The following is a 52,339-nucleotide window of genomic DNA, read 5'->3' as shown; positions in this document are numbered from 1 at the left end:
CGCCCCACACCACCCACACCCCCCGCCCCCCGGCCCCCGGGGCCCCCCCACGCCTGCTTCGTTTCCCGACGGGAACCGGGGTTGCCTAGTGGTTGCGCAGCACGGCGACGGCGTTGTGCCCGCCGAAGCCGAACGAGTTGCTCAGGGCGACAATGTCGCCGTCGCGCAGCTTGCGGCTGGACGTAACCACGTCCAGGGGAATCTCCGGATCCTGGTTGTCCAGGTTGATGGTCACCGGGGCCTGGCGTTCATATACAGCCAGTGCAGTCAGGACCGCTTCAACCGCACCCGAGGCACCAAGCAGGTGTCCCATCTGGGACTTGGTGGCAGAGACGGCCACGCCGTCGAGGGCGTTGCCCAAGGCGGCCTTCAGCGCGGTGTACTCAGGCTTGTCACCCACCGGGGTGGACGTGGCGTGGGCGTTTACGTGCACTACGTCTTCCGCCTGGGCGCGCGCATCAAACAGGGCCGCCTTCAGGGCCCGGGTGGCGCCAAGGCCCTCGGGGTCAGGTGCCGTGATGTGGTAGGCGTCAGCAGTAACGGCAGTGCCGGCCAGTTCGGCGTAGATCCGGGCGCCGCGTGCCCGGGCGTGCTCTTCGCTTTCCAGGACGAGGGCGCCGGCGCCCTCACCCATCACGAAACCGTCGCGGTCGCGGTCGTATGGCCGGGAGGCGCGTTCGGGATCGTCGTTGCGCTTGGACAGGGCCTGCATCGAGGCGAAGGAAGCCAGGGGCATCGGGTGAATGCAGGCCTCCGCACCGCCGGCCACCACAATGTCGGCCTTGCCGGAGCGGATCAGTTCCAGCCCCTGGTGCAGGGCCTCGGTACCGGATGCGCAGGCGGAAACCGGGGTATGGGCGCCTGCCCGGGCGCCAAGGTCAAGGCTGACCGCAGCGGCGGGACCGTTGGGCATCAGCATCGGCACGGTCATGGGCAGGACCCGGCGAGGGCCCTTCTCGCGGAGAGTATCCCAGGCGTCCAGCAGGGTCCAGACTCCGCCGATGCCGGTGGCAAACGTGACCGCCAGGCGGTCCTGGTCCACATCTTCCAGGCCGGAGTCGGCCCAGGCTTCGCGGGCAGCGACGACGGCGAATTGGGTGGACGGGTCCATCCGCTTGGCTTCTACGCGGGAAAGGACTTCAGAGGCGGGATTCGTGACCCGCGCCGCGAAGGTGACGGGCAGGGAGTACTTCTGGACCCACTCGTCTTCCAACGTGCGGGCGCCGGAGACACCCTGCAGTGCGTTCTTCCACATGGTCGGGACGTCCCCGCCGATAGGCGTGGTCGCACCAAGGCCTGTGATGACTACTTTGCGGGCCATGATTCACTCTCTTGAAGCAGTTGCTGTTGGGGTGCCGGCATCCCGGCGGTACCGGGCGGCCGCCGCGGGGGGGCGGCCCCCGGCTGGTTACGCCTGGGCGTTGGAGATGAAGTCCACGGCGTCGCCGACGGTCTTCAGGTTCTTGACCTCTTCGTCCGGGATGCGCACGCCGAACTTCTCTTCGGCGTTGACCACGATGGTCATCATGGAAATGGAGTCGATGTCCAGGTCATCGGTGAAGGACTTGTCCAGCTCAACGGCTTCGGGGGCCAGACCGGTCTCTTCGTTGACGATCTCGGCGAGGCCGGCCAGGATTTCTTCGTTGCTAGCCATGGTGGCTCCTTTTCTAGTTGTGCCGGTACGGGACCGGTCCGGTTTTCCAACCGCCGCAGCGGTGTGGTTTCAGGGCCGTGCGGGTCCGGAAGGATCCGCACGGCGGGTGGTGCAGCCTAAGGGAGGACAACTACCTGCGCGCCGAAGACCAGCCCGGCACCGAATCCGATCTGCAGCGAAAGCTTGCCGCTCAGTTCCGGGTGTTCCTTCAGCAGCCGGTAGGTGGCCAGCGGAATGGACGCCGCCGAGGTGTTGCCGGCGTCGGCAATGTCCCGGGCAATGATGACCGAGTCAGGCAGTTTCAGCTGCTTGGCCATTTCGTCGATGATCCGCATGTTGGCCTGGTGGGGCACGAAGGCGGACAGGTCGTCGGCGGTGATGCCGGCGGCGTCGAGGGCCTGCTGGGCTGCTTTCGCCATTTCCCACACCGCCCAGCGGAACACGGTCTGGCCGTCCTGGCGCAGCGTCGGCCAGAGCTTGGTGTCCCGGGCGGCGAGGTCCGCGGGGCTCATCCCGCCGTCGGCCTCGGCGGCCAGGGACAGCTCGCGCACGTCAAGCATGGAATGGGTCATGCCGATTGCTCCGGACTTGCTGCCGTCCGAACCCCAGATCGAAGGTGCAATGCCCGGAGTTTCGGACGGACCAACGACGACGGCGCCCGCGCCGTCGCCGAGGAGGAAGGAGATGGTGCGTTCGGTGTTGTCGATGAAGTCCGAAAGCTTCTCCACACCGATGACCAGCACGTAGTTGGCCGCACCGGAACGGACCAGCGCATCCGCCTGGGCCACGCCGTAGCAGTAGCCGGCGCAGGCGGCGGAAACGTCGTAGGCGGGTGCCGGGGTGGCCCCCAGCCGTTCAGTGATCTGGGTGGCGGCGGACGGGGTGGCGAACGGGTGGGTCACGGTGGAAACGATGACCGCCCCCAGCTGTGAGCCGTCGATGCCGGCGTTCTGGAGCGCTTCCCGTCCGGCAGCTTCGGCCATGTCCACCACCGAGGTGCCCTTGTCCGCACGGTGCCGGGTGACGATGCCCGTACGCTGGCGGATCCATTCGTCCGAGGAGTCGATCCACTGGCACACGTCGTCATTGCTGACAATGACGTCGGGGCGGAAAGCGCCGATGCCAAGGATCCGGCTGAACTCGTTGACGGGGGATTGCTTCAGGGTGGGCGTGCTCACGCGTTACCTTCTCCGGTTGGTGCGCCGGCACCGGAATGTTCACGGATGAACTCCCGGGCGGCAGATATATCTTCTGGGGATTTCAGGGCCATGGTGGGAACCCCCTTCATGCCCCGGCGGGCCAGCCCGGTCAGGGTTCCGGCCGGCGGCAGTTCCAGGAGCCCGGTGACGCCCATGGCCAGCATGTTCTCCATGCACAGGTCCCAGCGTACGGGCCGGGAAACCTGGGCGATCAGGCTGTCGAGGTTCGCTTCGCCCGAAACCACGGCAGCGCCGTCGTGGTTGGAGAGGAGGGTCGGCAGGGGAGCTTGCGGAGAGAGGGAGGAACGCAGCGCCTCGAGGACGGTGACGGCCGGTGCCATGTGGGCGGTGTGGAAGGCGCCGGCAACCTTCAGCGGGATCACGCGCGCCTTGGCCGGTGGTGCGGCGGTGAGGACTTCCAGCTGGTTGTGCGTTCCGGCAGCCACGACCTGCCCGCCGCCGTTGGCATTGGCGGCGGTGAGCCCGGCGGCTTCCAGGACGGCGGCGACGTCGTCGGGATCCCCGCCCAGGATGGCGCTCATGCCTGTGGGCTCAACGGCGGCGGCGCGTGCCATGGCGTTGGCGCGCTCCCGCACGAAAACCATGGCGTCTTTCTCCTGCAGGGCCCCGGCGAGGGCGGAGGCAGTGATCTCTCCGACCGAATGTCCGGCCAGCACGGTGGAGGATGTCAGCTGCGACGGGTCCAGCAGCAGGCGGGCTGCCATCAGCCCTGCCGCGACAATCAGCGGCTGGGCCACCGCGGTGTCCTTGATGGTGTCCTCGTCGGAGACCGTGCCGTGGGCAATGAGGTCCAGCCCGGCAAGGTCACTCAGCGCGGAAAGATGTTCCCGCACTCCGGGCAGTTCCAGCCACGGCGCGAGGAATCCTGGTGTTTGGGACCCCTGGCCGGGGCAGACAATTGCAAGCACGTATACAGCTTTCCAAACTTAGGGGACGGGACCGGGTGTTTGCGTAGACCAAGCTCCCGGGACGGGGTTGTAGGAAGTCTACAAGGCAGGATCGGCGCTTGGACAAGTTTCAGGCGCGTGCCGGAGGCTTTTCCGGCGTGGCTTTGCCGGCCGGGGCCAGCCGGCCGACCACCAGTGCGGTCTGCAGGACAAAGGCCTCGCGGGGCAGCATGGGGTCCCAGCCGGTGACGTCGCAGACGCGGCGCAGCCGGTACCGGACGGTGTTGGCATGGACGAAGAGTTCCCGGGCGGTGGCTTCCAGGGAATGGCCCAGCGAGAGGTAGGCGCTCAGGGTGTCCGCCAGCCCGTTGGAGGCCCCGAGCAGCGGGGTGTAGATGCTTTCCACCAGGGCATTGCGTGCGGTGTCATCGCCGGACATCACCCGTTCGGGCCACAGGTCGTCCGCAGCCACCGGACGGGGCGCGGCAGGCCAGGCCCGGGCTGCGGTCAGGCCGGCAAAGGCCGCCTGTGCGGACGGGCCCGCCTCTACCAGTGACGAGGCCGGGGGACCGTAGACCACCGGCCCCGGCCCGAAGAGGTCCGAGAGCCGGGTGTAGGAAAACGCTTTGTCTTCCAGTCCGCCCAGGACCAGGATCAGCCGCTCGCCCTGGATGCCCACGAGGGTGTCCTCGGCCAGCCGGCCGGTAGCCCGGCGCAGTTCGTTGACGAAGGTGGCGTTGGCTTCGGCCGGCGAGCCGCCCACCATCACGGTGACCGGCGCCGTCGAAGTCCACCCGACGGCGGCGATGCGGGAACGCAGCGCGTCGGAGCTTTCGCCGCGGAGGATCGCGTCAACCACCAGTGCCTCCAGCCGGGTGTCCCATGCACCGCGGGTCTCCGCCGCGCGGGCGTAAACGTCAGCAGCGGCGAACGCCACCTCGCGGGAGTAGCGGAGCACCGCTTCACGCAGCTTCGACTGGACCTCGTTGGCAGCCAGTTCAGGCACGCGGTCCTCCACGACCTGGACCACTACGCGGATCAGCTGCAGTGCCTTCTGCAGGCTGATCGAGCGGGTGAGCTCGGTGGGGGCGGTGCCGAACACATCGCTGAGCACCCAGGCCGGGGATGCCGGGCGCTGGTACCAGTTCACAAAGGAGGCAATGCCTTTCTGGGCCACCATTCCCAGGGCCGAGCGTTCGTCCGGGCGCAGTCCTCGGTACCAGGGCAGCGAAATATCCAGCTGCTGGAGGGTCGCCGTGGAGAGCTTGCCGATGTTGGCCTTCAGGCGCTCCACGGTGGACTGGTCTGCGGCCGGCGGCTTCTGCGTCGAGGAAGCGGACGTGCGGGGACTGACTGGCATACCAGCGAGCTTACGGCCTGCGTACCCGAACCACCATTTTGTGTGAAGGCTACAACTTCGCTAGGCCGGCAGCTTGGGCTTCACGCCATTGGTGTAGACACCCTCCAAAGCGGCGGCCAGCTCGGTGAGCGTAGCCGGCAGGGAGACCCGGGCGTAGTTCTGCCGAAGCCGGTTGCTGACCCGGTGTGGGGGAGCATGACCGCACGGAGCTTTAAAGGCGAAGGAACCGCCGCGGGTGCGGCGGTTCCTTCGTTTTATGACGCCCTTCTGAGGCGTCATCCGGTGCTGCGCTTAGGCGTCGCCGCCCGCGTTTCCGCTGGTGCCGGCATTGACGTCCAGCAGGTGGTACTTCTCAATGGCCTCCTTGGGGGCATTGGCGTCGACTTCGCCGCGGCGCGCGAGCATCTCGAGTGCACGCACCACCATGGAGTGGCTGTCGATCTTGAAGTAGCGCCGTGCTGCTGCGCGGGTGTCCGCGAAACCGAAGTCGTCGGCGCCAAGGGTGGCAAACTCGTTCGGCAGGAACTGGCGGATCTGGTCCGGGACGGCCTTCATGTAGTCCGTGGACGCCACGATGGGACCGGTGGCCCCGGCGAGCTGCTGGGTCACGAACGGCACGCGGGGCTCCGAACCGGGATTCAGGAACGCTTCCTCTTCGGCGGCAAGGCCGTCGCGGCGGAGCTCGTTCCAAGAAGTTACGGACCAGACATCGGCCGAAACGCCCCAGTCTTCAGCCAGCAGCTTCTGGGCTTCCAGTGCCCACGGCACGGCAACACCGGAGGCCAGCAGCTGTGTGCGGGGCCCGTCGATCTTCGCCGGCGCGAGCAGGTAGATGCCCTTGATGATGCCCTCAACGTCAAGGTCCTCGGGGGCCTTGGGCTGCTGGATGGGCTCGTTGTAGACCATGATGTTGTAGATGAGGTTCGGATCCTTGGAATCCGGTCCGTACATCTCCTCGAGGCCGTGGCGCACGATGTGCCCGATCTCGTAGCCGTAGGCCGGGTCGTAGGTCTTCACCGCGGGGTTGGTGGAGGCCAGGATCGGCGAGTGGCCGTCAGCGTGCTGCAGGCCTTCACCGGTCAGGGTGGTGCGGCCGGCGGTAGCCGAGATCAGGAAGCCGCGGGCCATCTGGTCGGTGGCTGCCCAAATGTAGTCGGCCGTGCGCTGGAACCCGAACATCGAGTAGAACACGTAGACCGGGATCAGCGGTTCACCGTGCGTGGCGTAGGACGTGCCCGCAGCGGTGAACGCGGCAATGGAACCGGCCTCGTTGATGCCCACGTGCACAATTTGCCCCTGCGGGGATTCCTTGTACGCCAGGACCAGGTCCCGGTCCACGGACAGGTAGTTCTGGCCCTTGGGGTTGTAGATCTTCGCCGTGGGGAAGAACGAGTCCATGCCGAAGGTGCGGGCCTCATCGGGGATGATCGGCACAATGCGCTTGCCGAATTCCTTGTCCCGCATCAGGTCCTTGAGCAGGCGGACGAAGGCCATGGTGGTGGCTGCCAGCTGCTTGCCGGAGCCGCGGTTGGCTACTTCGTAGGCCTTTTCGTCCGGCAGATGCACCGGCTCGTGCTTGACCCGGCGCTCGGGGACGTTGCCGCCCAGTTCGCGGCGGCGCTCCAGCATGTACTTGATCTCCGGAGCGTCGGGACCCGGGTTGTAGTACGGCGGGGTGTACGGATCGGCTTCAAGCTGTTCGTCGCTGATGGGGATCCGCAGGTGGTCGCGGAAGGCCTTCAGGTCATCCAGGGTCAGCTTCTTCATCTGGTGGGTCGCGTTGCGGCCCTCGAAGTGCGTACCCAGGCCGTAGCCCTTGACCGTGTGGGCCAGGATGACCGTGGGGGCACCCTTGAACTCCATAGCGGCCTTATAGGCGGCGTAGACCTTGCGGTAGTCGTGCCCGCCGCGCTTGAGGTTCCAGATTTCCTCGTCGGTCAGGTTGGCGACGAGTTCCTTGGTTTCCGGGCTCTTGCCGAAGAAGTGGTCGCGGACGAAACCGCCGGACTCGGCCTTGTAGGTCTGGTAGTCGCCGTCGGGGGTGGAGTTCATGATTTCCACCAGCGAGCCGTCCTTGTCACGCTGCAGCAGGTCATCCCACTCGCGGCCCCAGACAACCTTAATGACGTTCCAGCCGGCGCCGCGGAAGAAGGCTTCCAGTTCCTGCATGATCTTGCCGTTGCCGCGGACCGGGCCGTCGAGGCGCTGCAGGTTGCAGTTGACGACGAAGGTCAGGTTGTCCAGCTTGTCATTTGCGGCGAGCTGGAGCAGGCCGCGCGATTCCGGCTCGTCCATTTCGCCGTCGCCCAGGAAGGCCCAGACGTGCTGCTCGGACGTGTCCTTGATGCCGCGGTTGTGCAGGTAACGGTTGGACTGCGCCTGGTAGATGGCGTTCATCGGGCCGATACCCATGGACACCGTGGGGAACTCCCAGAAGTCCGGCATGCTGCGCGGGTGCGGGTAGGAGGAAAGGGCGTGGCCCTCGCGGGACTTCTCCTGGCGGAAACCGTCCATGTCCTCTTCGGACAGCCGGCCCTCGAGGAAGGCGCGCGCGTACATACCGGGGGAAGCGTGACCCTGGAAATAAATCTGGTCTCCGCCGCCCGGATGGTCCTTGCCCCGGAAGAAGTGGTTCATGCCGACTTCGTACAGGGTTGCCGCGCCGGCATAGGTTGAAATGTGGCCGCCGACGCCGATGCCCGGGCGCTGCGCCCGGTGCACCATGATGGCCGCATTCCAACGCAGCCAGGCGCGGTAACGCCGTTCAATCTCTTCGTCGCCGGGGAACTCAGGTTCCTGGTCCACGGGGATGGTGTTGACGTAGTCGGTGGTGGTTACCATCGGCACGCCCACGCTCTGGGAACCGGCACGCTGGAGCAGCGATCGCATGATGTACTGCGCGCGTTCGGTGCCCTGCGAACGGATCAGCTCGTCGAGCGACTCGATCCATTCTGCGGTTTCCTCAGGATCACGGTCCGGTAGCTGGTTTGTTAACCCGCTCAGGATGTCCGTTGTGTCTTCTGCGGCCACGGCCAACCTCTCTTTGTACAGATTGTGTCTGCCAGATTCTTCGTGTGGACCCGGCTGTTGTCCGCCGGATCGTCGCTTGCGCGTATGCGCGCCTGGGCGCCCAAATCTGCTTTTCTTCCACTCTAGTCCCGCGCCGCCGATGTTGCGTAGCCTGCCTTGGGCCGCATCGCTGAAGGCGTACCCGCCTCCGGGCCTTGTCCGCTGCCGTATTTCGGTGTTTCGTTGACTCTTAGACCGCGCGAATCCGGCAAATGTGTGATTCCCTTGTATTTATGCAGTCAACCAGGAGGAGTGAAGTGAGCGAGGCCGAAGCCGTCACTGAGGAAAACGTGGCGAGCAGATTGGGTTTCAAGGACGGGGACCTGGTTCAGGAGTTCGGCTACGACGAGGACGTGGATTTCGATTTCCGCGAAAACCTCGAGGACCTCATCGGGGGCGAGCTGCTCACCGAAGATGACCACGACGTAGTGGACGGTGTTGTCCTGTGGTGGCGGTCAGACGACGGCGACCTTGTGGACGCGCTGGTTGACTCACTGACAACCCTCGACGACGGCGGCGTGGTCTGGGTCCTGACCCCCAAGTCCGGCCGGGAGGGCTACGTACCGCCGGCAGACATCGAGGAAGCCGCACCCACTGCGGGCCTGCACGTGACCACGTCCCCCGCGGTATGCGAGGACTGGGCCGCCACCCGCCTGGTGAGCCGACGCAAGAAGTGACGAAGCTCGCAGGCCTGCCCCGGGTAGGTGCTGCGGCTCCGGATTTCATTCTCCCGAACCAGTTCGGCGAGCAGGTGAGCCTCACCGGCCTTCGGGGTTCCGGCGTCGTGGTGGTGTTCTTCCCGTTTGCTTTCTCCCGGGTGTGCCGCGGTGAGCTGGCAGCGCTGCAGGGCGAGCGGGCACTGTTTGAAGATGCGGACGTTCGGCTGCTGGCGGTCTCGTGTGATTCGCGATACACCCTGCGTGCCTGGGCTGAACAGGAGGGTTTCGAGTTCGACCTGCTTTCGGATTTCTGGCCCCACGGCGCCACCGCGCGGTCTTACGGAGCCTTTAATGATGCGCAGGGCCTGGCAGAACGTGCCAGCTTTGTGATTGACGGATCGGGCAGCGTTAAGGCGCTCATCCGTTCCGCGCCGGGTGAAGAGCGCCCGCTTCAGCAGTACCGGAACGCCCTGGAGGCACTGTGAGCGTACAGCGTGAGGAAGAACCCCGCCCCGGGCTGGGGCTGACCGGTTTCGCCAGCGGCAGCGCGCTCGAAGCGGTGCCTGAGCCCAGCGCGGAAGAAGAGCGGCAGCTGGAACGCGCTGCCGGCTATCTCGGCGGACGGCGCATTGCCCTGCTGACCGGCGCCGGCCTCAGTACCGATTCCGGCATCCCGGACTACCGCGGCCCGGACGCCCCGCCGCGGAATCCCATGACCTACCAGCAGTTTGTCGGCGACCCGGACCTCCGCCGGAGATACTGGGCGCGAAACCATATCGGTTGGCACCACCTGCGCCATGCGGTGCCGAATCCCGGGCATGCCGCCGTGGTTCGGCTCGAGCGCCGGGGCCTGCTCTCGGGCTTGATTACCCAGAATGTGGACCGGCTGCATACCGATGCCGGCAGCGAGAATGTCATTGACCTGCACGGCCGCTATGACCGGGTGGTGTGTTTGAACTGCCGCACCGAGTTCTCCCGCGCCGACGTGGCGGTACTGCTGCAGGAACTGAATCCGGGGTACCTCGAGCGGGTACGGTCCGACGGCGGAATTGCTCCTGACGCCGACGCCGAGATTGCCGATACGGATGACTTTGTCGTGGCAGACTGCCCGGTCTGCGGCGGGATGCTCAAGCCGGACTTTGTGTACTTCGGGGAGAACGTACCCAAGGACCGGGTGGCCGAGGCGTTTGCAGTGGTGGACGCGGCCGGTGCGCTGCTCGTTGCCGGCTCGTCCCTGACAGTGATGAGCGGACTGCGCTTTGTCCGTTACGCCGCGAAGGCCGGCAAACCCGTGGTGATCGTTAACCGGGGCACGACACGGGGGGACCCGCTGGCCGACCTGAAGATCGACATGGGTGTGAGCACTGCCCTGACCTGGCTCGCCCAAAACCTTCCGGACCTGCCGCCGGCCGGGACCGCACCGGAACAGCCCTCCTCCGGAACCGCCGATTAGGCAGCGTCCGGATCTTGCGGTAATGTAATTCCTCGTGATGCAGGGCCCGCGGGGGAATCCTCCCGGACCGGCAGCACCTCTTGAGGGTCTTTAGCTCAGCTGGTAGAGCGCCACGTTTACACCGTGGATGTCATCGGTTCGATCCCGGTAGGACCCACCAAGCGGCCGCCGTTGCCTTTCGCAGAAATTGCGGAGGACAACGGCGGTTTTTTGCGTTAAGTTGACCCTCCCCACCGGCGGCGCGCCCCGTGCAGCATCACGGGGCACAACTCAGGAAACTTTAAAACTCCGGTGCTACATCTGGTTAGGTAGGATCCCCGGCCCCGGTGAGGGTCCTCGGAATGGTTCACGCAGGCGGAAGAGGTGGTGGAATGGCGGCAAAGGCGAACTCCTTCGCGGGCGCAGCGGCGGTTGTACTGATTCTGCTGTCCGCCGCAGGCTGCGCCGGACACCCGGCTACCGGGGCAAACGCTCCGGCTGTAGTGCCCCCGCCGGCCGCGGCGGCGGCTCCGGCGGGGCAGCCCGAATCCGCCGACGCTGCGGCCCTGTCTGCGGCCCTCGACCAGCTGGCAGAGGAGCGGGACGCGGATATCTCCGTGGCGGTGCTGGACAACGGTACCGGTGAGTCCTGGAGCTACAACCCCGAAGCCCGTTACCTCGAAGCCAGCCTCGTAAAGGTACCCATCCTCCTGACCCTGGTCCGCGAAGCCAGCGAAGAACAGCGCAGCTTCACCGAGGAGGAGGAGGCGCTGGCGGTGCAGATGATCGAGTACAGCGACAACGATGCCACCACGGCGCTGTACGGCATGCTGGGCGGACGGCCCGAACTGAACCGCACCTATGAACTGATCGGCGTCCGGGACACCGAAGCGGGAGAGACATGGGGTGCCACCGAAACCAGCGTTGAGGACCAGTTGAGGATCATCCGGACCGCCGCCTGCGGCGCCGACTGGCTGGACCCGGACCTGCTGGCCTTTGCGGTGTCCCTGATGGAAAACGTGTGCCCGGAGCAGAGCTGGGGAGTCAGTGCCGGAACCGATGAGGCCCAGGTGGCGCTGAAGAACGGCTGGCTGCAGGACGACGACGCCGTGTGGAACGTCGGCAGCGCCGGTATCGTGCGCGGCTGGGATAAGGACTACAGCATTGTTGTGCTCAGTTCCCGCAATTCGACGCTTGACGCCGGGATAGACGTTGTCGAGGGGGCTGCCTCGGTGATCAACGGCTACCGGCGTTAGCGGCGCGTCGGGCACCATGTGGCGGCAAGGCGGCCAAGAAGCATAGGCTGGAGCCTGAACACGGCGCAGGTCAGCCCGCGCCGGCCCCGTGCCCGCTGGGCACCCGAAAGATCCTTGGAGAGAACTTGAGTGCACAAATTGGTGTAACCGGCCTTGCCGTCATGGGCGCTAACCTTGCCCGCAATCTCGCCCGCAACGGTTACACGGTGGCCCTGCACAACCGTTCCATCGAAAAAACCGATGCCCTGCTGGCAGCGCACGGCGATGAAGGCGACTTTATCCGCACCGAGTCACTGCAGGAACTGGTGGACAACCTGGAGAAGCCGCGCCGGGTACTGATCATGGTCAAGGCCGGCGGGCCCGTGGACTCCGTTATTGACCAGCTGGTTCCCCTGCTGGAGCCGGGCGACATTGTGATCGACGCCGGCAACTCGCACTATGAGGACACCCGCCGCCGCGAGGCAGCCCTGGCCGAAAAGGACCTGCACTTCGTGGGCGTCGGCGTTTCCGGCGGCGAGGAAGGTGCCCTCCTGGGCCCGTCCATCATGCCCGGCGGCTCCCGCGAGTCCTACGACTCCCTGGGCCCCATGCTGGAAAAGATCGCCGCGAAGTACGACGGCGAACCATGCTGCACCTGGATCGGCACCGACGGCGCCGGCCACTTCGTGAAGATGGTCCACAACGGCATTGAGTATGCCGACATGCAGGTAATCGGCGAGGCTTACGACCTTCTGCGTTCGGCCGCCGGGATTGAACCCGCCGAGCAGGCCAAGATCTTCACCGAATGGAACACCGGGCAGCTGAGCTCCTTCCTGATCGAGATCACCGCCGAGGTCCTCGGCCACGTCGATGCGAAAACGGGCAAGCCGTTCGTGGACGTAGTGGTGGATTCCGCGGGACAGAAGGGCACCGGCCGCTGGACCGTGGTCTCCGGCCTGGACCTGGGTTCACCGGTCTCCGCCATCGCCGAGTCAGTCTTTGCGCGGGCCCTGTCTTCCCAGCGCGACCAGCGCGCCATCGCGCAGGGAACGCTTGAAGGCCGGGAATCCGCCGTCGAGCTCCCCGACACGTTTGTGGAAGATGTCCGGCAGGCGCTCTACGCCTCCAAGCTGGTCAGCTACGCCCAGGGCATCGACATGCTGGGCGCCGCTGCCAAGGAATACGGCTGGGACTTGAAGCTGGACGAAATCGCCTCGCTGTGGCGTGCCGGCTGCATCATCCGTGCCGAACTGCTCGATGACATCATGAAGGCCTACGCCGACGGTGAGGCTCCGGCCAACCTGCTGTTCGCTCCGGCCTTCGCGGAGTCCATTGCCGCCGCCGTTCCGGCCTGGCGCCGCGTGGTTTCCGTAGCCGTGCAGCTGGGCATTCCGGTGCCGGTGTTCTCCTCCTCCCTGGCCTACTACGACGGCCTGCGCCGCAAGCGCCTGCCGGCGGCGCTGACACAGGGGCTGCGGGACCTGTTCGGTGCGCACACCTACCACCGGGTAGACACCGAGGGCACCTTCCACACCATGTGGGGCGAGGACCGCGCCGAGGTCGAAGCAGTAGACACGGGGGGCGTGGACCGCGCCGTGGTCGACGCTGTAGACACGCACTAGCAGCAGGAACCTGATTAAACGCAGAAGGCCCGCAGCAATGCTGCGGGCCTTCTCTTTGTCCCGGACCTGACCTGTTCCGGAACTTACGGCTTAGATGTAGATGGCCGGATCCACGTATTCCGCCGGGTCCACGGCCGGCTGCGTCATTTTGGTGTCCCGGTGGCGCCACTTGGCCGGGATGCCGGTGATGATTGAATCCGCCGGCGCATCCTTGACCACAACGGCGTTGGCACCCACGGCACTGTTGGCTCCGATGGTCACCGGACCCAGGATCTTCGCACCTGCCCCAACGGTGACACCGTCGCCGATGGTCGGGTGCCGCTTGACCTTGGCCAGTGACCGGCCGCCCAGGGTGACCCCGTGGTAGAGCATCACATCATCTCCGATTTCGGCGGTCTCGCCGATCACCACTCCCATGCCGTGGTCAATGAAGAACCTGCGGCCCACGGTGGCACCGGGGTGGATCTCGATGCCGGTGGCAAACCGTGCCAGCTGCGACAGCACCCGTGCCGGGAAGCGAAGCCCGGGCCGGGCCCACATGCGGTGGGTCAGCCGGTGCATCCAGATGGCGTGCAGGCCGGAATATACAACGAGGTTTTCGAGCGAACCCCTGGCCGCCGGATCATGCGATGCGGCGGCGTCGAGGTCTTCGCGTAGTCGGGCTAACAGACTCACAGAGGGCTTTCTGCTCGGGGGTACCGCCCCGCCGGGGGCGGTACGCGGTACTAGCCGCGGATGTCGTCGTAGAGGACTGTGGAGATGTAACGCTCTCCGAAGTCGCAGACGGTGGCAACAATCAGCTTACCGGCGTTCTCTTCGCGCTTGGCGAGTTCCAGGGCGGCCCACACAATCGCACCGGAAGAAATACCGCCCAGAATGCCTTCCTGGGTGCCCAGAGCACGGGCAGTAGCAACGGAGTCCTCGATGGAGGCGTCGAACACCTCGTCGTAGACGGTGGTGTCGAGGATCTCAGGTACGAAGTTCGCGCCAATGCCCTGGATCTTGTGCGGTCCGGGGGAGCCGCCGTTGAGGATGGCGGAGTCCTTGGGCTCCACGGCCACGATCTGCACGCCCGGCTTGCGCTTCTTCAGGACCTGTCCGACGCCGGTGATGGTGCCGCCGGTGCCGATGCCGGCTACAAAGATGTCCACCTTGCCGTCGGTATCTTCCCAGATTTCCTCGGCCGTGGTGGCGCGGTGCATGGCGGGGTTGGCTTCATTGGCGAACTGCTGCGCCCAGATGGCGTTCTCGGTGGTGGCAACAATTTCCTTGGCCTTGTCCACCGCTCCGCGCATGCCTTCGGCACCGGGGGTCAGGACAATCTCGGCTCCGTAGGCGCGCAGCATGACGCGGCGCTCGGTCGACATGGTCTCGGGCATGGTCAGGATGACCCGGTAACCGCGGGCAGCGCCGACCATGGCCAGGGCAATGCCGGTGTTGCCGGAGGTGCCCTCCACAATGGTGCCGCCCGGCTTCAGGGCGCCGGCCTTCTCAGCGGCATCCACAATGGCCACGCCGATGCGGTCCTTGACACTGTTGGCGGGGTTGTAGAACTCAAGCTTCACGGCCACCTGGGCCGGGAGGCCGGCCGCGAGCCGGTTCAGCCGGACCAGCGGAGTCCCGCCCACAAGCTGGGTCACATCGTCATATATACGAGCCATGTTTTCCTCAATTCCTCAAAATTCATCGAACAATGCCGGACGGACATTTGCCCGTTCCAGCCTATCGGCGCCGTTGGCCGCGCTTAATCCTGCAGCCACCCGGAGTAATACTTGCGTGCCTTGCCCAGCTTCGGGTTGATAATCACCTGGCAGTACCCGGTACCCGGGTGCTTGGCGTAGAAATCCTGGTGGAAGTCCTCCGCCGGGTAGAACCGCGGCAGCGGCACGATTTCCGTGACGATGGGGTCCTTCCAGTTCTCCTGTGCACGTTCCAGCGAAGCTTCGAATTCCTTGCGCTGGTCCTCGTCGCGGTAGAACATCGACGAGCGGTACTGGGTGCCGACGTCGTAGCCCTGGCGGTTCAAGGTGGTCGGATCGTGCTGGGAGAAGAACATGTCCAGAATGACCTCGCCGGGAATGACATCCTCGTCGAAGGTCACGGCCACCACTTCTGCATGGCCGGTGGTGCCGGAGCATACGCTGTCGTAGTCGGGGTCGGGCAGTGCGCCGCCGGTGTAGCCGGACACCACATCGGTGACACCGCGGACCTTGCGGTATAGGGCGTCGAGGCACCAGAAGCAGCCTCCGCCAAGTACGTACGTCTTCATGTCCTTAACAATGCGTCCGGGCCCGCTTTGATTCCCGCGGACCGCCGACGGGCGCTTTGCCGGCCCGGACGCACAGTGTTCCCTGCGTCACGGCAGGTGCGGCGGAATTGAGCGGGGCAGGGCATCGGGGTAGAACTAAACGTATGGAAGCGGAGCACCCCCACGAGCGCGCCGGCGCAGATACTGCCGGCCACCAGGCACCCGAAGCCGATGTTCCCACACTGGGGGACGTCCTGCTGGCGGCCGAAGAACTATGGCCCGAATCGCTGGCAGAGAACTGGGATGCCCCGGGATTGGTGGCAGGCCGGGCCGATAGGGAGGTCCGCAAGGTCCTGTTTGCGGTGGATCCCACCCGGGAGGTCATTGACGAGGCCCTGGAATGGGGGGCCGACCTGCTGCTCACCCATCACCCACTGCTGCTGAAGCCGGTGAATTCCGTGGCCGCCTCCAGCTTCAAGGGTGAGGCTGTGCACCGGCTGATCGAGGGCGGCTGCGCCCTGCTGACCGTGCATACCAACGGTGACAGCGCGGTGGGCGGTGTGTCCGATGTGCTTGCAGACGCCTTTGGGCTCCGAAACGTTTCTCCGCTGGTCCCGGCTGCCGAGGGGCTGCCCGAAGAGGGGATAGGCCGCGTCGGTGAACTGCCCGAGGTGCTCAGCCTCGCTGACTTCGCCAAGCTGGTGTTCGGCCTCCTGCCTGCCGTTGCAGGCGGGGTCCGTGTGGCAGGGGACGCCGACGGCCTGGTCCGCCGGGTAGCCGTGTGCGGCGGCGCCGGGGACAGCCTGTTCGACGCCGTGCGCTCCGAGCGTGCCGACGTGTACGTCACAGCCGACCTCCGACACCACCCGGCGTCGGAACTGCGCGAGCGTGCCCTTGGCGGCAACGGCCGGCCTTACCTTATAGACGTCTCGCATTTCGGCAGTGAGTGGCTGTGGCTTACCCCCGCCGCCGCGGCGCTGGAGAACGTCCTGAATGACCAGGGCTTCACTGCTGAGGTGCGGGTCAGCGGCGTGAACACCGATCCGTGGGACTTTGTACTGACACCCGGGCTCAAGTGATGCCGCGCGGTGGCATAGGCTTAGGAGAGCCGGGCCAGGCAGGTCCGGATATACACGGAGGTTTTCGGTGGCAAAAGCATCGCCCGCGGAGCAGCTGAGGCTGCTGGATCTGCAGGCCCTGGACAGCAGGCTCAAGGCCCTGCGCAACCAGGTCCGCAACGTTAGCAACAATCCCGAGATCGCTTCCCTGGCCGATTCCGTTGCTGCCGCCGAAAAGGCACGCGTGTCCGCCGGCACCGAGGTGGCCGACATTGAACGCGAGCTCACGCGCGCCGAAGCCGACGTCGCATCCGTAGTGGCCCGGATGACCCGGGACCAGCAGCACCTGGACAGCGGTAAGGGCGGTTCCAAGGAACTGACGGCCCTGCAGGCCGAAATCGTCTCGCTTGAGCGGCGCCGCTCCGATCTTGAAGACGTGGAACTGGACGTGATGGAACGGCTCGAAGCCGCCCGCACACGGCAGGGAGAAGCTGGAACCGCGCTGGAGGAACTGCACGCCAAGCGCCGTGAGCTCGAGGAAAAGCGCGACGCCGAACTCGCCGTGATCGAGGCGGACAGCGCCGACGCACAAGCACGCCGCGAAGAACTGGCCGACACCTTCGAGCCGGCCCTGCTTGCCGTTTATGAAAAGACCCTGTCCAAGCACGGCATCGGCGCGGCCCGGCTGTTCCACGGCACCTCCGAGGGGTCGGGCATGCAGCTCAGCCCGGGCGACCTCGCGGACATCCGCAAGGCAGCCGCGGATGACATCGTGTTCTGCCCCGACTCCGGGTGCATCCTGGTCCGCTCGGACGAGTGGAGCAGCTGAGCAGTGACACTGTTTGACCCGGAGCCCGACTCCGGCGCGCAGTCCCCGGCTGCCCGCACCCCGGCCGGCGGCCAGCGCCGCACCCTGATTGTGGAAGCCGACGGCGGCTCCCGGGGCAACCCCGGGATTGCCGGTTACGGCGCGCTCGTACGGGACCCGGACACCGGCCGCATCCTCGCCGAGAAAGCCGAATACGTGGGCCGGGTGTCCAACAACGTGGCCGAGTATTCCGGCCTCATAGCGGCGTTGGAGCTGGCCCACGGGATTGATCCCGACTGCTGGATCCTGGCCAAGATGGACTCCAAGCTCGTTGTGGAGCAGATGAGCGGCCGCTGGAAGATCAAGCACGCCGACATGCAGAAGCTGGCGGCGAAAGCCCGCTCCATAGTGAACCCGCAACGGGTGAAGTACCAGTGGATTCCGCGTGAGTTGAACAAGGACGCGGACCGGCTCTCCAATGAGGCCATGGATGCCGGCACTGCCGGCGTGCCGTGGAAACCGCGGGCAGACTCGGTTATGGCGGCCGGGCAGGCACCGGCAGCCGCCCAGGACACGGCAGCCGCCCAGGACACGGCAGCCGCCCAGGAACCTGTAGCCGCCCAGGAACCTGCCCCGGCGCCGACCCCCACGGGACGGCTGCATCACGCAGAGGTTTGGGTCAACGACTTCCCGGCCGCCGAAAAGTCGCTGGGCTGGCTGCTGGAGCGGCTCGGCTACGTCCGCAAGGACACCTGGGACACCGGAGCCAGCTGGCAGGGAGCGGACGGCTACATAGTGCTGGAGTCTGGTCCCGACGTCGAGCGCGGCCCGTACTCCCGGCGCCGTCCGGGCCTGAACCACCTCGCGTTCGCCGCAGGCACCGAGGCCGACGTCGAGCTGCTGGCCCGCCGCGCTGCGAGCCACGGGTGGAGCATGCTTTTCGCTGACCGGCATCCGCACGCCGGCGGGCCGGACCACTATGCCGCGTACCTCGAAAACGATGAGGGCTTCGAAGTCGAACTGGTCGCTGCGCGGCAGTAGTTACTGCTCGGGCAGGATGATGTTGAGCTGATAGGGCTTCCGGCCTGCCGGAGCCATCAGCTCGGCCTCCCACTTCTCAGCGGCGGCCGCTAGCAGCTCCTGCGGCGTGGCTGGCTCGGCCCCCTGACGCACCAGCAGGTGCCGGGCCAGCTCGCCGCGGGTGTGCTTGGCGAAATGCGAGACCACTTTGCGTTTGCCGTCCCGGATCTGGAACACGTTCACCGCAGCGGTGCGCTGCGGGTCCGGCGCCCAGGCCGCGGCGTAGGTACTGGACCGGCAGTCCACCACCAGTGAAGTCCCGGCGTATTCGTCCAGGGGCCCGGTCAGATGCTGTTTCCAGAACGCGGCCAGGCGGCCCGTTTCCGGCAGCCGGACGGACATGGACAGCCGGTAGGCCGGAATGGGATCGGCGAAGCCCAGGGCGCCCCAGAGAGCCGACATCACCAGCACTGCGTCATCTGCCCGGCGCTGCGATGCTGCCGGCAGCGAGGCATAGCCCAGGGCGTCGTACAGAACACCGGTGTACACCCGGTGCGCGGGCGCGCACGGCTGCTCCGCCAGCACGGTATTGCGCTGCACTTCCGCGGCCAAGGTGGCACCGACTCCCAGCACTTCCAGCGCCGCATCGGACCGGCTGGTTTCGGCCAGTGCTTTCAGGACCAGTCCGCGCGGTTCGGACAGCAGCGGAAAGTGGAGGCGGGACAGGTCCAGGGCCGGACCGGCCGGCGCCGGGGTTTTGCCTTCGGAGGGCGGGAGCAGAATCAGCACCGGTTAATCCTACGCGAGCCGGGCGGCGGGTCCGGGGCGGGTCCGCGGGGACGGTAGAGTTGACCGTGGACGGGTTGGCCAGGCAATCGCGTCGGTGCGGCTGCCTTCGGGACGCCGCTGCCGCCGAGGAAAGTCCGGGCTCCGCAGGGCAGGGTGGTGGGTAACGCCCACTCGGGGAAACCCGCAGGCCAGTGCCACAGAAAACAAACCGCCCGCAGACCGGTTTTGCCGGTCCGCAGGTAAGGGTGAAAAGGCGGTGTAAGAGACCACCAGCGTCCCGGGTGACCGGGACGGCTAGGTAAACCCCACCCGGAGCAAGGCCATACAGGACACGTTTGAGGGCTGCCCGCCCGATGTGTCCGGGTAGGCCGCTTGAGGCCGCCGGCAACGGCGGCCCTAGATGGATGATTGCTCCGTCCGGCCCGGTAACGGACCGGACGCACAAAACCCGGCTTATCGGCCAACCCGTCCACCCCCGCCCGCATTTCCCCGGGCCGCCCGGGAAACCGCTTAAGCGCTCAACAATGGCGCACCTTTTGCCGGGGTTTCCTGCAATTGGATACGGTTTGGGCCGCAACGGGTTGGATTAATCGGACGCTGGGCTATTCTGTGGCAATGTCCCAAACCGAGGCAGCCCGGAAACCTTTGGTTATCCGCAACGCCAATTTCCGGAGGTTGTGGATTTCTTCGACTGCCGGAATTTTCGGCGGTGCCGTTACCAGCGTTGCCCTGCCCGTTATTGCGGTGACTGAACTGGATGCGTCGAATTTCACCGTAGCGGTCCTTGCGGGCATGACTTTCCTGCCCTGGCTGCTCTTCGGTTTGCCCATAGGAGTGCTGGTGGACCGGTACCGGCGCCGGCCCGTGATTGTGGCCTCCCTCGCTGTCAGGACACTGCTCCTGGCCAGCCTGCCCGTGGCCTGGTGGCTGGACCTGCTGACCGTGGTCCAGCTTTTCGCCGTTTCTTTCGGCGCCGGGCTTGCCGCAGTGTTTTTCACCCTCGCTGAGCAGGCACTGGTTCCCAGCGCCGTGGCCCGGGAAGAACTGGTCGAGGGCAACGGACTGATGACCGGCTCGGGTGCCTTCGGCGACGCCGGCGGGCGGGCCCTGGGTGGCTGGGTCACCGGCGCGTGGGGAGCTTCCAATGCCCTCCTGCTGCAGGTTGCGGCCTCCCTGGGCTCACTGGCTGCCATCCTGCGCCTGGACATCCGTGAACCCCGGCCCGACCGGACGAAGGACCGGCGGGTGCTCCGGGACATGGGGGAGGGCGTGCGTTATGTCTTCAGTACGCTGCCGCTGCGAATGCTCCTTGTGACGGGGGCGCTGTGGAACCTGGGTGGAAACATCGTGGTCTCGCTGCTGGTCCTCCTGGTGATCCGGTCCCTGGGGGAGACGCCGGGCATGCTGGGCCTGCTGACTGCGGCCACGGCGGTGGGCGGCACCCTGGGCGGACTCTCCGTCAAACGGATAGCCTCACGCGTCGGCTCGGGCCGGGTGTGGCGGTATTCCATGTTCCCGGCCGTGGCCGGTTACGCCAGCCTGCTGCTGATTTCACCCGGATGGGGAATGGCGGCCGGCTTCATCGGCCTGTTTGTGGCGGGGTTCGCCATTTCCCTGAACATCGTTGTGTCCACCACGTTCCGGCAGCGGGTATGCCCGCCGCAGATGCTCGGACGGCTCGGGTCCGCCCAGCGGATGATCACTTGGGGAATGCTGGCTTTGGCGGCGTTCGCCGCCGGCATCCTCGTGGAGCTGGTAGGCATCCGGGGTGCCATATTGACCGGCATCCTGGTGGCCGCCCTCGCGCCGCTCGCCGCGGCCCTGGGTCCGCTGCGCCGGGTCCGGGACCTCGAGGACCTGGAACCGGAAGGCGCGGCGGGGAAACCGGCCGGCCAGGAAGCGTCCCGGCTCCGCCCCTCCTGAGTGTGACGAACGTCTCCGGGAGCCGTCCGGCCGGTGCGATGTGTCCTAATACACTTAGAGGCATTACTGCCAACCGGCACAACGCAGTGCCGGCTGAGAAAAGGATGTGAAGATCTGTGAGTTCCAACTCCGATACGTGCCTTGACACTTGGATGGACCGGGAAGCCCTCGCCGAGGCCATGATCCCGCTGATCGGACGGCTCTACCGGGAAAACAGCGTAGTGACCTCGGTGTACGGACGTCCGCTGGTGAACAAATCGGTGATCGAGATCCTGAAGGCGCACCGGTTTGCGCGCCAGATCGACGAAGCGGAGCTGCCCGTCTCGGAAACCTATCCGCTGCTCAAAGCCCTGACCGAGCTGGAACTCGGAGCCGCCTCCGTGGACCTCGCGCGGATGGGCAACAAGTACAAGGAGAAGGGCGGGGACCTGCATGGGTTCCTGCGGGCCGAACTGGCCGACGTCGCCGGCAAGCGGGGTGCCGATGAACGCACCAGCACCGACGTCGTCCTCTACGGCTTTGGCCGCATCGGGCGCCTGCTCGCCCGCATCCTGGTGGAAAAGGCCGGCGGCGGGCAGGGCCTTCGCCTGCGTGCCATCGTGGTGCGGAAAGGCTCCGACAACGACCTCATCAAGCGTGCCAGCCTGCTGCGCCGCGATTCCGTGCACGGGGCCTTCAACGGCACCATCACCGTGGATGAGGACAACAACACCATCCTGGCCAACGGCACCCTGATCCAAGTGATCTACTCCAACGATCCCGCGGCCGTGGATTACACCTCATACGGCATCAATGACGCCGTGGTGGTGGACAACACCGGACGCTGGCGGGACGAAGAAGGGCTCTCGCAGCACCTGGCTGCCAAGGGCGTGTCCCGCGTCCTGCTGACCGCGCCGGGCAAGGGAAACCTGAAGAACATTGTGCACGGCATCAACCACGGCTCCATTACGGACGAAGACCGGATTATCACTGCCGCCTCCTGCACCACCAATGCGATTACCCCGGTGCTGAAGGTCCTCAATGACAAGTACGGAATTGTAAACGGGCACGTGGAAACGGTGCACTCGTTCACCAATGACCAGAACCTGATCGACAACTTCCACAACGGGGACCGGCGCGGCCGCTCCGCTGCGCTGAACATGGTCATCACCGAAACCGGGGCCGCCAAGGCCGTGGCCAAGGCGCTGCCCGAACTGGCCGGCAAGCTCAGCGGCAACGCCATCCGGGTGCCCACCCCCGATGTGTCCATGGCCATCCTGAACCTGAACCTCGAAACGGCCACGGACAAGGAAGAGGTCAACGCCTACCTGCGGGAGACGTCGCTGAACTCGCCGCTGCACAAGCAGATCGACTACATCGATTCCCCCGAGGTGGTCTCCAGCGACTTCGTCGGTTCCAAGCGGGCCGGGATCGTGGACGGCCTGGCCACCATTTCCAACGGCACAAACCTGGTGCTGTACGTCTGGTATGACAACGAGTTCGGCTACAGCTGCCAGGTGGTCCGGGTGCTGGAGGAGATGGCGCACGTGAATCCGCCGGCATTCCCCTTGGCACAGTCCCTGGCCTCGATCGCCGGCTAGGACCGACCGCTGACGCAGGAGGGCCCGCAGGATATCATGCGGGCCCTCCTGCGTTGCTGTCCGCCCTAGTGGCCGAACGGGTCCGGATCCACGCCCGGCATCCAGCTGTGGCCGGGGACGGTCCAGCCCTGGGCCTTGATGACCTTCCGGGCCTTGCGGCTCCAGCGGTCGTTGAGCCGGTCCACGTAGAGCTTGCCGTCCAGATGGTCATACTCGTGCTGGATCACACGGGCAAACCAGTCCGTCGCCTCGAACTCGACCGGGGTACCGTTTTCGTCGAAACCGGATACCTTGACCCATTCCGCCCGGTTCACCGGGAAGTTCTCGCCGGGAACGGAGAGGCAGCCCTCGGAGGTTTCGTCCGGGTCCGGCGCGGCGCCGGGAACCTTGGAAGTGATCAGCACCGGATTGATGAGCACGCCGCGGTCGGGAGCGTCGTCGTCGTTCTCATAGGCGAACGTGAACAGGCGCAGGCCCACGCCCACCTGCGGGGCGGCCAGGCCGACACCGTTGGCGACATCCATGGTCTCGTACATGTCCGCGACGAGGGTGCGCAGTTCGTCGTTGAACTCCTCCACCGGCAACGCCCGGCGGTGCAGTACGGGTTCGCCGTGGATAACGATGGGACGTACGGTCATTGCTGTCTTTCTTTCGTCTGGATGGGGGAGGGCGGCCGGGGCCGCGGCGGTGCTAGCGGACGATGCCGCGTCCGATGACTTCCCGCATGATTTCGCTGGTGCCGCCGAAGATGGTCAGCAGGCGGGCAGCCAGGAACGCCTGGGCCACCGGGTATTCGAGGATGTAGCCGTAGCCGCCGTGCAGCTGCAGGCACCGGTCCGTAATGGACTTGGCCCGCTCACTGGCCCAGAGCTTGGCCTTGGCGGCAGAAACGGCATCCAGCTTGCCTTCGTTGAAGGCGGTGACGGCGGAATCCACGTACGCTTCAGTGGCTTCGACTTCGGTTTCGATATCGGCGAGGGCAAACCGGCTGTTCTGGAAGTCGGCGATCCGCTCCCCGAAGGCGTTGCGCTCCTTGGTGTACTCCACCGTGGCTTCGAAAATCCGGCGCGCAACTGCGGAGGAGGCAACGGCAATGGCCAGCCTGCCCTGCGGCAGCTGCCCTTCGGCGTATTCCAGGCCGCGGCCGACCTCGCCCACGAGGTTCACCGCCGGGACGAACACATCATCGAAGAACAGCTCGGCGGTGTCCGAGGCCTTCAGGCCCATTTTGTCCAGCTGCCGGCCGGTGCTGTACCCCTCGGTTTTCTCCACCATGAACATGCTGAAGGAGTCCCGCTGCCCGCGGCCCGTCCCGCCGTCAGTGCGGGCCAGGACCAGGGAAGCGTCTCCGCTGATGCCGTTGCCGATGAACGTCTTCTGGCCGCTGATGCGCCAGCCGCCGTCGTCGGTGCGTACAGCCTTGGTGCGGATGCCGCGCAGGTCGCTGCCAGCGCCGGGCTCGGTCCAGGCGACGGAGGTGACCTTGTCCCCGGAGACCATGCCCGGCAGCCAGCGTTCCTTCAGTTCATCTGAGCCGTAGGCGAGCAGGTGGGGGAGGACCATGTCGTCATGCAGGTGGAAGGCCAGGCCGACGGCGAGATGGTTGGCACGGGCGAATTCCTCGTCCATTACCGCCCGGAAGCGGTAATCCGGCATGCCCGCCCCGCCGAACTCCTCGGGGACAGCCAGGCCAAGCAGGCCCTGCTCACCGGCAGCCTTCCACAGCCGGCGCGGCATCATGTGCGCGGCGTCCCAGTCCGCATACCCGGGGGCGACTTCGCGGGCGTCGAATTCCCGGACGACTTCCCGGAACAGCTCATGGTCCTCTTCGAACAGTCTGCGCTCCAAGGCGGCGCCTCCTCATTGATAAGCCACGCGTAGGCGTAGGGGTTGTTGCCGGGCTGTGCCCGCAGCGGCAGTGATCGCCCCTGAGGCTAACAGTCAAACACACACAGGAAAGGCCGCCCCGGAATCATCCGAGGCGGCCTTTCGAAGCTGTAACCGCCAGCCTCATTGGGGTGAGTAACGGGGGTTGAACCCGCGACCTCCTGGACCACAACCAGGCGCTCTGCCAACTGAGCTATACCCACCATGTGCCTCAAACGTTCATCCGCGAAGTCCAGGCGAGTGGTCTTGCGGACTCATTTATCTGAGGCAGCGGAATCAAGCTTACACGGTTTTTTGAGTGCTTCTGACACAACCGCCACCGGAGGCAGGTTTTGTGACGGAGCTAACTTCCGATTCCCGCGGCGATCTTCTTGGCCGTGGCGGAATCCGGCCCCGGAGCGGGCACGAAAACTGCCTCCCGGTAGTAGCGCAGCTCATTGATGGAATCGCGGATATCGCCCAGTGCCCGGTGTCCGCCGTTCTTGGCGGGGGCCTGGAAATACGCGCGCGGGTACCAGCGCCGCGCCAGTTCCTTGATGGTGGAGACGTCGATGATCCGGTAATGGAGGTAATTGATGACCTCGGGCATGTCGCGGGCGAGGAACATCTTGTCCGTGCCTACGGAATTGCCGGCCAGCTGGGCCTTTTTGGGTTCCGGAACCCACTTGGTGATGTATTCGATAACCGCGGCCTCGGCCTCAGCCATCGAAATGCCGTTCGGGAGCTCGTCCAGAAGCTTGGAAGTGGTGTGCATCTGGCGCACGAAGTCGCCCATCTGGGACAAAGCGGCGTCGTCCGGCTTGATCACCACGTCTACGCCGTCGCCGAGGATGTTCAGCTCGGAGTCCGTGACCAGGACGGCCACCTCAATGAGGGCATCGGATTCAATGTCCAGACCGGTCATTTCGCAGTCGATCCAGACCATACGTTCATTAGTTATTGGCACGAATCCAATGTACCGCGTCCGCCGCCCGGCAGGCGGGAAACCGGAGGCGCGGGCGGGCGGCTACAGGCTGGAGTGGCTCCGCTGGCGGCGGTCCGGCAGTTCTGCGTCCGCCGTCACGAGGGGGGCGGGCGTTCGCGCAAGGTAAGGCTGCAGCGGGATCTGGCCCGTTTCCGGGGGGCCGAAGGTGCGCGTCCACCGGCTGGGTTCAGCCGGCATCTCATGAACAACCGGCATGGCGGCTGCACGCCGCCCGTGCGGGGCCGGACGGTCCATCCGCGCCGGCTGCGGGGCGGGGCGCAGTGCGGGGGAGGGCTGTAGTGCAGAGGGCTGCTGTGCAGGGGAGGGCCGCAGTGCCGGGCGGGTTGGCGCGGCTGCGGTGGGGCGGGAAGCGGGTGTGGCAGCGCGCGTGGCGGGGATGGGAACGGGTGCCTGGACTGAAACTGCGGGCGGCGCAGGGACGGAATCCGCTGCGGGAGCCGGTGCGGGAGCCAGGGCAGGGACCGAAGAACCGGCAACAGCGGCCGGGGAAGCCGGCGCGGGGGAGAAGCACCATGCGACGCCGAAGGCGAAGAGGAGCAGCGACGACGTCACCGCAACCGCGGACGGGGGTACCTCCACCCACACCATGGCGGCTGCTCCTATCAGGGTGAGGAACAACCCCCAGCCCAGCAGTTCCGGGCTGCGGCGCTGCTGCGTGTGGTTTCGGCCTGCCCGGCTGTGTTCTTTGCCCGCTTTGCCCGGGTGGCCCGGGTGCCCGGCCGGGGCATCCCGGGTTGCGGCACGTGCGGGAACGGTCCCCAACGGATGCGCGGGTTTAGTTACAGCTTTCCTTACAGGTTCTGCCCGGTGGCGCCCCACAGCCTTTACCGCCTTGCCTTTTACTTGCATCAAAAATCACATCTGGAGCTTCAGTCTAAGCGACGCTGTGTCCGGGCCCGGGATTGACTTCGCCGCGTCGCGCGCGCCGGGTTTGCCCGGGCCGCGATGCTAATATCAGCCTATTGACGGTGCCCGGGCTCTATGCTGCCCTGCTTTAGGGTGAGGCGCCGCCCTGTCCGCCGCCAGGCCCGCAGGAATCGTGTTCACCCCAGAGATTGGAACCACGTAGATGACCGCGCAGGTCCCCGCGACCGAGCCTTCGTCTCCGGGCCCGGAGATAGCTAAAGCCGACCGTCCCAACATAGCGATCATTCAGGGGTTCATCGGCTCCCTCATGATGCTCGCCGGATCCTTCGGGGTGGGCTGGCTTTCACTGGCATCCGCCAGCCTGCGCAGCAACCCGGTGATCATTTGGATGCGTTTCGACGAGCCCTTCGGCGCCGTCGTCGCCGTGCTGCTCCTGTCCACGGGCGGCATGCTGCTGGTGCGCTCCTGGCTCCGGCTGGGCCAGCGGATGAAAGGCTGGGGCCCGGAGTCCCGGCCGGTCATCCTGAAGGCGGTCATTGCCTGGGCGGCGCCCCTGTGCTTCACGCTGCCGCTGTTCAGCCGCGACGTGTTCGCCTATATCGCCCAGGGCCTGGTGATGGTCAGCGGTTTGAACCCGTACAAGGACGGCTACTCGCAGATCTCCAACTACCTGCAGATCGGCGCCGACGATCTGTGGGCACAGAGCCCCACCCCGTACGGTCCGGTGTTCCTCTGGCTGGAGCAGCTGGTGGTTCTGGTAACGAACGGCCAGACCGAGTTCTCCATCCTGCTGTTCCGGCTGATCGCCGTCATCGGTGTGGCAATGTGCGTGTATTTCGTGCCGAAGCTGGCTGAACTGCACGGGATCAATCCCAACCGCGCGCTGTGGCTCACGGCAGCGAACCCGCTGTTCCTGACCAACTTCATCGCCAGCATCCACAATGACGCCCTGATGATCGGGTTGGCGCTGGCCGGGCTCTACCTTGCCGCCACCAAGCGTCCCGTAGCCGGCATCCTGCTGGTCACACTGTCGATCGGCATCAAGCCGATCACCATCATCTTCCTTCCGTTCATAGGCCTGCTGTGGGCCGGCAAGAACGCATCCTGGCGGCGCAGGTTCACCTACTGGTTCATCACGGCCGCCATGTCACTGGGGCTGCTGTGGATCATGGGCCTGATCAACGGTTTCGGGTTCGGCTGGGTGGGTGCCCTGAGCACCCCGGGCAGTGTATGGATCTGGTACGCGCCGGTCGGTTTCGCCGGCATGCTGGTTGCCACCCTCGGCAACGCGCTGGGACTGCCCGGCTGGACCATGGCCGATGTTGTCCACACCATCGGACGGCTGGCATCCGTGGGAATTGTGCTGTGGCAGATGTTCGTGGGTGAGTACAGCCGGCTGATCCGCCGGCTGACCCTGGCCTTCGCCGCCATCGTAATGCTCGCGCCCATGATCCAGTCCTGGTACGTGGTCTGGCTCATCCCGCTCTTCGCCGTGACCGGTATCCGCGATGACTGGCAGGCCAAGACCCTGTACCTGTTCGTGTCCTTCTTTATGGTCTACGCGATCAGCGACCAGCTCGATATCTGGCCCTACTTCGAGTTCAGCCTCAGCGCGGCCCGGCAGATTGCCGCCGTGACGGCACTGGGCTTCGCGCTGTACCTGATCTTCCTGGACCCCAAGACCAAGGTCCTGTTCCGCAAGAAGCTTACGGCGCCTGCTCCGGGAGAACTGCGGCACTGACCCGGTTCCCGCCGGCGCGGGTCAGCGTGCTGACCCGCGCCAGCGCCCAGCCGAACAGCACCAGCAGCAGGACGTTGCGGGCGGTCAGCAGCAGCGCCACGGCGATGTTCAGGTCGTTGTACAGGGCTGCGTAGAACATCGGATAAACCAGCGTGGTCAGGGCGGCGATGGCCAGCATCAGGATCCCGGGCACTTTCCAGTCCCGGCCCTCCCATGCCAGCCCCACCGCCGTGACGGCACCGAGCCACAGCATGAACTGCGGTGATCCAACCTTGTTGAAGACAATAAATGCGGCCACCAGGGCCAGCGAGCCGGAGATCAGCAGGGAGCGCGGATCGGCGCCGCGGCGAAGCGCCCAAATCAGCAGTCCGACGACGGCGAGGGCGGCCAGTGCGAGCAGCGGCGTCATCAGCGCGGCCACCGGCTCGCCGAGGGCACCGCGGACCTCGCGGGTATTGATGATCTTGTCCTCGTAAATATGGGCATCCGATGAACCCAGGATCGCCTGCCACAGCCCCGGCGTCGTGAAGGGAGCCTCCATCTGCATCCCGCGGGCCCCCTGTTCGCCGAAGAAACTCAGCAGGTGCCGCAGGCCGCCGCCTAGGGCGACGGTGACGGCAACGGCAGCGGACACGGCGGCACCGGTGGCGAGCAGCGTGAGCCGCTTCTTCCAGGCGACCAGCACCGCGAGGATAACGGCAGCCGGCCAAACCTTGATCCAGGTGGCCACGGACAGCAGCGCCGAGGCAAGCACCGGTCGGGTTGCCAGGAAGAGCAGGCCCATGATCACCAGGGGAGCGGTCAGCCCATCCACGCGCCCCACCGCCACGGGCCCCAGCAGGGCAGTGGCCGCGAGCCACCAGTACGCGGCAGCGGTGCCGCCGGCTCCGGCCCGGCGGGCCAGGACGGCGACCGCGCCGGCGTTCAGCGCCGTGAACAGCAGGAACCAGACGAACTGGTACGCGCCGAACCCGAACAGCGCCGCAAGCACCATGGGGGCCAGCGCGAGGACGGGATACACCCACGCAGTGTCAAAGACCAGCCAATGGCCATGGCTCAGGCCGTCAAACGCCCACTGCCGGTAGAAGTTCACATCGCTCAGCGCCCCGCCGTCGAGAATCAAGGGAGCCAGGGCGGCGAGGAAGCCCAGATGGACCACGGCAAACGCCGTCCAGAGGGCCGACGGGCTCAGTATCCGCCGCTGAAAGGTTGCCGGAATCCGGGACATGCGAGGGTGGTGCTCCTTAGCTCAAACCGTTGCCGTGCCGCACGCGGGCACAGCGATAAGGCTACCGGCGTCCGGTGCCCGGCATGCAATCCGGCGCCGGACACGGGATACTGGAACCATGACCGACCTAACTGAAGAAGTGATCGTGGCGGATTTTGACGTTTCGGAGTGGGAACCCACCCCCTATCAGGTGGAGGGAACCAACAGCGAACTGTCCACCGTCCGGGCCGTGAAGATCTTCGAGGGGGACATCACCGGCACCAGCGTCGCGGACCTCATCATGGCCGGCAACACGGTAGGGGCGGGTTATGTCGGGTCCGAGGTGTTTGCCGGCACCGTCGCCGGCCGGACGGGAACCATGGTCATCCAGCACTGGGGCCTCGCCGAAGGTACGGCCACGGCCAGTTCCGGCCATATCATCCCCGGCTCCGGCACCGACGGGCTTGCCGGTATCTCCGGGAAGGCAATTTACACCCAGGAGGAGGACGGCCAGCACCGGCTCGAACTGCGGGTAACCTTCCCGGAAATCCAAGCGTAGTACGGGCCGGGCACTTACCGCCCCGGCACCGGAAGGACCGTCAGCGCGGCGTACAGTGCTGCGGCCGCGGCAGCGGCGATCACCAGCGCGAAGCCGGCCAGCCACACGGCAGCGGGTATGCCGGTGCGCCGGGCGAGGATAAAGGCGTCCGAGCTTTCCAGGTTTCGCCGGCGGGTATGGACCCGGACCACGTTCAGCCAGTCCCGCACGGCACCCACCAGCAGGGCAACACCGGTGCACACGGCCGCATAGCCAGCCGTCACCGGCGAGGAGAACCACACCAGCAGTACGGAGACCAAGGCGCTGCCAAAAGCGATGGCGAAGCCCTGGACATTGCGGATAAACAGCAGCGCCGCCAGCAGCACCAGCGCACTGGCGGACAGCGCTGTCCCCGCCCAGCCGTACAGCGCCGCCAGAATGAGCCCGGCGCCCACCACCGCGGGCACGGGGTAACCCCAAAACCCCGCCCAGGCAGCAGGGAACCCGCCGCGGCCCAGCGAACGCATGTCGCCGGAATGGTCAAAACGCAGCCGGATGCCCTTCACCACCTGCCCGGTCATCAGGGCCGCGAAGGCGTGTCCGAGTTCGTGGACAAAGGTCACGAACAGACCAAACCAGCGCCAGGTGCTCCGCGGGATGCTGAGCAGGGCGGCTGCGGCAACAACAAGCAGCAGCACCGCCGGCGCCGGGTCGAGGGCCGGCCCGCGGCTGAAACCCTCCAGTACCCTGGACCACCACTCGGAGGCAATCCCCGGAAGGGAGCCGGGCACGGCGTCAGCCACGTGCGCCGCCGGCCCGTGCGGCCGGGTCAGGGTTCCAGCACGCCGCGCAGGATTGAATCCCCGGAGTGCGTGGGGTTGCCGTCGAACGGTTCATCGGAGATATCAACAATGGGGTACTCATTGAGGTCAAGGTTAGCCGGAATGGTGAACCTGCCCTCCGTCCCCTCCATGGTGCCCAGGCTGACCATCCGTTCAATATCGGGGGCTATCAGCCACACTTCACGGAAACCCTGCGCGTCCGCACCGCTGGCCGTCACCACCAGTTCCCGTCCGCCGTCGGCCCGCTGGTCCACCTCTGCGCGGCCACTGTCCTGATAGGCCGGCAGCGGTGCCAGGTCAACGGCAGCAATTACCTCGGTGCGGTCGGCCAGGATCCGGGAAATACCCCAGGTGCCGGCGGCGGCGAGGACTACGGCTGCCGCTGCGGCGGCCAGGATCTGCGGCAGGCGGCGCCGGTTGCGGCGGCTACGGGCTGCGTCCAGGGAAACGGGGGAAGCCTGCGGTTCCGCCGCGGGTGCGGACTGTTCCCGGGCAGGGCCGGATCCCGCCGCGCCTGAGGCAGGGGGCGTATCGAAGGGGTCCCGGCGTACGGCGTCGCCGAGGCCCAGCGAGGAATGGATGCCCTCCCAGACCGAGGCCTGCGGATGCGGCAGGGCGCCGGCAGCAGGGGCACGTCCTGCCGTCACAACGCGGCCCAGTGCTTCCACTTCGGCCGTGCACTGGGTGCACTGTTGGAGATGCGCGGTTTCTTCGGCCGTGCCCTCGCCCAAGGCGTTCAGGGCCAGCGCTTCAGATGACAGATGCTGCATCGCTGACCTCCAATCGCTGGCGTAGTTGGACAAGGCTTCTTCGGATATGGCTCTTGACGGTACCCAAGGGTAGTTTCAGTTTTTCCGATATCTGCTGGTGTGTCAGGTCCTCGTGGAAAGCGAGCCGGAGGATGGATCCCTGTGGTTCCCCGAGCCGGGCCAGCTCGGCATCGAGAACCACCCGGTCAGCAACGCCGTCGGGGTCCGGCCCGGCCGGTTCGGTCCGCTGCCCGTGGGGCAGGACCGGTTCGTCCACCAGGGTTTCGGAGCTTCGCTGCTTGGCCGTGGCCATTCCGGCCGCGACGTTTCGTCCTATGCCGACAAGCCAGGCCGCGAGCGTCGAGCGTTCCGGCGAATAACTTTCCCGGTATTTCCAGGCCCGGATGAATACTTCCTGTACCGCGTCGTCGGCAGCGCCCTGGTCAAAAAGCTTCCGCAGCGCCAGCGCACGGATCAGGGGCGAAAAGCGGCGGTAGGCATCCGCCAGCGCCGTTTCGTCGCCCGCAGCGAAGGCGTGGTCCATCGCGGCGTCGGGCTCCGTGGCGCCGGTGGGCATCAGTGCCGTTCTCCTGCCGTACTCGTGCGGGACCGGACCAGGTACGGGCCGGCTCTCTTGGGTTGCCACTATGGTACGGGCACCGCAGTGAGTACAACGTTATCTTCATAGTCTCCGACCGAGTCGAGCCACTTGCCGCCGCAGGTCACCAGCTCGAGCCGGGGTGCGCCGCCGCGGTCGAACAGATCGAACTGGTCCAGGGAAGCCTTGGGGATGTTCTTCACCTCTTGGGTGGTGTATCTCAGGACGGAGCCGTCGCTGCGGGTCACGGTAAGCGGCGTGCCTGCGGGCACCTCGTCCAGGCCGGCAATGGGAAGCTGTTCGGTACGCGAGTCCACATGGGCTGCCAGGACGGCGGCGCCGCGCGAAGACCCGGGTGCCGGTCCGAAGCGGTACCAGCCGGCCTGGTAATGGTTGCCCGGCAGGGTCATGGCCCCGTTGGGTTCCTGGCCCACGGGAATGACTTCCAGTTCGATGCCGGTACCGTCCACGCTGATGCCGACGGGATCCGGAATCTCCTCAGCCGGGGTGGGGGTGGCCTGGCGAATCGGTACCGGCTCTGCCGCGGCGGAAGGGGCTGGCGACGACGCCCCCGGCGCGGCGGTTACTGATGCGTCCGGTCCGGCCGACGGCGGCTGGCTGCCTCCGCAGGCAGCAGTGCCGGCAACAGCTGCCGAGAGGAATACTGCCGCGGCGAGCCGGCGAAGGGGAGCTGAGGGCATGGATGGTTCCTCCGGGAAGGGTGAACCCGGTGCTGCAGCGCGGAAAGGGGCGGGAGAGCGCTGCAGCACCGGGGGGTTGGGGTGGTCCGTACTACTTGCTGCCGGCTGCGGTGCGGCGGCGAAGCAGGACGGCGCCCAGGGCGAGAAGGGCGGCACCGCCGGCAGCGGCGGCAGCGACCGTGCCCTGCTGGTCCTGGCCTGCCTGCTCCAGTGCACCCGGGACTGCGTGCGGAGCCGAGGCCATACCGTCGATGGTCTGGGTAGCCAGGGCCAGGTTTCCGGCCTCCAGCGATCCCCAGGCGTAGACGATGGTGTTGGTGCCCTCACCCAGCGCGAGGTCTGCCGGACCGATAACCGGATCGGTAGTTCCGGCGGCGGCAACGGAGGCGGAGATGGTTCCGGGGTCGACGGTGAGGACCTTTTCATTGGGATTGGTCAGGCCCTGGATCACAGGGGAACCGTTGGCCAGGACATCCACTGCGGGGGCGGCAGCCACATGGCGGACCGTGAGCCGGGACTTGCCGGCTTCCACCATGGACGTGTCGTTGGTGAAGAGGTTGGCCGTGGGTTTGCCCGAGGCGTCCAGATTTGCCGTGGCAGTGTAGTTTCCGCCGGCCGCGAGGTCTGCGGAGATCGGGCCGATGATGGGCGCGGAGGCATCCGGCGCATCCGCGGCGGTGATGGCAAGCTGGTAGTTGCCGCCAGGCAGGTCCAGCGGCCCGGCCATCTGGCCTGGCATGAAGTTATCCAGGGTGAGCGTTCCGTTGACGTACACGTCAACGGTAGTGTCCGGCACAGCGTGCAGGACGGAGAGCTTAGCCGTGTCGGTATCGGCGGCGGAGGCCGGTACGGCCGAGAACGCTGTTGCGGCGCCTACGCCGAGGGCCGCGATAGCGGTTGCGGTCTTACGCATGGTCTGTGCTCCTTTTAGTTGCCGCACCCACCGGTACGGGTTTTTGACTTACACCCCTACTACTTCCGGGGCAGGCGGAATGGATGCACGGAATTGGAATTCTTTTTTTGGCGTGGCTTCCGCACGGGGCGGGGCTGCGGCGGGAAGGCCCAGGGGCAGGGCGGGGCAGGGTCCGTAGTATCATCGTGTGGTTGCCCCCGTAGCTCAATGGATAGAGCAACGGCCTTCTAATCCGTAGGTTGCGCGTTCGAGTCGCGCCGGGGGCACTTTTTTGTGTCCGCTCCCTTACGGCATGCCCGGCACGCGCTGCGCGTGCCGGGCATGGCAGCGTAGGCTCAGGCCGGTCAGGACAGGCACGCTCAAAGGAGCTGCAGTGCCAGCCGGTTACCTCCTCACCGTTTTGCTGCTCGGGCTCAGCACATATGGCGCACTGTGGCCGCCGGGAAAGGGGAGGTCCCGGCTCTCGACCGGCGCGTACATCGTCGGAATGACCTTCAGCGAAGCTCCGGTTTTCCCGCTGCTGCTGGGTGCAGCCGCGACGGCGCTGGCGGTGGTGGAGGGGGACACGTCCACACCTGCCGGCGCGGCCGGCACTGCCGGCATGGTCCTGGTCGCGGCGGGGCTCCTGCTGACGGGATGGCGTGCGGTCCGCAGCAGCACCGCTCCCGTGCAGGCCTTGAACGAAGGCCTTTCGGCCGGCGGGCACCGTTACTCCACGGGGCCTGGGCATGCTCCCTTCGGGCGGCGGGATGTCTTGGCCGGGATCTTCCTGCCCTTCCGGCGCCGCCTGCACGGTGTCAGGCACATCCGCAACCTGCAGTACGGACCTGCGGGGAAGGACAACACCCTTGACCTTTACCTGCCCCGGGGCAGGCCGCAGGCAGGGCCGGTCTTTGTACACTTTCACGGCGGGCGGTTCGTCTCCGGGGCAAAGGACCGGGAAGCCCTGTATCTGCTGTATTTGCTGGCCTCCCGAGGTTGGAGCTGTATCAGCGCCAACTACCGGCTCGCACCCGGGGCGCAGTTCCCGGACTATGCGGTGGATGCCAAACGTGTCATTGCATGGGTGCGCACCCAGGGCGCCCAACACGGTGTGGGCACCGGACCGCCGGTTGTGGCGGGGAGTTCCGCCGGTGGCTTCGTGGCGGCATTTGCAGCTCTGACCGCCAACCGTCCGGAGCTGCAGCCCGGTTTCGAGGAAACCGACACGTCCGTAGCGGCGGCAGTATGCCTGTACGGCTATTACGGCCGGGTGGCAGGGGAGGACCCCGGCAGCACACCGGCAGCGTACGCCCGGCCGGACGCACCCCCGTTTTTTATCCTCCACGGATGCAAGGACAACGTAGTGCCCATTGGCCACGCCAGGGGCTTCGCGGACATGCTGCGGGGAGTGTCCCGCCGTCCCGTGGTCTGGTGCCCGCTTCCCGGGGCCCAGCACTCCTTTGATTACTTCGCTTCGGTTCGTTCCCGCGCGGCGGCAGCGGCTATCAGCGACTTTGCCTGCTGGGTCCTGGCACAGAATGAACCGCCGGTTTGACGCAGGGACAGCCTTTCCTCCACAGGATCCCCGGGAGGTCCTGCATCGGTCCGGCGTCCACACGTGCCCGTCTGGAGGCGGACCGGGACGGTGCAGCGGAGAAGACTGGCCGGACCCAACGACCCGAAGGCAGGACACTATGAGTGACACCATTACGCTCCGCGGCTATGTAGCCACCGAACTGCGCCAGAACACCACCGACAACGGACTGGCCGTAGCCAGCTTCCGGATGTGCACCACGGAGCGGCGTTATGACCGGGACGCGGGCAGCTGGCTGGACGGCCAGACCAACTGGTACGCCGTAAGCCTCTTCCGCCAGCTCGCCACCAACGCGGCGTTCAGCATCCACAAGGGAGACCGCGTGGTGGTCACGGGGCGGCTCCGGCTCCGACAGTGGGCAACGGAGGACGGGCGCAGCGGTACCAGCGCCGACATTGATGCAGACACCGTGGGCCACGACCTGATGTGGGGAACAGCCAGCTTCCGGCGCACGGTCTCCGGAACAAGCGACCGCGCCGACGCAGGGTCCCGCCCTGACGGCTATCCGGTTGGAAGCCCCGATGCGGCAGCCAATCCGTTCGGGCAGGACACGGACCTCACCGATTCGTTTGGCCGGTTGGCGGATCCGCTGACCGGTGAACTTCCCGATGCAGACCAGGATGCGGATTCCCTCCAGCCCGGCGGAAGGGACGAATCACCGGGCCGAGGAGATGCTGACGCAGACGCGGACCAGCCGGAACGGGACCGTGCCGCCGCTCCGTTCTAGCGCGTTGACGTTCAGCGGGTTCGGTGGCCACTTCCTGTGCTGCATGACACAATCGCCCGGTGACACATGACCCGAGCCGAACGCCCTCCCTGGTGCCCACGGCACCCGGAACCTTCCGCCGGGTACCGGCCGTGCTCCTGTTAACCATGGCGCTCGCCGTCGGGGCAGTAGGCTGCGGGGCCGCTGCGGGGGAGTCCGGCCAGCCGGTACCGTCCGGGGCCGGCACCCAAAATGCCGGCGCCCAAACTGAGGATCCAGCGGCCCGGCAGGCCGGGGACAGCCCGGAAGCACTGGCGCTGAAGGCCCGGTTGGAAGAGTTGGCCGGGGCGGAACCGTCACCTGACCGGAGCGGCATCATGCAGGCTTTCGTGGCCGCCGGTTTTGCCGAGCCGAGCGTGGAGGTGTCCGCGGACCGAACGCCCACCGGCCTGGACGTCGATGCCATCCAGGGGGCAGCGGTCCAGGGCGGTGAATGTATCTTCGGCGAAGTCCGGGACGGCAAGGTCACGGTCAGCGTCCTGCCGGTCCTCGCCGGCGGACGCTGTTTCGTGGGGAACTGACCGATACGGATGCGTCGGGGCCGCCCGGTTGTCGTGCCGGATCCGGATAAATGGAATATATCGGCGCTGACACATTAGCCTTGTAGATATGGCGGAATTTATCTACACGATGACCAAGGCCCGCAAGGCCGTTGGCGACAAAGTAATCCTCGACGACGTAAGCATGTCCTTCTACCCCGGTGCCAAGATCGGCGTGGTGGGTCCCAACGGTGCGGGTAAGTCCACCATCCTGAAAATCATGGCCGGATTGGACACCCCCTCCAACGGTGAAGCCCGGCTCAGCGCCGGCTACACGGTGGGCATCCTGCTGCAGGAGCCGCCGCTGAACGAAGAAAAGACCGTCCTGGGCAACGTCCAGGAAGGCGTAGGCGAGATCTACGGCAAGATCCAGCGCTTCAACGAGATCTCTGAAGAGATGTCACAGCCCGACGCGGACTTCGACTCCCTGCTGGAGGAAATGGGCAAGCTGCAGGAAGCCATCGACGCCGCCGATGCGTGGGACATCGATTCCCAGCTCGAACAGGCCATGGACGCGCTGCGCTGCCCGCCGCCGGACGCCGACGTCACCCTCCTCTCCGGAGGTGAGCGCCGACGCGTGGCGCTGTGCAAGCTGCTGCTGCAGAAGCCGGACCTGCTGCTCCTCGATGAGCCCACCAACCACTTGGACGCCGAGAGCGTGCTGTGGCTCGAACAGCACCTCTCCTCCTACCACGGCGCCGTACTGGCCGTGACCCACGACCGGTACTTCCTGGACCACGTGGCCGAGTGGATCGCCGAAGTCGACCGCGGCCACCTGTACCCGTACGAAGGCAACTACTCCACGTACCTCGAAAAGAAGCGCGCGCGCCTGGAAGTCCAGGGCAAAAAGGACCAGAAGCTCGCCAAGCGCCTCACGGACGAACTGGACTGGGTGCGGTCCAATGCCAAGGGCCGCCAGACCAAGTCGAAGGCCCGCCTGGCACGCTATGAAGAGATGGCAGCCGAAGCGGACCGCACCCGGAAGCTGGACTTCGAAGAAATCCAGATCCCGCCGGGCCCGCGCCTGGGTTCACTGGTGCTGGAGGCCAAGGGCCTGCAGAAGGGCTTCGGCGACCGGCAGCTGATCGACGGGTTGTCCTTCTCCCTGCCCCGCAACGGCATTGTGGGCGTTATCGGCCCGAACGGCGTGGGTAAGTCCACCCTGTTCAAGACCATCGTTGGGCTCGAAGAGCTCGACGGCGGCGAGCTGAAGATCGGTGACTCGGTAAAGATTTCCTACGTGGACCAGTCCCGCGGCGGCATCGACCCGGAGAAGAGCCTCTGGGAGGTCGTCTCCGAAGGGCACGACTGGATCCAGGTGGGGCAGGTGGAGATGCCGTCCCGTGCCTATGTGTCCGCCTTCGGTTTCAAGGGTCCGGACCAGCAGAAGAAGGCCGGGGTGCTTTCCGGCGGTGAGCGTAACCGGCTGAACCTGGCCATGACGCTGAAGCAGGGCGGAAACCTGCTCCTGCTCGATGAGCCCACCAACGACCTGGACGTGGAAACCCTCTCCAGCCTCGAAAACGCCCTGCTGGAATTCCCCGGCTGCGCCGTGGTGGTCTCGCACGACCGCTGGTTCCTGGACCGGGTGGCCACCCACATCCTGGCCTTCGAGGGCACCGAGGAGGATCCCGCGAACTGGTACTGGTTTGAGGGCAACTTCGAGTCCTACGAGCAGAACAAGATTGAACGCCTCGGCCCCGACGCGGCCAAGCCGCACCGGGTGACGCACCGCCGCCTGACCCGCGACTAGGTATGCCGGCAGGACAATAAAAGAGCTCCGCTTCCCGGACGGGAAGCGGAGCTCTTTTATGCGGCGGTGTTACAGCTGCGGCACCCGGACCATTCCTTCCTGCGCCACGGTGGCTACGAGCTCGCCGCTGCGGTTGAAGATCCGCCCGGTGGAAAGGCCGCGGGCGGCGGACGCGCTGGGGGACTCCTGCACGTACAGGAGCCAGTCATCCACGCGCAGCGGACGGTGCCACCACATGGCATGGTCGAGGCTCGCGATGCTCATGCCGGGCGTGGTCCAAGACAGGCCGTGGCCGCGCAGCACCGGTTCAAGAAGGGTGTAGTCGCTGGCATAGGCCAGGGCCGCGCGGTGCAGGTTCTCGCCGTCGGGCATCGGCTTGAAGGTCTTCATCCACACCGCGTTGTGCGGGGTCTTCTCCCGGCCGGCCCGAACATACACCGGGTCCATGACGTGGCGGATGTCCATGGGCCGGCGGTGCGACCATGCATCGGCCACCGGGTGGTCGAAGCCCTTCAGCAGTTCGGCGGTGGTGGGGAGGTCCTCCGGTTCCGGAATGCCCGCCGGCATTTCCTCCTGGTGGTCAATGCCCGAGTCGGGAATCTGGAAGGAGGCGATCATGGACAGGATCGGCTTGCCGTTCTGGTAGGCGTGGCTGCGCCGGGCGGAGAAGGACCTGCCGTCGCGCAGCCGCTCCACGCCGAAGGTGATGGGAACTTCGGTGTCTCCCGGCCGGAGGAAGTAGCCGTGCATGGAATGCATCACGCGGTCCTCGGGAACGGTCCGGGCCGCGGCGATGAGCGACTGGCCCAGGACCTGGCCTCCGAACACCCGCTTGCGCGGTTCGTTCTGGGAACCTCCGACGAAGATGTCCTCGTACGTCTTCGCACCGCCGGCGGAGCTCAGGTTCAGCAGTTCCAACAGGGAAGCGGTGGGATCGAAGGGTTCATCAATGGACATGCGGGACTGTCTCCTAGCAGAAAGGGGCGGCACCGCCCCAGGCGGGGCCGCAGAATACTCTTACGTTAAAAATACCGGGCGGTAACCCGGTTTCCCGCCGCGGGGCGGCTGCCGCGGCGTTTTAGGGCAAAGCTCACTGTCTGGGAGGATGGAAGGCATGCATCGTTTCCCCGTCCACCTGCGTTTCGGCGACCAGGACCCCAACGGCCACATCAACAACGTCCGGTTCGTCCAGTTCCTGGAGGAAGCACGGGTCCGGCTGGGGATGCTGCCGCTGGCTGCGCACGCCGGCGGTCCGGGATCCTTCAGGGATCTGACCGGTGACCGGACAGCCGCCCTGGTGGCCCGGCAGGAGATCGAGTACCGGGCCCCGCTCCTGCACAGGACCGAGCCGGTCTGGGTGGACATCTGGGTCACCCGCGTTGGCTCCTCGAGCCTGTCCTACGGTTTCTGCGTGGCAGACGAGGACCGCGGCACGGTTTATGCCTACGCGGAAGCGGCCATGGTGCAGGTGGACGCGGCTTCCGGCCGGCCCACCCCGCTGACGGACGGCCAGCGGCTGGTGCTGCAGCACTGGCTGGGTGAACCGGTGCCGTTCCGGGCAGCCGCGGCAGCTGCCGCCGGAAAGGTCAACTGACGTGGACAGCGAACTGCAGTTGGCCGATCCCCAGGTCAGCGCCGACTTCCGGAACTTTGTGGTGCGTGCCCGGGCTGCCGACGACGGCGCGATCCGGCTGCAGGCGGTAGGCGGGGTGCTGGCCGCCTACGTCTGCGTCCTGCGGCCGCGCATCCTGGGGGAGGATACCCCCACGGTCCTGGGGCTGCGGACCATGCCGCTGGCCGCTCCCGCCGAGCTTGACGTTACGGTGCAGCTGGCCGCGGTGGGGGACAGGCTGGCCCGCATGGCCGGTACCGCGACGGAGCTGCAGATACCGCCGGTGACGGTAAGGGAGACGTGGGCCGGCATTACGGCGCCGCGCTCAGGCTGGCAGCCGGCAGGAGCAGTTCCGCTCCAGCTGCTGGAGCAGACCGCCCACCGCGGTATCCGGGAAGTGGCGGCGCTGCTGCCGGCAAGTCCGGGCGCCGCCGTCGTGCACAGCGCACGCACCCGGGTCTGGTCCCAGCCCATGGGCGGAACACAGGTCCCGGTTCCGGCGGGGGCGGCGTTCGCCGCGCTCTCGCTCGGCTTCCTGCCTGCCGGACCGGAGGGGCAGGACGGCGACGCCGCGCTTTTCCGCAACGGCCGCTGGCTGCGGCTCAGCACGCCCCGGGGGCACGTGCTGACCCGGATGCCGGCCGTCCTGTAGGGCTAGGCGTCCTACCGGGCTAGGCGGAGTTGACCATCGAGTGGGCTGCCCGCTCAAGGTAATCCCACAGGGTTTCTTCATGCAGCGGGGCAAGGTCCAAGGCGTCGACGGCGGCGCGCATGTGCCGCAGCCACGCGTCCCGGGCTTCGGGGGTGACCAGGAAGGGCATGTGCCGCATCCGCAGACGGGGGTGGCCACGCTGCTCCCCGTAGGTCTTCGGCCCGCCCCAGTACTGCTCCAGGAACAGCAAAAGCCGTTCCTTGGCCGGCCCGAGGTCCTCTTCGGGGTACATGGGCCGCATCAGCGGATCTTCGGCAACACCTTCGTAAAAAACGTCCACCAGTTTCACGAACGTCTCGTGGCCGCCCACGGCCTCGTAGAAGTTGTACTGCGGTGTGGTGAACGGCTGCTGGCCGGTTGGCTGCAGCGGCAGGGAAAAGCCCGGCGCCGGGTCCGGGGTTGGATCACTCACTTTTAGCCATTCCGTCGTTGATTGCTCCGGCGGTGCCGGGCTCGGGCTCCGGTGCTGCCTCCACGTCGCCGGTGAAGCTGCCCTGGGAGCGATTGCCGATCTTCGCGATTTCGCCGTTGCGGATGTACCAGATCACTCCTCGCTCATCGGTGATCCGGGTAATGCGGATACCAACGGAATGCACCGTTCCCACCGTGTCACCCACCTCGATGACGTCGCCGATCCCGTACTGGTCCTCGATGGTGATGAAGAACCCGGCCAGCGCGTCGCGGATCAGCTCGCGGGCACCGAAGCCCAGGGCGATACCCACGATGCCGACGCTGGCCAGCAGCGGTGCGATGTTGATGCCCACGGCATCCAGCACCATGATGATCGCCACGGTCCAGATGGAGACATTCACGGCGCTGCGCAGCAGGGCCCCGATGGTGTCCGCGCGCTGGGCGCGGCGCTTCTTATCCAGATTGCGCATGACCGGCTGCGCCCATTTGAGCCTGGAGGAATGGAAGAGCGAATAGCCTTTCTGGGCACGGGAGACCAGGCGGTTGATGACGAAACGGGCAAAGAACCAGACCACGGAGGCGGCCACGACTATTACCGCGGCTTCAATCAGGCCGGACCAGTCGAAGTCGCCGACGGTCACGGAGGAAAGGTCTATTTCGGAAGCTGAAACCACGGGCTGTTGAACATCCTTCGCTTTAGCGGAACAGGGAACGTCTTCCGGTTAAGGCTACCCGGGCGCGGGGCCGGAAGGCCGCACTTAGCTTCCCGGCAGCGTCACGGGCTGGTGGTCCACCGGGAAGTTCACGCTTCGGGCGATGAAGCATAGGCGGTTCGCTTCGGCATGCATGGGGCCGGTGGCCAGTTCGACGGCGTCGGCTCCGGCGGGCGGCGCCAGGGTGACCCGCGGGCGCAGGATGACCGAAGTGAATTCCCCGCTGCCGTCCCGGTTCAACCGGAGGGTTCCCTCGGGGGAGTCGGCATAGGCGGTAACGCGCAGTCCGTTCCGGACCGCGACATGCAGGTAGGAGAGCATGTGGCACTGGGCCAGCGCAGCAAGCAGGAGCTGCTCGGGGTTCCACCGGTCCTTGTCGCCGTGGAACGTGGGATCGGCGGTGCCCGGCAGGTCCGGGAGTCCGGCGGCCCGGATGATGTGGTCGCGGCCGTAGCTGCGGTAACCGGCGGTACCGCCGCCGCGGTTCCCCGTCCATTCCAGGTCCAGCGTGTAACGGTGCTCAGAGAGATTCACGCTCTCCAAGGTACCGTGCGCGCTGCCCGCAGGAGGGGGAACCGCGGGAAACCGCGGCAGAAACGGCTAGTGGTCCGCCGCCTGCGCCTTCAGGGCGCGCACCACGCCGTCGCGGTTTTCCAGCACAAGCCGGCGGAGGGACGGCGCGTCGTCGCCCAGCTCGGCAAGGAACGCATCGGTCCGGTCCACGGTGTCCTGCCGGGCCAGCCGCGCTGGATACAGACCAACGGCGATCTGCTGGCCAATCTCATGGGTGCGGCCTGCCCAGACATCGCGGATCGAGTCGAAGTACTTCTGCGCGTACGGTTCCAGCAGGTCCGTGTTGTGCACCCGCATGAAGCCGGCGATGGCCGAGCGCTGGGCTGCGTTGGGCATGTCCGAACGCTCCACGATGGCTTCCCAAGCCGCGGCCTTGGCTTCGGCGGTGGGGATCGCGGCGCGGGCCATGGCCGCGGCGAGGGCGCCTGTTGCCGTGGCATCACGCTCAAGCTCGGCAGCGATTTCCGCCTCGCCCATCCGGCCGCCGGCGACCAGTCCGGTCAGCAGTTCCCAGCGCAGATCTGCATCGATGGACAGCCCCTCGAGGGAGGCGTTGCCGGACACCAGGTCCGCCAGGGCATCCAGGTGCTCATCCGAGGAGGCATGGGCGGCGAAGGCCTTGACGAACTGCAGCTGCGAATCCGAGCCGGGTTCCGCAGCGGAGGCCAGTTCCCACAGGCTTTCCGCGGCAGCCACGGTCATGGGGTCGCGGTCCTCGGGATTCACGTAGAAGGCCAGCGTGGTGGCCAGCTGCCGCAGGAGGACCTGCACCACGGTGGAATCGGACTCGGACGCAATGTTCTGCAGTACCAGTTCCACATAGTTGCGGGCCGGAACCTCGGCGTCGCGCGCCGCATCCCATGCCGCTGCCCAGACCAGGGTCCGGGGAAGGGAATCGGCAATGTCGCGCAGGCTCCGCGTGGCGGTGCGCTGGGAGACGTCGTCGAGCCGGATCTTGGCGTAGGCGAGGTCGTCGTCATTGAGCAGCAGCAGGGCCGGGCGGGACTGTCCGGCCAGCTCGGGCACCTCGGTGCGTTCGCCGTCGACGTCCAGTTCCACACGGTGGGTGCGCTGCAGCAGGCCGTCCTCATCCGGATTGTAGAAGCCGATGGCCAGGCGGTGCGGCCGCAGGACCGGGTATTCCTCGATGGCGCTCTGCAGTACGGCGAAGGAGGTGATGGTGCCGTCCGCATCGGTTTCGAACTCCGGGCGCAGGGTGTTCACCCCGGCGGTCTCCAGCCACTTGGCGGACCAGTCCTTCAAGTCCCGGCCGCTGGCCGCTTCCAGTTCGGACAGCAGATCGGAGAGTTCGGTGTTCTGCCAAGCATGCTTGCCGAAGTATTCGCGCACCCCGGCCATGAACTTGTCCTGGCCCACCCAAGCCACCAGCTGCTTCAGCACCGAGGCGCCCTTGGCATAGGTGATGCCGTCGAAGTTGACCTGCACGTCTTCCAGGTCGCGGATCTCGGCGACGATGGGGTGAGTGGTGGGCAGCTGGTCCTGGCGGTACGCCCACGCCTTCTCCAGCGAGGCGAAGGTGGTCCAGGCCTGCTTGAATTCGGTTGCTTCGGCGGCGGCGAGGGTGGACATGAACTCGGCGAAGGACTCGTTGAGCCACAGGTCGTTCCACCAGCGCATAGTGACCAGATCACCGAACCACATGTGCGCCAGTTCGTGCAGGACGGTGACGGCACGGCGTTCCACGGTGGCTTCGGTTACCCGGGAGCGGAAGACGTAGCTCTCCAGGAAGGTGACTGCGCCGGCGTTTTCCATGGCACCGGCATTGAACTCCGGCACAAAGAGCTGGTCGTACTTTTCGAAGGGGTACGGGGCGCCGAACTGCTCTTCGTAGAACGCAAAGCCCTGCCGGGTCAGCTCGAAGATGTTCTCGGCATCCATGTACTGCATCAGGGAGCGGCGTGCGAAAACGCCCAGGGGAATGGTGCGGCCGTCCGAGCTTGTGAGCTCGCTGCGCACGGACTGGTACGGTCCGGCGATCAGGGCGGTGATGTAGGAGGAAATCCGCGGCGTGGGAGCAAAGGACCACGTGGAGCTCGGCTTGGAGTCTGTCAGGTCTCCGGCCGGCACGGGCTCCGGGGTGGGGGAGTTGGAGATAACGTCCCAGTGCGACGGCGCCGTCACGGTGAAGCGGAACGCCGCCTTCAGGTCCGGCTGCTCGAATACCGCGAACATGCGCCGTGAATCGGGCACCTCGAACTGGGAGTAGAGGTAAACCTCATTGTCCACCGGGTCCACGAACCGGTGGAGGCCTTCGCCGGTGTTCATGTAGCGCGCGTCGGCATCCACAACCAGCTCGTTGGACTCGGCCAGGTTCGGCAGCGAGATACGTACGCCGTCGGATACCTCTGCCGGGTCCAGGTCCACCCCGTTGAGGGTGACCCGGCGGACCGTGTCCGTTACGGCATCAATGAAGGTCGAGTCGCCCGGGCGGGCTGTGAACCGCACAACGGTGGTGCTGCCGAACACCTCGTCACCGCGGGTCAGGTCAAGGTTGACGTCATAGGACTCTACGCTGATGAGTTCTGCACGTTCACGGGCTTCGGAGCGCGTGAGATTCATACCTGGCAAGGTAAGGCCTTTCGAACGGAAAAGGAGGCCGGCAATTTCAACGGATTGCGTGGGAATAGCCGGACACTGTTGATCTTCTAAACATCATCTCACTGCTAAGCAACCTGCCAAGCGCAGAACGGCGGATTGCTGTGCAGCAATCCGCCGTTCAGTAATTCCTTATGCCGGAATTTGGTTATGCCGGGACTTAACGCACCACGCCCAGTCCGGTCCCGACGCCACGGGTCCAGCGCCCGGTCATGGGGGAATCACCCGGGTCGCCGAACAGAACGTTCCAGTCCGCCGCCACCCTCAGGTTGCTGTTGCTGAGGTACCACATGTTCTGGCGCTTCACGCCAATAGTGGAATATCCGTCCTGGTTCCAATCGCCGGCTACCGGGATATCGTTTCCGTTTCCCAGATGGAAGGCACCGTTGACGTCCGGGCGGATGTTGCTGTTGGTCAGGAAGAACCGTTTGGCACCGCTGTCGGGCCGTGCCACCCCGAGGGTGTCGCAGCCGTCGCCGTCCCAGTCTCCGACCACGGCGGTGTCGCCACGGTCACCGAAGTAGATCTGGCCGTCCGGCGCGCCGTTCGAATTGGAGTTTTTCAGGAAAACCGTTCCGTTGCGGAAGACGCCCACGCTGTCCCGGCCGTCGCCGTCCCAGTCTCCGCAGATGGGCTGGTCGCCGGTGTCTCCGAAGGCGAATACCGGCTGGGAAGAGTTTCCGGTGAGGCTGGTGCGCAGGGTCCACTGTCCGTTCCGGAACGCAGCCGGTGTTGCCACGCCGTCGCCGTCCCAGTCACAGGTCAGGAACCTGTCTGCAGGGTTGCCGAGGCTGGTGCCTGACACGGGGCTGGAATTGAAATACAGGTCCCCGCTCTTGGCTTTGATGGTCACCGACGCCGAGGAAGCATTAACGTAGTCGATTTTCACTGTGGTGCCGGACGAGGTGGTGAAGGTCTGGCCCGACTGCCACGCCATGTTGGAGTTGTAGTAGCCGGCGAACGGCCTGGTGGACGGCGTAATGATCAGGGAATTCAGCGCCCAGGAATTGGCGGCATCCGCTTTGACGATCTTGACGCCGCGGTTGCCTGCGCTGTCCCACTGTAAGTGCTCGTCATACCCGGCAGGCTGCCGCAGCTCAAGGTAATACACGTCCCCCGAACCGGGATCGGTGAATTTGACCGCGCGGTTGGCGGCGGAACCTCCCCATGGCGTCAATGTGTACGAGTGCGGTGATGAATCCGCTGTGCCGGCATTGAGGATTTCATTGCCGCGGCCAAATCCGCCCTTGTCCCAGAAGAAGGAATTAATGACGGGGTGGTAGTACTGGGCCGAACCCATCAGGTCCAGGGTGTCTGCGTATTCCCTGGAGGTGCAGGCAGGATCGCTCCAGCTGCCGGCGCCGTTGCCCGTGACGTCGGAGCGTCCGTTGCTGCACTGCAGGCCGTTCGCGTGCAGGAGCCCCAGGACGTGGCCGAATTCGTGGGCCACCACGTTGTTGGTGAACCTCGACGGCGCGGGCATGATCACTGAGCCGCTGGTGGGCCCGGCGGTCCAGCCGCCGCCCAGGATGCCGCCGTAGCCGCCGCTGCGCAGCTCCCCGGCCGGCACGAAGACCAGCAGGGCTGTATTGGCGCTGTCCCGCCAGCCGAGGTCGCCTTTGATGGTGTTCATCATGTCCGAATAGTCCTGCCAGGAACTAGCAGAGCTGTTGATGCTCCGGGTACCGGAAATCGACATGCCCAGGCGACCGTCGGACATGGCCCGCCAATAGCTGTTCGCAACGGAGACCGACGCGTTGGCCGCCTCCCTGTCGATCCCGCCCCGGTTGTCGGTCAGCGTTGCGTAGACCACGGTGACCTGGATGGTGGCGCTGCGGGCCGCGGCACCCATGGTGCTGGCCCCGCCGGTGGGGGAACTCAGAGACCGGGCTGCACCGTGGTCGTGGGCGGCGGAGTCCACGGCTGAAGCAATGTCGCTCTCGACCGCGGGACGCACGCTGCCGTCAGGATCGGTGATCAGCGGGGTGTTGGGGCCCGGCACGGGGAAACCGCCGCCAACCACCGGGTCGTACCCGCCGTCAGCTTCGGGATCCTCGGTCTCCGCTGGAACGGTCACCGGATCGGTGGCCGCTGCAGTTGCCGTCGCCGTCGGCACGGAATCCGCTGCCGGAGACGTGGCACCCGTTGTCGGGCCAGTGCCCTCGCTTGGAACGGGGGACGGCACAGGATCAGTGACAGGAGCCTCTCCTGTTCCGGCGACGCCCGTGGGTGCCGGCTGCGGCACTTCGAAGGGGCCCTGGGCAGGGAGGCTGCCGGCCGTCAGAGTGGCGGCCAGTACGGCCAGCATGGCGAGTTTTGCACTTTTCAATGGAAATCCTTGTAGGCGAGACCTGGGGGCGCGGCGCAAACAGTGCTGCTGATGGCAGCAACTACGTCCGGTGGTCCGGCCGGTTGTCTGCCGTGGGCGAAATAGTCCTACCTGCTCTATCGGCAGCGGCGGCACTACGGTAAGCGCAATAGCATGTTTTCACGATTTTTTAGCCCCTGCAGAGGCTGAAGCTACGCTGGAAGTGTCTTCTGGCCCCAACACCGAACGGACTTACCTAGAATGCGCGTGCACATTGCAACCGACCACGCGGGCATGGAACTCAGTTCCCACCTGATCGGACACCTGCGGGAGAACGGCTACGACGTGGTGGACCACGGCCCGCAGGAATACGACGCCAACGATGACTACCCAGCCTTCTGCATCAACGCCGCACAGGCGGTGGCGGATGACTGGAAGGCCGGCGTCGATGCCTTGGGCATTGTCCTTGGCGGTTCCGGCAACGGTGAGCAGATTGCCGCCAACAAAGTCCGCGGCATCCGGGCCGCGCTGGCCTGGAACCTGGATACGGCCAGACTGGCCCGCCAGCATAACGACGCCAACGTGGTGGCGGTGGGCGGGCGGCAGCACACCGTGGACGAAGCCGCGGAAATCATCGACGCCTTCCTCGCCGAGCCGTTCAGTGGAGATGAACGCCACGTGCGCCGGATCGGCCAGATCGCGCGCTACGAAGCCACCGGCACCACCGCCTGATGCCCGAAGGGCACTCCATCCACCGGCTGGCCCGGCAGTTCTCCTCCGCCTTTGCCGGCGCGCGGCTGGCGGTCAGCAGCCCGCAGGGGCGTTTCGCTGCCGGAGCCGCCCGGCTGGACGGCCATGTCCTGGAAACTGCTGAAGCACACGGCAAGCAGTTGTTCCTGCACTTCGACCATGACCTTTACCTGCGCATCCACCTTGGCCTGTACGGTGCCTTCGATTTCGGCGGTGATGAAACTTTTGCCGGTGCTTCCAGCATCGGCGCGCCCCGCCGGGTGGGGGAGCGGGAAGTCGCAGGTGACGACGACGGCGCCGGGTACGCCGGCCCGCCCGAGCCCAAGGGTGCGGTGCGGGTGCGGCTGGTGTCGGAGCACGGCTGGGCGGACCTGCGCGGACCGACGGCGTGCGAGGTCATCACGGGCTCGGAACGTGCTGCTGTCCTGGCGCGCCTGGGGCCGGATCCGCTGGGACCGGACGCCTCTGCGTCCGCATCGGTCCAGGAATTCGTGCGGCGTGTGCGCGGCAAGGGCTCACCCGTGGGGCTGCTCCTGATGAACCAGGAGATCCTGGCCGGGGTGGGCAACGTTTACCGGGCGGAAGTGCTGTTCCGGCAGAGGATTTCGCCCTGGCGCCTCGGCCGGGATGTGACTGTTGCCGAGGCGGAAGCCCTGTGGGCCGACGTCGTGGCCCTGATGAACGACGGCGTGCGGCAGGGCCGGATCATCACCACCGAACCGCAGGACCGGGCAGACCCGGCCGAGCCCGTCCCGGTGGCCGAGGCGCACTACGTGTACAAGCGGACCGGACTGCCGTGCCGGCGGTGCGGCACCGCAGTGGCGGGGACCCAAATGGGCGCCCGGAAACTGTATTGGTGCCCGGCCTGCCAGGCGGACTAGGGGCTGGGTGCGGCATTAACGCAAGAAGGGCCTTTCCCTGTGGAAAAGGCCCTTCTAAGGTGGAGGGGATGACGGGAATCGAACCCGCGTAATCAGTTTGGAAGACTGAGGCTCTACCATTGAGCTACATCCCCGGCGCCGTAAGGCAGGTTTTACCTTAGCACGGGAAAACCTGCCCTGAGTAATCGGTGCGGAACAGTGTTGCCGGTCAAGGGCCGGGCCGGTCCCGAACCGGGCCTTGCACCGGACCAACACCGGACCAACACCGGAATCGACAGCTGCGGAATTCGTCATACCCGCTTTCGGGCAGGTAGGCTGTCAGGTGCACTGACGGGGTGTAGCTCAGCTTGGAAGAGCGCCTGCTTTGGGAGCAGGAAGTCGCAGGTTCAAATCCTGTCACCCCGACTCTGTATAACCATGGTGCAGACCAATCCCAGAACCCTCAGGAGAACTTACGCTGTGAAGAGCGCCGTAGAAAACCTCACACCCACGCGGGTAAAGCTCAACGTTGAAGTTCCGTTCGAGGAACTGAAGCCGAGCATCGACGAGGCCTACAAGACCATCGCCACCCAGGTGCAGGTCCCGGGCTTCCGCAAGGGCAAGGTTCCCAACCGCATCATCGACCAGCGCGTAGGCCGCGGCTACGTCCTCGAGACGGCTATCAATGACGGACTGAACGGCTTCTACGCAGAAGCAGTACAGGAAACCGGCATCAGCCCCCTGAGCCGCCCCGAGGTTGAGATCACCGAAGTTCCGGACCCCGCCTCCGACGAGGGCCAGCTGGTCTTCACTGTCGAGCTGGACATCCGCCCGGAAATCGAGCTCCCGGACTACGCCGGCCTAGAGGTCACCGTTGAGCCTGCCGAAGCTTCCGACGCCGACGTCGACAAGGCCCTGGACGAACTGCGCGGCCGTTTCGGCACGCTGAAGTCCGTGGACCGTCCGGCCGTAGCCGACGACTTCCTGACCATGGACCTCGTCGCCAAGGTTGACGGTGAAGAGGTCGACTCCGCAGCAGACCTGTCCTACCAGGTGGGCGCCGGCACCATGCTCGAGGGCATGGACGAGGCCGTCACCGGCCTGAGCACCGGCGAATCCGCAACCTTCAACACGAAGCTGGCCGGCGGCGAGCACGCAGGCGCCGACGCCGAGGTCACCGTGACGGTCAAGGCCGTCAAGGAGCGCGAGCTTCCGGAAGCCAATGACGACTTCGCCCAGCTGGCCAGTGAATTCGACACCATCGCCGAGCTGCGCGAGGACCTGGTCAAGCGCGCCGCCGAGTCCAAGCTCATGGAGCAGGGCGTCGAGGCCCGCGACAAGGTGCTGGAGAAGCTGCTGGAGCTCGTTGAGGTTCCGGTTCCGGAATCCGTCATCGAAGAGCAGATCGAGCAGCACTTCAACTCCGAGAGCGCCCAGGCCTCGGGCGCCGACCACGACACCGAAGAGCACCGCGCCGAAGTCCGCGCCAACACCGAGGCGGCCTTCAAGAACGAAATCATCCTCGACGCCGTGGCGGAGAAGGAAGAAGTAGGCGTCAACCAGAACGAGCTGATCGACTACATCGTTTCCAGCGCCAGCCAGTACGGCATGGATCCGAACCAGTTCGCCCAGCTGATCGACCAGAGCGGACAGGTGCCGATGATGGTTGGTGAAGTCCGCCGCCGCAAGGCCCTGGCCAAGGTCCTGGAGCTGGCCAAGGTCACCGACACCACCGGTGCCGAGATCGACCTCACCGAATTCGTCCGCCCCGCCGGCGAAGAGGCTGAAGCAGCAGCAGAAACCGAAGAGCAGAACGAAGACAAGGCCTAGCCTTCGAAGGTTCGAAGCGATACACACCGCGCCGCCGGTCCGAAAGGGCCGGCGGCGCGGTGCGTTTAAGACGGTGTGTTAAGGCGGGGCATCAGCCTGCGGCGGAGGCGTCACGGGCGCCACCGGACCCTGTGATCCACATCGTGCGCCGTCAGCGAACAGCCTGCCAAACGGAAGCCGGGCACGGCGCTGACAGGCTAGTGTCCTAGGAGAGACAAACGGCAGGAGCAGCCGGCACAGCCGGCACCTGGTTCCTGCCAGAGCGAGAGGTCACTCATGGCAACTGCACCGAACACACCCACTATGGCAACGGTGGACCCGGCCGGCCGGGACGACTACATCTACAACCGCCTGCTCAAAGAGCGGATCATCTGGTTGGGCTCGGAAGTCCGGGACGAGAATGCCAACGCGATCTGCTCCCAGCTCCTGCTGCTCTCGGCCGAAGATCCCGAGAAGGACATCTACCTGTACATCAACTCGCCCGGCGGTTCGGTGACGGCCGGCATGGCCATCTACGACACCATGCAGTTCATCCCGAATGACGTGGTAACCGTGGCAACCGGCCTGGCCGCATCCATGGGACAGTTCCTGCTGTCCTCGGGCACCAAGGGCAAGCGCTACGCCACCCCGCACGCCCGCATCCTGATGCACCAGCCCTCCGGCGGCATCGGCGGCACGGCTTCGGATATCAAGATCCAGGCCGAGCTGATCCTGAACATGAAGCGCGTTATGGCCGAGCTGACCGCAGAGCAGACCGGCCAGAGCGTTGAAACCATCCTCCGGGACAATGACCGCGACAAGTGGTTCACCGCGCAGGAAGCCCTGGAATACGGCTTCTTCGACAAGATTTCCGCCCACGCCGGCGGAGTCACCGGAGGCGGCGGAACCAACCAGGACCAGGCAGAGGGCAAGGACGAGGACTAGGTCCGCATCCTGCCATTCCTCCATTTGCATACTTCAGGAGTAATTCATGAACCATAACTTCGGCACCGCCGGCTCCGCCGCAGCACCGCAGATGCCCACCAGCCGCTACGTCCTGCCGCAGTTCGAGGAGCGTACGCCCTACGGTTTCAAGCGCCAGGACCCGTACACCAAGCTTTTCGAAGACCGCATTATCTTCCTGGGTGTACAGGTGGACGACGCTTCCGCGGATGACATCATGGCCCAGCTGCTCGTGCTTGAGTCCACGGACCCGGACCGCGACATCACCCTGTACATCAACTCCCCGGGCGGTTCGTTCACGGCCATGACGGCCATCTACGACACCATGCAGTACATCCGCCCGGAGATCCAGACCGTTTGCCTCGGCCAGGCAGCCAGCGCCGCAGCCGTGCTGCTGGCCGCCGGTACGCCGGGCAAGCGCCTGGCACTGCCGAACGCCCGCGTGCTGATCCACCAGCCTTCGCTGTCCGGCGGACAGGGCGGGCAGGCCTCTGACCTGGAAATCCAGGCCGCCGAGGTCATGCGGATGCGCACCTGGCTGGAAGACACATTGGCGCTGCACTCCAACCGCACCTCCGAGCAGGTGAACACCGACATCGAGCGGGACAAGATCCTCACCGCCGATGCCGCACTGGAATACGGCCTGATCGACCAGGTACTGGATTCCCGCAAGATCAAGACGCCGGCCATCAACAAGATGTAGCCGGATCCGGGCGGGGGGGGGGGGGGGGGGGTCTGGCCGGCCGGCCCCCGGGGGGGGGGGAAAAAAAGCAAAAGCGAAAGGAG

50 protein-coding genes, 5 tRNA genes and 1 other RNA gene are annotated in these 52,339 nt (G+C 66.0%); 27 read left to right on the top strand and 29 right to left on the bottom strand.

Annotated elements, in window-relative coordinates; genetic code table 11:
- Nucleotides 1-85: 85 nt before the first annotated feature.
- The 7 genes from fabF to aceE all read right to left on the bottom strand — a co-directional run bounded on the left by fabF (nucleotide 86) and on the right by aceE (nucleotide 8,157).
- A complete protein-coding gene (gene fabF / locus QNN98_RS10585) occupies nucleotides 86-1,321 on the bottom strand; it encodes a beta-ketoacyl-ACP synthase II (RefSeq protein ID WP_227926101.1) in 1,236 nt (411 codons plus the stop codon).
- An 87-nt stretch (nucleotides 1,322-1,408) separates the two neighbouring features.
- Nucleotides 1,409-1,654 (bottom strand): acyl carrier protein, encoded by a 246-nt coding sequence (locus QNN98_RS10580; protein ID WP_055240832.1) that lies wholly within the window; start codon nucleotides 1,652-1,654, stop codon nucleotides 1,409-1,411.
- A gap of 116 nt (nucleotides 1,655-1,770) precedes the next feature.
- A complete protein-coding gene (locus QNN98_RS10575) occupies nucleotides 1,771-2,832 on the bottom strand; it encodes a beta-ketoacyl-ACP synthase III (protein WP_283997005.1) in 1,062 nt (353 codons plus the stop codon).
- Complete coding sequence (locus tag QNN98_RS10570; protein WP_227911681.1) at nucleotides 2,829-3,782, bottom strand: ACP S-malonyltransferase; 954 nt, start codon at nucleotides 3,780-3,782, stop codon at nucleotides 2,829-2,831. The genes QNN98_RS10575 and QNN98_RS10570 overlap by 4 nt, the downstream gene beginning before the upstream one ends.
- Nucleotides 3,783-3,891: 109 nt before the next feature.
- Nucleotides 3,892-5,121, bottom strand: coding sequence for a PucR family transcriptional regulator (locus tag QNN98_RS10565; protein WP_283997004.1), 1,230 nt, complete (start codon nucleotides 5,119-5,121; stop codon nucleotides 3,892-3,894).
- Nucleotides 5,122-5,181: 60 nt separating this feature from the next.
- Nucleotides 5,182-5,400 (bottom strand): hypothetical protein, encoded by a 219-nt coding sequence (locus QNN98_RS10560; RefSeq protein WP_283997003.1) that lies wholly within the window; start codon nucleotides 5,398-5,400, stop codon nucleotides 5,182-5,184.
- A gap of 12 nt (nucleotides 5,401-5,412) precedes the next feature.
- On the bottom strand, nucleotides 5,413-8,157 hold the full coding sequence (aceE, locus tag QNN98_RS10555; protein ID WP_231700587.1) for a pyruvate dehydrogenase (acetyl-transferring), homodimeric type: 2,745 nt from the start codon (nucleotides 8,155-8,157) through the stop codon (nucleotides 5,413-5,415).
- 290 nt (nucleotides 8,158-8,447) lie between these two features.
- On the opposite strand from aceE, the gene QNN98_RS10550 reads away from it, so the two are divergent.
- The 6 genes from QNN98_RS10550 (at nucleotide 8,448) to gnd (ending at nucleotide 13,138) form a co-directional block, all read left to right on the top strand.
- Nucleotides 8,448-8,867 carry a DUF3052 domain-containing protein gene (locus tag QNN98_RS10550; protein WP_227911678.1) on the top strand — a complete coding sequence of 140 codons (420 nt, stop codon included), beginning with the start codon at nucleotides 8,448-8,450 and terminating at the stop codon, nucleotides 8,865-8,867.
- Entirely contained in the window at nucleotides 8,864-9,334 is a 471-nt protein-coding gene (locus QNN98_RS10545; RefSeq protein ID WP_227926105.1) for a redoxin domain-containing protein, read from the top strand. The genes QNN98_RS10550 and QNN98_RS10545 overlap by 4 nt, the downstream gene beginning before the upstream one ends.
- Nucleotides 9,331-10,302, top strand: a complete 972-nt coding sequence (locus QNN98_RS10540) for an NAD-dependent protein deacetylase (RefSeq protein ID WP_283997002.1) — start codon at nucleotides 9,331-9,333, stop codon at nucleotides 10,300-10,302. The genes QNN98_RS10545 and QNN98_RS10540 overlap by 4 nt, the downstream gene beginning before the upstream one ends.
- A gap of 84 nt (nucleotides 10,303-10,386) precedes the next feature.
- Nucleotides 10,387-10,462: transfer RNA gene (locus QNN98_RS10535), tRNA-Val, on the top strand.
- Nucleotides 10,463-10,673: 211 nt separating this feature from the next.
- On the top strand, nucleotides 10,674-11,537 hold the full coding sequence (locus tag QNN98_RS10530) for a serine hydrolase (protein WP_227911675.1): 864 nt from the start codon (nucleotides 10,674-10,676) through the stop codon (nucleotides 11,535-11,537).
- A gap of 125 nt (nucleotides 11,538-11,662) precedes the next feature.
- Nucleotides 11,663-13,138 (top strand): NADP-dependent phosphogluconate dehydrogenase, encoded by a 1,476-nt coding sequence (gene gnd / locus QNN98_RS10525; protein WP_283997001.1) that lies wholly within the window; start codon nucleotides 11,663-11,665, stop codon nucleotides 13,136-13,138.
- Between the two features lie 90 nt (nucleotides 13,139-13,228).
- Here the strand turns inward: gnd and epsC are convergent, their stop codons facing one another.
- The 3 genes from epsC to msrA form a co-directional block, all read right to left on the bottom strand.
- Nucleotides 13,229-13,813 (bottom strand): serine O-acetyltransferase EpsC, encoded by a 585-nt coding sequence (epsC, locus tag QNN98_RS10520; RefSeq protein ID WP_227911673.1) that lies wholly within the window; start codon nucleotides 13,811-13,813, stop codon nucleotides 13,229-13,231.
- Between the two features lie 50 nt (nucleotides 13,814-13,863).
- Nucleotides 13,864-14,799: a cysteine synthase A gene (gene cysK, locus QNN98_RS10515; protein WP_227911672.1), complete on the bottom strand. Its 936-nt coding sequence runs from the start codon at nucleotides 14,797-14,799 to the stop codon at nucleotides 13,864-13,866.
- Between the two features lie 83 nt (nucleotides 14,800-14,882).
- Nucleotides 14,883-15,407 carry a peptide-methionine (S)-S-oxide reductase MsrA gene (gene msrA, locus QNN98_RS10510; RefSeq protein WP_227926107.1) on the bottom strand — a complete coding sequence of 175 codons (525 nt, stop codon included), beginning with the start codon at nucleotides 15,405-15,407 and terminating at the stop codon, nucleotides 14,883-14,885.
- Between the two features lie 143 nt (nucleotides 15,408-15,550).
- On the opposite strand from msrA, the gene QNN98_RS10505 reads away from it, so the two are divergent.
- From QNN98_RS10505 to QNN98_RS10495, 3 genes are all read left to right on the top strand, one after another.
- On the top strand, nucleotides 15,551-16,465 hold the full coding sequence (locus QNN98_RS10505) for a Nif3-like dinuclear metal center hexameric protein (protein WP_227911670.1): 915 nt from the start codon (nucleotides 15,551-15,553) through the stop codon (nucleotides 16,463-16,465).
- Between the two features lie 67 nt (nucleotides 16,466-16,532).
- Nucleotides 16,533-17,273 carry a zinc ribbon domain-containing protein gene (locus QNN98_RS10500; RefSeq protein ID WP_227911669.1) on the top strand — a complete coding sequence of 247 codons (741 nt, stop codon included), beginning with the start codon at nucleotides 16,533-16,535 and terminating at the stop codon, nucleotides 17,271-17,273.
- 3 nt (nucleotides 17,274-17,276) lie between these two features.
- On the top strand, nucleotides 17,277-18,293 hold the full coding sequence (locus tag QNN98_RS10495) for a reverse transcriptase-like protein (RefSeq protein ID WP_349643220.1): 1,017 nt from the start codon (nucleotides 17,277-17,279) through the stop codon (nucleotides 18,291-18,293).
- Here the strand turns inward: QNN98_RS10495 and QNN98_RS10490 are convergent, their stop codons facing one another.
- Nucleotides 18,294-19,061: a YaaA family protein gene (locus QNN98_RS10490; protein ID WP_283997000.1), complete on the bottom strand. Its 768-nt coding sequence runs from the start codon at nucleotides 19,059-19,061 to the stop codon at nucleotides 18,294-18,296.
- Nucleotides 19,062-19,131: 70 nt separating this feature from the next.
- Between QNN98_RS10490 and rnpB the strand changes: the two genes are divergently transcribed.
- The 3 genes from rnpB (at nucleotide 19,132) to QNN98_RS10475 (ending at nucleotide 22,564) form a co-directional block, all read left to right on the top strand.
- An RNA gene (gene rnpB, locus QNN98_RS10485) (RNase P RNA component class A) lies at nucleotides 19,132-19,533 on the top strand.
- A gap of 143 nt (nucleotides 19,534-19,676) precedes the next feature.
- On the top strand, nucleotides 19,677-20,984 hold the full coding sequence (locus QNN98_RS10480; RefSeq protein ID WP_283996999.1) for an MFS transporter: 1,308 nt from the start codon (nucleotides 19,677-19,679) through the stop codon (nucleotides 20,982-20,984).
- 116 nt (nucleotides 20,985-21,100) lie between these two features.
- Nucleotides 21,101-22,564 (top strand): glyceraldehyde-3-phosphate dehydrogenase, encoded by a 1,464-nt coding sequence (locus QNN98_RS10475; protein WP_283996998.1) that lies wholly within the window; start codon nucleotides 21,101-21,103, stop codon nucleotides 22,562-22,564.
- Nucleotides 22,565-22,629: 65 nt separating this feature from the next.
- Here QNN98_RS10475 and def read toward each other — a convergent pair whose 3' ends face one another.
- From def to QNN98_RS10450, 5 genes are all read right to left on the bottom strand, one after another.
- The gene (gene def, locus QNN98_RS10470; protein WP_227911665.1) at nucleotides 22,630-23,202 is read right to left on the bottom strand and encodes a peptide deformylase; all 573 of its coding nucleotides are present in this window, start codon (nucleotides 23,200-23,202) and stop codon (nucleotides 22,630-22,632) included.
- A 52-nt stretch (nucleotides 23,203-23,254) separates the two neighbouring features.
- Complete coding sequence (locus tag QNN98_RS10465; protein WP_283996997.1) at nucleotides 23,255-24,412, bottom strand: acyl-CoA dehydrogenase family protein; 1,158 nt, start codon at nucleotides 24,410-24,412, stop codon at nucleotides 23,255-23,257.
- Nucleotides 24,413-24,578: 166 nt separating this feature from the next.
- A tRNA-His gene (locus QNN98_RS10460) sits at nucleotides 24,579-24,654 on the bottom strand.
- 140 nt (nucleotides 24,655-24,794) lie between these two features.
- On the bottom strand, nucleotides 24,795-25,397 hold the full coding sequence (gene orn / locus QNN98_RS10455; RefSeq protein WP_227911663.1) for an oligoribonuclease: 603 nt from the start codon (nucleotides 25,395-25,397) through the stop codon (nucleotides 24,795-24,797).
- A gap of 60 nt (nucleotides 25,398-25,457) precedes the next feature.
- Nucleotides 25,458-26,198, bottom strand: coding sequence for a hypothetical protein (locus QNN98_RS10450; protein ID WP_283996996.1), 741 nt, complete (start codon nucleotides 26,196-26,198; stop codon nucleotides 25,458-25,460).
- 307 nt (nucleotides 26,199-26,505) lie between these two features.
- Here QNN98_RS10450 and mptB point away from each other — a divergent pair, with 307 nt between their 5' ends.
- On the top strand, nucleotides 26,506-28,044 hold the full coding sequence (mptB, locus tag QNN98_RS10445; protein WP_283996995.1) for a polyprenol phosphomannose-dependent alpha 1,6 mannosyltransferase MptB: 1,539 nt from the start codon (nucleotides 26,506-26,508) through the stop codon (nucleotides 28,042-28,044).
- Here the strand turns inward: mptB and QNN98_RS10440 are convergent.
- Nucleotides 28,010-29,272 (bottom strand): glycosyltransferase 87 family protein, encoded by a 1,263-nt coding sequence (locus tag QNN98_RS10440; RefSeq protein WP_283996994.1) that lies wholly within the window; start codon nucleotides 29,270-29,272, stop codon nucleotides 28,010-28,012. The genes mptB and QNN98_RS10440 overlap by 35 nt on opposite strands.
- A gap of 118 nt (nucleotides 29,273-29,390) precedes the next feature.
- Here QNN98_RS10440 and QNN98_RS10435 point away from each other — a divergent pair, with 118 nt between their 5' ends.
- Nucleotides 29,391-29,810: a DUF3224 domain-containing protein gene (locus QNN98_RS10435; RefSeq protein ID WP_227911659.1), complete on the top strand. Its 420-nt coding sequence runs from the start codon at nucleotides 29,391-29,393 to the stop codon at nucleotides 29,808-29,810.
- A gap of 14 nt (nucleotides 29,811-29,824) precedes the next feature.
- On the opposite strand, the gene QNN98_RS10430 is transcribed toward QNN98_RS10435, so the two are convergent.
- From QNN98_RS10430 to QNN98_RS10410, 5 genes are all read right to left on the bottom strand, one after another.
- Nucleotides 29,825-30,592: a M50 family metallopeptidase gene (locus tag QNN98_RS10430; RefSeq protein WP_227911658.1), complete on the bottom strand. Its 768-nt coding sequence runs from the start codon at nucleotides 30,590-30,592 to the stop codon at nucleotides 29,825-29,827.
- A 26-nt stretch (nucleotides 30,593-30,618) separates the two neighbouring features.
- On the bottom strand, nucleotides 30,619-31,401 hold the full coding sequence (locus QNN98_RS10425) for an anti-sigma factor (RefSeq protein ID WP_229958844.1): 783 nt from the start codon (nucleotides 31,399-31,401) through the stop codon (nucleotides 30,619-30,621).
- A complete protein-coding gene (locus tag QNN98_RS10420) occupies nucleotides 31,382-31,957 on the bottom strand; it encodes an RNA polymerase sigma factor (RefSeq protein WP_227911656.1) in 576 nt (191 codons plus the stop codon). The genes QNN98_RS10425 and QNN98_RS10420 overlap by 20 nt, the downstream gene beginning before the upstream one ends.
- A 68-nt stretch (nucleotides 31,958-32,025) precedes the next feature.
- Nucleotides 32,026-32,679, bottom strand: a complete 654-nt coding sequence (locus QNN98_RS10415) for a class F sortase (RefSeq protein WP_283996993.1) — start codon at nucleotides 32,677-32,679, stop codon at nucleotides 32,026-32,028.
- 91 nt (nucleotides 32,680-32,770) lie between these two features.
- On the bottom strand, nucleotides 32,771-33,592 hold the full coding sequence (locus QNN98_RS10410) for a DUF4397 domain-containing protein (RefSeq protein WP_227926116.1): 822 nt from the start codon (nucleotides 33,590-33,592) through the stop codon (nucleotides 32,771-32,773).
- Between the two features lie 193 nt (nucleotides 33,593-33,785).
- Here QNN98_RS10410 and QNN98_RS10405 point away from each other — a divergent pair.
- The 5 genes from QNN98_RS10405 (at nucleotide 33,786) to ettA (ending at nucleotide 38,226) form a co-directional block, all read left to right on the top strand.
- Nucleotides 33,786-33,858 (top strand) — tRNA-Arg (locus QNN98_RS10405).
- 221 nt (nucleotides 33,859-34,079) lie between these two features.
- The gene (locus QNN98_RS10400) at nucleotides 34,080-35,129 is read left to right on the top strand and encodes an alpha/beta hydrolase (RefSeq protein ID WP_283996992.1); all 1,050 of its coding nucleotides are present in this window, start codon (nucleotides 34,080-34,082) and stop codon (nucleotides 35,127-35,129) included.
- Between the two features lie 139 nt (nucleotides 35,130-35,268).
- Nucleotides 35,269-35,895, top strand: coding sequence for a single-stranded DNA-binding protein (locus QNN98_RS10395; RefSeq protein WP_227911652.1), 627 nt, complete (start codon nucleotides 35,269-35,271; stop codon nucleotides 35,893-35,895).
- 59 nt (nucleotides 35,896-35,954) lie between these two features.
- Nucleotides 35,955-36,455: a DUF6993 domain-containing protein gene (locus tag QNN98_RS10390; RefSeq protein ID WP_227926118.1), complete on the top strand. Its 501-nt coding sequence runs from the start codon at nucleotides 35,955-35,957 to the stop codon at nucleotides 36,453-36,455.
- An 88-nt stretch (nucleotides 36,456-36,543) separates the two neighbouring features.
- The gene (gene ettA / locus QNN98_RS10385) at nucleotides 36,544-38,226 is read left to right on the top strand and encodes an energy-dependent translational throttle protein EttA (protein WP_227926119.1); all 1,683 of its coding nucleotides are present in this window, start codon (nucleotides 36,544-36,546) and stop codon (nucleotides 38,224-38,226) included.
- Between the two features lie 69 nt (nucleotides 38,227-38,295).
- On the opposite strand, the gene QNN98_RS10380 is transcribed toward ettA, so the two are convergent.
- Complete coding sequence (locus tag QNN98_RS10380) at nucleotides 38,296-39,183, bottom strand: acyl-CoA thioesterase (protein WP_227911649.1); 888 nt, start codon at nucleotides 39,181-39,183, stop codon at nucleotides 38,296-38,298.
- A gap of 157 nt (nucleotides 39,184-39,340) precedes the next feature.
- Here QNN98_RS10380 and QNN98_RS10375 point away from each other — a divergent pair, with 157 nt between their 5' ends.
- Nucleotides 39,341-39,820, top strand: coding sequence for an acyl-CoA thioesterase (locus QNN98_RS10375; protein WP_227911648.1), 480 nt, complete (start codon nucleotides 39,341-39,343; stop codon nucleotides 39,818-39,820).
- A gap of 1 nt (nucleotide 39,821) precedes the next feature.
- Nucleotides 39,822-40,490 carry a DUF8185 domain-containing protein gene (locus QNN98_RS10370; protein ID WP_227926120.1) on the top strand — a complete coding sequence of 223 codons (669 nt, stop codon included), beginning with the start codon at nucleotides 39,822-39,824 and terminating at the stop codon, nucleotides 40,488-40,490.
- Between the two features lie 19 nt (nucleotides 40,491-40,509).
- Here QNN98_RS10370 and QNN98_RS10365 read toward each other — a convergent pair whose 3' ends face one another.
- The 5 genes from QNN98_RS10365 to QNN98_RS10345 form a co-directional block, all read right to left on the bottom strand.
- Nucleotides 40,510-40,962: a globin gene (locus QNN98_RS10365; RefSeq protein ID WP_502864691.1), complete on the bottom strand. Its 453-nt coding sequence runs from the start codon at nucleotides 40,960-40,962 to the stop codon at nucleotides 40,510-40,512.
- Nucleotides 40,955-41,635: a mechanosensitive ion channel family protein gene (locus tag QNN98_RS10360; RefSeq protein WP_283996991.1), complete on the bottom strand. Its 681-nt coding sequence runs from the start codon at nucleotides 41,633-41,635 to the stop codon at nucleotides 40,955-40,957. Before QNN98_RS10360 ends, QNN98_RS10365 begins: the two co-directional genes overlap by 8 nt.
- A gap of 84 nt (nucleotides 41,636-41,719) precedes the next feature.
- Complete coding sequence (locus QNN98_RS10355) at nucleotides 41,720-42,208, bottom strand: OsmC family protein (protein WP_227911645.1); 489 nt, start codon at nucleotides 42,206-42,208, stop codon at nucleotides 41,720-41,722.
- A 66-nt stretch (nucleotides 42,209-42,274) separates the two neighbouring features.
- Nucleotides 42,275-44,827 (bottom strand): aminopeptidase N, encoded by a 2,553-nt coding sequence (gene pepN / locus QNN98_RS10350; protein WP_283996990.1) that lies wholly within the window; start codon nucleotides 44,825-44,827, stop codon nucleotides 42,275-42,277.
- A gap of 196 nt (nucleotides 44,828-45,023) precedes the next feature.
- Nucleotides 45,024-47,192, bottom strand: coding sequence for a reprolysin-like metallopeptidase (locus QNN98_RS10345; RefSeq protein WP_283996989.1), 2,169 nt, complete (start codon nucleotides 47,190-47,192; stop codon nucleotides 45,024-45,026).
- Between the two features lie 240 nt (nucleotides 47,193-47,432).
- Between QNN98_RS10345 and QNN98_RS10340 the strand changes: the two genes are divergently transcribed.
- Entirely contained in the window at nucleotides 47,433-47,903 is a 471-nt protein-coding gene (locus QNN98_RS10340) for a ribose-5-phosphate isomerase (protein WP_283996988.1), read from the top strand.
- On the top strand, nucleotides 47,903-48,802 hold the full coding sequence (locus QNN98_RS10335; RefSeq protein ID WP_283996987.1) for an Fpg/Nei family DNA glycosylase: 900 nt from the start codon (nucleotides 47,903-47,905) through the stop codon (nucleotides 48,800-48,802). Before QNN98_RS10340 ends, QNN98_RS10335 begins: the two co-directional genes overlap by 1 nt.
- A gap of 60 nt (nucleotides 48,803-48,862) precedes the next feature.
- Here the strand turns inward: QNN98_RS10335 and QNN98_RS10330 are convergent.
- A tRNA-Gly gene (locus tag QNN98_RS10330) sits at nucleotides 48,863-48,936 on the bottom strand.
- A 197-nt stretch (nucleotides 48,937-49,133) separates the two neighbouring features.
- On the opposite strand from QNN98_RS10330, the gene QNN98_RS10325 reads away from it, so the two are divergent.
- The 4 genes from QNN98_RS10325 (at nucleotide 49,134) to QNN98_RS10310 (ending at nucleotide 52,256) form a co-directional block, all read left to right on the top strand.
- A tRNA-Pro gene (locus tag QNN98_RS10325) sits at nucleotides 49,134-49,207 on the top strand.
- Nucleotides 49,208-49,261: 54 nt separating this feature from the next.
- Complete coding sequence (tig, locus tag QNN98_RS10320) at nucleotides 49,262-50,611, top strand: trigger factor (protein WP_227911640.1); 1,350 nt, start codon at nucleotides 49,262-49,264, stop codon at nucleotides 50,609-50,611.
- 303 nt (nucleotides 50,612-50,914) lie between these two features.
- The gene (locus QNN98_RS10315; protein ID WP_227901586.1) at nucleotides 50,915-51,535 is read left to right on the top strand and encodes an ATP-dependent Clp protease proteolytic subunit; all 621 of its coding nucleotides are present in this window, start codon (nucleotides 50,915-50,917) and stop codon (nucleotides 51,533-51,535) included.
- Between the two features lie 46 nt (nucleotides 51,536-51,581).
- Complete coding sequence (locus tag QNN98_RS10310; protein WP_227901554.1) at nucleotides 51,582-52,256, top strand: ATP-dependent Clp protease proteolytic subunit; 675 nt, start codon at nucleotides 51,582-51,584, stop codon at nucleotides 52,254-52,256.
- The last annotated feature ends 83 nt before the right edge of the window (nucleotides 52,257-52,339 follow it).

Origin of the sequence: Arthrobacter sp. zg-Y1143, assembly GCF_030125565.1 — a bacterium.
Classification (GTDB): domain Bacteria; phylum Actinomycetota; class Actinomycetes; order Actinomycetales; family Micrococcaceae; genus Arthrobacter_B.
Note: the sequence above shows the minus strand (reverse complement) of the source record. Positions and strands in the feature narration are given on the sequence as shown.

Excerpts from the sequence above, each read along its gene's own strand:
- QNN98_RS10380 (WP_227911649.1), bottom strand. The coding sequence starts at position 39,183 with ATGTCCATTGATGAACCCTTCGATCCCACCGCTTCCCTGTTGGAACTG.
- cysK (WP_227911672.1), bottom strand. The coding sequence starts at position 14,799 with ATGGCTCGTATATATGACGATGTGACCCAGCTTGTGGGCGGGACTCCG.
- def (WP_227911665.1), bottom strand. The coding sequence starts at position 23,202 with ATGACCGTACGTCCCATCGTTATCCACGGCGAACCCGTACTGCACCGC.
- QNN98_RS10480 (WP_283996999.1), top strand. The coding sequence starts at position 19,677 with ATGTCCCAAACCGAGGCAGCCCGGAAACCTTTGGTTATCCGCAACGCC.
- QNN98_RS10505 (WP_227911670.1), top strand. The coding sequence starts at position 15,551 with ATGGAAGCGGAGCACCCCCACGAGCGCGCCGGCGCAGATACTGCCGGC.
- QNN98_RS10315 (WP_227901586.1), top strand. The coding sequence starts at position 50,915 with ATGGCAACGGTGGACCCGGCCGGCCGGGACGACTACATCTACAACCGC.
- QNN98_RS10415 (WP_283996993.1), bottom strand. The coding sequence starts at position 32,679 with ATGCCCTCAGCTCCCCTTCGCCGGCTCGCCGCGGCAGTATTCCTCTCG.
- QNN98_RS10560 (WP_283997003.1), bottom strand. The coding sequence starts at position 5,400 with ATGACGCCTCAGAAGGGCGTCATAAAACGAAGGAACCGCCGCACCCGC.
- QNN98_RS10435 (WP_227911659.1), top strand. The coding sequence starts at position 29,391 with ATGACCGACCTAACTGAAGAAGTGATCGTGGCGGATTTTGACGTTTCG.
- QNN98_RS10340 (WP_283996988.1), top strand. The coding sequence starts at position 47,433 with ATGCGCGTGCACATTGCAACCGACCACGCGGGCATGGAACTCAGTTCC.
- QNN98_RS10530 (WP_227911675.1), top strand. The coding sequence starts at position 10,674 with ATGGCGGCAAAGGCGAACTCCTTCGCGGGCGCAGCGGCGGTTGTACTG.
- QNN98_RS10375 (WP_227911648.1), top strand. The coding sequence starts at position 39,341 with ATGCATCGTTTCCCCGTCCACCTGCGTTTCGGCGACCAGGACCCCAAC.
- QNN98_RS10580 (WP_055240832.1), bottom strand. The coding sequence starts at position 1,654 with ATGGCTAGCAACGAAGAAATCCTGGCCGGCCTCGCCGAGATCGTCAAC.
- QNN98_RS10565 (WP_283997004.1), bottom strand. The coding sequence starts at position 5,121 with ATGCCAGTCAGTCCCCGCACGTCCGCTTCCTCGACGCAGAAGCCGCCG.
- ettA (WP_227926119.1), top strand. The coding sequence starts at position 36,544 with ATGGCGGAATTTATCTACACGATGACCAAGGCCCGCAAGGCCGTTGGC.
- mptB (WP_283996995.1), top strand. The coding sequence starts at position 26,506 with ATGACCGCGCAGGTCCCCGCGACCGAGCCTTCGTCTCCGGGCCCGGAG.
- QNN98_RS10420 (WP_227911656.1), bottom strand. The coding sequence starts at position 31,957 with ATGCCCACCGGCGCCACGGAGCCCGACGCCGCGATGGACCACGCCTTC.
- QNN98_RS10400 (WP_283996992.1), top strand. The coding sequence starts at position 34,080 with ATGACCTTCAGCGAAGCTCCGGTTTTCCCGCTGCTGCTGGGTGCAGCC.
- QNN98_RS10310 (WP_227901554.1), top strand. The coding sequence starts at position 51,582 with ATGAACCATAACTTCGGCACCGCCGGCTCCGCCGCAGCACCGCAGATG.
- QNN98_RS10395 (WP_227911652.1), top strand. The coding sequence starts at position 35,269 with ATGAGTGACACCATTACGCTCCGCGGCTATGTAGCCACCGAACTGCGC.
- QNN98_RS10410 (WP_227926116.1), bottom strand. The coding sequence starts at position 33,592 with ATGCGTAAGACCGCAACCGCTATCGCGGCCCTCGGCGTAGGCGCCGCA.
- pepN (WP_283996990.1), bottom strand. The coding sequence starts at position 44,827 with ATGAATCTCACGCGCTCCGAAGCCCGTGAACGTGCAGAACTCATCAGC.
- msrA (WP_227926107.1), bottom strand. The coding sequence starts at position 15,407 with ATGAAGACGTACGTACTTGGCGGAGGCTGCTTCTGGTGCCTCGACGCC.
- QNN98_RS10425 (WP_229958844.1), bottom strand. The coding sequence starts at position 31,401 with ATGCAGCATCTGTCATCTGAAGCGCTGGCCCTGAACGCCTTGGGCGAG.
- QNN98_RS10335 (WP_283996987.1), top strand. The coding sequence starts at position 47,903 with ATGCCCGAAGGGCACTCCATCCACCGGCTGGCCCGGCAGTTCTCCTCC.
- fabF (WP_227926101.1), bottom strand. The coding sequence starts at position 1,321 with ATGGCCCGCAAAGTAGTCATCACAGGCCTTGGTGCGACCACGCCTATC.
- QNN98_RS10440 (WP_283996994.1), bottom strand. The coding sequence starts at position 29,272 with ATGTCCCGGATTCCGGCAACCTTTCAGCGGCGGATACTGAGCCCGTCG.